Here is a 57,671-nt window from a genome sequence, read left to right on the forward strand (position 1 = left end):
ATGAACGAGATCATCAAAAGACCTGAGTTGCTAAATCAAGTAATTGGGAATAGCGGGTTTAAGAGAGTCTTTGAGGTCTTTGTGAAGCAAACAAGTGCAGAGGTGAAGAAAGGTACCATAAGGAATATTAAAGGTGAGCAGTTGATGATGAATATTATGTGTATGGACACCTATCCATTTATTGCTAAGCCTTATTTTATGAATCTTATGGGCATTGAGTCGGAAGCCGAATATATAAAGGTAATGCAGAAAAGAAAAAAAGAAGTAGTTGAATTCATTATCACTGCAATCAAGCTTTGATTTTTATCTCCAACATTAAAATTAATTAAAGAATATCAATTGACTGAATTTATAATAGCTATGAAAAAGAATAGATTTTTAATCGGATTCTTGCTCTTGATCACATCGGGGAGTTTCGCTCAGGAATCTTTTACCTTAAAAAGTGCCATTGAGTATGGGCTTCAGAATAATCTGAAAATGTCCAAGGCTTTTAATGAAAAGGATAGAGCAAGACAAATGGAAAAAGAGAAGTTTTCTACCTACTTGCCTCAGGTAAACGGAACAGTGACACTGGATGATAATCTAAAACGTCAGGCAATGGTGTTTCCTAAAATACCAGTTATTATGCCTGATGGTGCTGTAGTGAGAATGGGTACTCAATATAGTACTGGTGCAGTTGTACAACTAGATCAGACAATCTATGATCAGGCTGCGCTGTTGGGAATAAAAGCAGCCAGACCTAATAAAGCTATGGCAGATCTTAGATATCAACAGTCTGAAGAAGGTATTATTTATGATGTATCTTACAGTTATTATCAGGTGTTTGTTTTTAAGCAATATCTTAATCTTCAGCTTGAAAACAAAAAGAAACAAGAGCAGTTGCTAGCAATTGCAAAGCTTCAATTGGATAAGGGTGTCATTAAGAAAAATGACTATAATAAAATACTAGTAACGCTGAACAATACTTTATCACAGCTAAGCTTGGCAGAACAAAATCTTGAACTTGCCAATAGTCGTCTTAAAAACGTGATGGGATTGCCGCTCGATAAAGAAATTTTACTTGCAGATACAGCTATATTAAAATCGAATGTAAGACTTGCTCAAGAAAGCGAGTTTGATGTGCAAAACAGAACAGATTTTAAACTTCAGCAAACTCAAATCATCTTTCATGATATTGACTCAAGAAGAATAAGAGGAGGAGGGCTTCCGAAGCTTACTGCCTATGCACGCTATGGTGTTCAGGCTATGGGTAATGATTTCCAAGAGTCCTTTAACAGAAAGTTCGATTATTCTTCTATTGGTTTAAAATTAACTGTTCCTCTTTTTGATGGACTAAAAAGAAATTCGCAATACAAGCAAGCCCGCATTGATATGAAAAATGCTCAGGCAGACCTCTTATTGAATGAAAGATCTTATCAGGTTGAATACTCCAACGCGAAGGTGCAGTTAAATAAGTCTGCAAGCAGCCTTGAAAATAATGAAAGTAATCTGAAGCTTGCAGAAGAAGTTTTTCAAACTACTACATTGGAATATCAGAGAGGGGTGGCTGGATTATCGGACTTGCTTAATGCAGAGTACTCATATAAAGATGCTCAGGTCAATTATATAAATTCATTATTAAACTACTATACCGCTCAGTTAGACATTGAAAAGTCAAGCGGTAACCTTAAAAACTTTGCTTCAAAACTTTAGTATTTTTAATTATCATATATATGAAAAAGAAAATTATAGTAATCTCTTCAGTATTGGTTATTGTTCTTTTTATCGGATTTAAACTTGCATCTAATAAAAAGAAACTAGATGAGAAAAATAAGCCTGCAGTTAATACAAATGTTGCCATACCTGTAAGTACATCCCTTGTGGCAGTTGGTCCTGTGTCAGGTGAAATGATTAAGGTGGGTACAGCAGCAGCTTTTCAGGAAGCAGATGTAATGGCCCTATCTTCAGGAAAAATATCGAACCTTAACATTGAACTTGGGTCTTATGTGAAAAAAGGACAAGCCATAGCTACCTTGGATACAAGATTGCTGCAACTTTCCCTCGAAGCTTCAGAGCTTGACCTGAATAAAATGAAAAAGGATTATGAAAAATACAATGATCTTTTACAGGGAAATGCAGCTACAGAAACTCAGGTAACTGACCTTCAATTCAAATATCTGACATCTGCTAATAAAGTAGAGCAAATCAAAAAACAAATTGCTGATGCTCACATTGCAGCTCCTGTTTCAGGTAAAATAACAAAGAAAAATTATGAAGAAGGTGAGTTTGTTAATCCAGGTGCAGCTATTGCTAGCATTGTAGATATTACTAGGCTTAAAGTAAAAGTAATGGTTAGTGAAAGAGAAGTTTACACATTAAAAGAAAATCAAACTGTAAAAGTAACTGCTGATGTGTTTCCTGATCAGGTATTCAGTGGTAAAATCTCTTATATCAGTCCTGCAGGTGACGAAGCACATAACTATCCTGTAGAAGTTATTATTAACAATTCTTCTTCAAATAGCTTGAAGGCAGGAACATATGTGAAAGTTGAATTTGGTACCAAATCTTCAGGTACTGCTTTACAAATCACCAGAGATGCACTTATCGAGAGTATCAAAAATCCAAGTGTATATGTAGTGGAAGGTGATATTGTGAAGAAAAGAAATATAAAGGTAGGCAGAGAGTTCGGTGCAACAGTAGAAGTACTTGACGGATTGAAAGAGGGTGAGATGGTAGTTACCAATGGTCAGATCAACCTTAATGATCAATCAAAAATTCAAATTGTAAAGTAAGGTTACATAAACGATTAATATTATGTCAATAACCGAAGTTGCAGTCAAAAGGCCATTATTGATTACGGTAATATTTACCGTTCTCATACTCTTTGGTGTTATTTCTTATAAAGAGCTTAATTATAATCTCTTGCCAAAGTTTGAGGCCAATGTTGTCACCATTATGACAACCTATAGAGGTGCTTCTCCTGATGAAGTTGAAAACTCTGTAACAAAGAAAATTGAAGAATCTGTCTCTGCAGTAGAAGGGTTGGATAAACTGACTTCTTCATCAATGGAGGGTGCATCAGTTGTAATTATTCAACTAAAAGCAGGTGTCGATGTTACGAAAACCCAGCAGGATGTTCAGAGAAAGGTAGACGGAATTCTTTCTCAGCTTCCTGATGAAATAACCAGGCCTGTAGTGAATAAATTTTCTACGGATGAAATGCCGGTAATGCGTTTGGGGGTAAATGGAAACCTAAGTCCTACATTATTGTATGATCTGATGGATAAGAAGATCAAGCCGCAACTTGCCAACGTTGCAGGTGTTGGTCAGGTGACAGTGGTGGGTGGTAATCCGAGAGAAATTAAAGTAAATATTGATCAGAATAAAATTCAAGCCTATAAAGTTTCAATCACTCAAATTTCTCAGGCTATTATTGCCGCAAATAAATCTTTCCCTTCTGGTAAGGTAGAAACAGAGAGAGACCAGTTCTCCATTAAGTTTGATGCTAAGATTGGCGATGTAGATTTACTTAGAAACCTTATTGTAAAGCAAAATTCAGATGGAAGTAAAATATACCTGAAAGATATTGCAGAGGTTGTGGATACTCAATCTGATGCGACTGCAATCAACCATGTTAATGGAATTCCTTCTCTTGGTATCATGATTCTTAAACAGACTGATGCCAATGCTGTAGAGGTTTGTAATCTGGTAAAGCAGAAAATTCAAGTGCTAGAAAAGCAATATGCTTCAAACGAACTGAAATTCGACATTTCTGTAGACCAGTCCAAATTTACTTTGGCTTCTGCAGATGCCGTTATTCATGATTTGTATCTTGCCGTTTTTATTGTGGCAGTTGTGATGCTTTTATTCCTTCACAGTGTAAGAAGCTCAATGTTCGTTCTGGTGGCTCTTCCTTCATCAATGATACCAACATTTATTGCAATGTATCTGTTGGGCTTCTCATTGAACCTGATGACGCTAATGGCATTGTCTCTCGTGGTTGGTATCCTTGTAGATGATAGTATTGTGGTTCTGGAGAATATTTACCGACACATGGAAATGGGTAAAGATAAAAGAACGGCATCCCTTGATGGTAGAAATGAGATAGGATTTACAGCACTTGCGATTACGCTTGTGGACGTAGTGGTATTTGTGCCTCTAGCGATGACTTCAGGTTTGATCGGTAATATCCTTAGGGAGTTCTCTCTTGTTGTGGTATTCTCTACACTTATGAGCTTAATGGTTTCATTTACTATTACTCCTTTGTTAGTTTCGAGATTCGGTAAGTTGGAAGTGTTAAATCCCAATTCTTTGTGGGGGAAAATCAATATTGGATTTGAGAATTTCCTTGATTCAATTAAACACGAATATGGAAAGCTTTTAAGGTGGTCATTGAGCAGCAAGCGTTGGGTATTATTGGCGACAATTATTTTGCTTATAAGTTCTTTCGCATTGCTTCCTCTTGGATTTATAGGAGCTACCTTTATCAGTTCCGGTGACCGTGGTGAAATGAGCGTTAAACTGGAACTGGCTTCACAAAGCTCGCTTTACCAGACAAACATGATGGCACAGAAAGTCGAGAAGATGATCATGGCTAAACCTGAAGTTGTTAAAGTTGTGACAACCATCGGTTATAGTAGCTCCAGCCCGTCATCAGGAGGTGGTTCTAACAGCAATATTGCGGAGATGACAGTGGTGATGGTTGATAAGGAGGCACGTAGTATTTCTGCAGAAGATTTTGGAGTTCAGTTAAAGGGTGAAATAGCTAAAATTCCAGGTGTAAAGGTAACTGTGAATCCAGTGAATATTACTGGTAGTAGCGGTGAATCACCGATTCAGGTTGCTGTAAAAGGTACTGATATGAAAGTGATTCGTGAGGCAGCTGCTATGGTTAAAGATGCTGTTAAAAGTGTACCTGGTACGCAATATGTTCAATATAGCGCAAAAGATCCTAAACCGGAGATTGAAGTGACACTTGATAGAGAAAAGATGGCTCAGCTTGGATTGAGTGCTAATGATGTGGGATCGACACTTCAGAATGCTTTCAGAGGAGACGAAACATCCAAATTTAAAGTGGGCGGTAATGAATATGATATATTCATCTCTCTTGATAAGTTTGACAGATCCAATATTGCAGATGTTAAAAATCTAACATTTGTGAATAACAAAGGCCAGAATTTCCACCTGGATCAGTTCTCTGAAGTTAAAGAGACAATGGGTGAAAGTGTACTTGAAAGAATTGACAGATTGTCTTCTATAAAGATCAATTCTTCTGTGGTCGGCAGACCTGTAGGTACTGTGGGTGCAGAGATAAAGGCTAAGGTTGATAATTTAAAACTTCCTGATGGTGTCATGATAGAGTATCTGGGAGATATGCAAAGACAGAAAGATGCCTTTGGAAGTCTTGGATTGGCTTTGATTCTGGCTTTGGTTCTTGTATATCTTATTATGGTGGCGCTTTATGAAAGTGTTGTTTATCCATTCGTGGTATTATTTGCAATTCCTGTGGCGACTGTCGGTGCTTTCCTTGCTCTGGCCCTGACTATGGAAAGTTTAAGTATCTTCTCTATTGTTGGTATGATCATGCTTATTGGACTTGTTACAAAGAACGCTATCCTTATTGTTGACTTTACAAATCAGTTAAAAGAAGAAGGACATAGTGCAAAAGAAGCCTTGATTGAGGCAGGTAAAGAACGTCTTCGTCCTATCCTTATGACTACTATTGCGATGATTGTTGGTATGTTGCCTATCGCATTATCTACCGCATCTGGTGCGGAAGTAAAGAACGGAATGGCCTGGGTAATCATCGGAGGTCTTACCAGCTCATTGTTACTGACACTTGTAGTTGTGCCAGCGGTTTATATGATTGTTGAGACAATCATCAATAAGTTTAAACCAAAGAAGAAGGACGAGGAGCAAACTGGAACAGAGGAGAAGGTAACTATCAACTTGCCAGTAATGCAGAACTAGATTTTTTTAAGATTTGGGTTTTATAAAAAAAGGCGATCATTTATGATCGCCTTTTTTGTTGGTGAGAGCTGTATCATTATGATCAAGTTCTTCGATTTTTAATTTAAGTAATTCAATGAATTTAGGTGGGAAGGATCTAGGATTAATTCTTTGTAGAATTCCTTTTTTAAGGAAATGTCCAAAACTCTTCCATTTTGGATTTTCATAATATTGGGGAAGCCAAGATGAGTTATGCTATAAAGTATGGGGGAAATATGTCTTTGTGGAAATTCAGATACAGGTATCTTTCCATCCAGTAAAATTATGTGGATATCAGGATCGAGTTGAGGTAAAATTATTGTTTCGATTATTGTTCTGGATTTCTTTTTTGATGTATAACAAAAGAATTTTTTACCTTCATTCTGAGTAAGAAATTCTTTATATTCTTCTTCATTCCTCGCATTTGAAAAAATAATAAAAGGAGAGAAAAGTAATAGTAATGGAATAAGGAGAATTAAAATAGCAATAGAACCTAAGATCAAAAGTCCAATTCCAAATTGTATTGCTATTTTGTTGAAGTTATTCATAAGTTTCAATAAATGAAATGGCTAGTTTGCCATACTCTAATAAAAGGTAATCCTGTCTATCCCCAAATCCCATAAATCCCAGTTCAGACAATTTACCATTCTCTAATCCCAGCTTTATACTCCACAGCTCTTATAAACTCTGTTTTAGCCTGAGCATAATCGTTGATGTCATCCCAATCTTTTTCCGACAATTCAGATTTTAAAAGATTGTAAGCTTCTTTTTCTTCCTGATGGTCTCTCAAGTAATTTCGAAACGCAAGATGCCTTATCCAAAAAGGAGAGTTTAATTCTACCATGTGAATCTGGTGAGTTCTTTTGTCCTCAGATGATTTGGTGAAATATCTTCTGTATGGCATGGCGTCCTCATAAATAGAAATATAAGAATAGTTGCAAGTTTCTATCGGAGATATAAGGTCATTGACTTTTGAAAAATCTGGTACACCAATGAGGATATCAATGATTGGCTTAGCACTGAGGCCTTCAATAGAAGTACTTCCGATATGTTCAATATGGATATCTGGATTTTGTATTGCAGATGAAATTAGTTCTTTTTCTATCTTAAAAAGATTCCTCCAATTCTGGTTATATAGTTGTAATTCTACTTTCATTTTTTGATATTAATTGGTCAGCCCTAATTCATTAGTCAATTTATAAAATTCATTAATGGCATTTTGATTCATTAAGTCTCCATAACTATCGCCTGCTAATTTAGCCGTTGAACGAAGTTGCGCACATGAAAGACAAATCTGAGTTTGAGCAATTACTTCTCCTTTTTTGTAGAATATAAATGCTAATCTTGGTTCGTAACATGCTACTAAACTTGGATTCTCATAAGTCTTTTTATTGCCTAAAATTTTATTCAACCTTACAATTTGACTGGCAGATAGCTTTTGGGTCTTTTTAATTGAGCTGATATAGTATCCATTTTTGCCTATAGGCATATAGACATGCTCGCCTTCAAAGCCAATATAATCCATGCCAACAACAGAATCGCAAGGGAAACCTTTTGCATGAGAAAGTTCTTTATTTATTGCGAGTTTTGCCGGTTTGTCTTTCCTATAATATAATCGTTCATATTGAAAAGGACTAAACTCATTTGAACGAGAAGTAAAATCAAGGAATATAAATGCAGTAAGTAATGTATATAAGTATTTCATTATGACTATTTCTTTAAATGTCTCTCTAAAAAATCAACATAATGGTCGATTAATTCACTCGGATAATTTTTTTCAAATATTCCAAAACCTATAATAAAAGTTGGTTCGGGCATTAAAAACCTCGAAGCATTATTGACTGATTCAATGAATTCTTGGGCATTTCCGACAGTTGTAATTGCAGTATGTAGTTTTTCTAACCAGAGAGGATCTTCACCTGTATTGTACGTTAGGTAAGGGATTATAAAAGGCACATACTTGGAAAACTCAGGGTTTATTTCAGTGTAAAGTCTTTGGTCCTGCCACTTACCAATTGGGAAGGCCTGTGGGCCCGGTGTATTCATGTGAAAGAAATACTTTTCTTCTATCAGCTTTTTATAATCACAAAACCTATTAACCTCAATTACATTAAATAAGGTATCCCATATATCATCTCCTGCTTGATTAATAATTTGGTATGGATGAAAAGATGCCCCGATGGTAATTGTTCCATTAATACCAGTTAATGGCTGTATTAAATTATAGAAGCCGTTCTTGTTGTCCGACATGCGCATTGGATTTCCCTGGGTAAATCCCCAGATATATTCTTTTCTAAAAGAGTCAAGAGTAATTTTGTCAGAATTTATAGATTCATCTTGTCGGTTTTCTGATTCTTTCTTTTTGTCCATGGATATTCTGTTTTTGTTCAATGATAAATGGAAGTTTGAAGGATGTTAAAAATCCTTCTTAACAGATAAGTGACCTCCGTTTGGTAAGAAAAATAAACACAATGAAGCTAATGACCGAGCCTGCGGTTAAACCTGTGTATTTCAATTTCCTTACTGCAGAGACGAAAAAAAATCCAATTATATTATGAATCTGCTCACTTGCAGGTACTGATTTATTATACTGAATTGTAAAGCTTTCATAAGGAACATGTGAAAGCCATATAATAAAAAGATCAAATGAGGGAGGAATCAATGGTATAATCAAAGAAATGATAATAAAAACTATCGTTGTAATGATTACTGATTTGATAGTTAATTTGGGCTCTTTTTGAAATAGGATGAAAAATCCGGTAAAAGATAAAATTCCAATCCACCAATTATCCATTATTCCTGTTATGACCGTTCCCCACTTGTTGTGGAATACATTAGGAATATTATTTTCTTTGAATAGATTTTTAGTAAAGTATTCTTCTGCAATGGTATAATTGATAAGGTCGAAAAGTATTCCGTAAAGAATTCCTGATAACCAAGAAATTAGTATCAGGTACGTTAATTTTTTACTTTTATTCATTAGTACTTTAAACTAAATTAATCATTAGTCTTTGAAAATCCTGAATAAATCCATCACTTTATAAAAATCCCATCTACGATTTACATTTTTTAAATGCCTAATCCCTTTTTAAAATTACTTAAAACCTGCTGCTGAAACCATAAGTCCAGATTTATATTTTGGGAAATTAGGGTGACATTAATTTTACGAAACTTTTTTATTGAATTTTCAGTAATTATTGAAAGTTTGAAAATTAGTTTTATATTTGAATCATGAATTTCGCAGAAGGTAAAAAGCAATTTATTCAAACCTGGGGGAAACTTGGGTCCGAGTGGGGGATTAACAGGACAATGGCTCAGGTACATGCTCTTTTGCTAATTGCTCCTAAACCGCTCAGTACGGAAGAAATAATGGAAGAACTTAGCATTTCCCGCGGAAATGCTAATATGAACATCAGAGACCTTATAAGCTGGAATCTGGTCCATAAAGAACTGGTTCCTGGCGACAGAAAGGAATATTTCCTGGCAGAAAAGGATATCTGGGAAATAGCCAAAAGAATTTCCAGGGAAAGAAAAAGAAGGGAAATTGAACCTGTTAAAAATGTCTTACACCAGCTTCAAGAGGTAGAAGGGGACAGATCCAACGAAGACGTTAAAGCCTTTACCGATATGATGAACCAACTGGGTGGGTTTGTAGATAAAATGGATAAATCGGTTGATATTATGCTCAGTTCTGATCAGAGCTGGTTCTTCGGAATGTTGTTAAAGCTTATTAAATAAGCTTTTTTATTTGAGTTTAATTTTCAATAAATTCTGAAAGTATGAAAACTTTAAAAAGTCATGTGATCATTTATGATGAGGAATGCCCCATGTGTAATCTATATACTTCGGCTTTTGTAAAATCCGGAATGTTGGATTCAAAAGGTCGGGAAGCCTATAATAAAATAGGGGAGGATATTACTTACAGAATAGATAAGGATCGTGCAAGGAATGAAATAGCCTTAGTTGATACAGAAGGAGGCTCAGTTTCTTACGGATTGGAAAGTTTGTACAAGATTATCGGACATAATTTTCCATTCATGTGGCATGCTTTCAAGCTCAAACCTTTCCATTTTCTATTGAAGAAGTTGTATTTCTTCATCTCTTATAATAGAAAGGTAATTGTGCCGTCAGCTGAATCTGCCTTCAATGCCTGCATTCCTGATTTAAATAAAAAGTATCGGGTTGCATTTATTCTATTTGCATGGATTGTTTCTGCATTGACTTTAAATGCTTTTTCAGATCGTTTGGTTCCTTTGGTTCCTGCTTCAAATCTATTGAGGGAATTTTTGATTTGTGGTGGTCAGCTGATATTTCAAGGAGCCTTGATACTCTATTTTAATAAGACTAAGATATGGGATTATCTTGGTAATGTCATAGCTGTTTCATTGATAGGTTCTATTCTGTTAATGCCTGCCTTATGCTTTCCTTACTCAGGGGACATGCTTTCCAATGTTGGATTTCTTGGTTATTTCCTCCTTGTGGTTGGCTTGTTATTATTGGAACACAAAAGGAGAGTGAATATTTTGAAGCTGCCTCCTGCATTGACTTTAGGGTGGTTAGGTTATCGTCTGATCGTTTTATTAATAATACTATAAACTTACTGATATGAATAGAATAATATTAGCGGGTGGCTCAGGCTATCTCGGAATGGTGCTTGCAGAATATTATAAAGATAAAGTGACTGAGATCATCATTTTAACCAGAGGAAAGAATGATTGGAAGGATAATATCAGATGGGTACACTGGGATGGTCAGCATGTTTCAGTTTGGAGTGAATGGCTTGAAGGCTCGGACTTACTAGTTAACCTCACCGGCAAAAATGTTAATTGTCGCTATACTGAAGAGAATAAAAATGAAATCATAAGTTCCAGAGTTAATGCTACAAATGTATTGGGTGAGGTTTTGTTGAAGCTGAAAAATCCTCCAAAGGTATGGATACAATGTGTCTCATCCACTATTTACAGAGATTCCAGAGATAAATACATGGATGAATTCTCAGGGGAATTGGGAGAGGGGTTCTCTGTAAATGTCTGTGAACAATGGGAAGAAGCTTTTGAAAAACATGAGATTCCAGGAGTAAGGAAAGTAGCATTAAGAATAAGCTTTGTTCTGGGAAGAAACGGTGGTGCATTTCCTACCTTGCACAATCTTGCCAGACTAGGTCTTGGTGGAAAACAAGGCGATGGTCAACAATACGTGAGCTGGATTCATGAAAAGGATTTCGCAAGAATTGTTCAATGGGGCTATGAAAATGAAAAGATTAAAGGAGTCTACAATTGCACTGCTCCCAATCCTGTTACAAATGAAGTTATGATGTTTGGGATTAGAAAAGTAGCCGGAATTCCCGTTGGTTTACCTTCTCCAGAGTGTTTAATCAAAGTAGGTGCATTCCTAATTGGTACAGAGCCAGAGCTGGCATTGAAAAGTCGAAAAGTAGTTCCTGCTAAATTATTGAATGAAGGGTTTCGGTTTGAGTATAATCAAATAGATGTTGCTCTTGCAGATCTTATTAATGGTTAATTAAAATTCCTTATATAAGCTAAAAGACCCGTCAATAAGAAGAACGGGCCTTTTGTTTGTTTTTTATTAAGTTTTCAATTCAGGCTTTAATCAAAATTACCTGCTTGATATAAATTTATCTTAATGTTGTAGTTAATCCTTTTATCGTCCACTTTAACGCTTAAAAAGGTAAGATTTTTGGCTGAAATATTCTGCCTGAAAAATCCCATCTTTTCATTCCCAATAGCTTGTTTCTTCGGAGTGGTAATATACCCGCCTCTGATTTCTCCATCCGGTGTCAGGATGATTTTAATCGTAGACGGTAAAAGCTCTTCCTGATAAGTTTCACTTTCAATGATAAGTTTGCCTGTCAGGTTTTCTTCAAAATTCCACTCGATCATGTTGGTTTTTGAATTCAAATCAATTGTTTTAATCAATTTTCCTTTAGCCATAGCGTTAAGAATTTTAAGTTGGACCTGCGGGTTTATACGGTCTCTCCTAAGGGAAGTTGAAGATGTTAATAACTATAATTTTTTGATTTACAATTGAATTTTGTATGCAAAATTAACCATTTAAAATCCACTGTTTTGCATTGTGGTTATTGGTGAATAAGCGGGTTGGCTTTGCCGGAGGATTTAATACGAAATACATATTTGCTAAAGAACGCTTCATGTCGGAATTAGTCACTATTGCAATTTTCGATAGTCCTTCATAACCAACTTCAGAAAAAAATCTCCAGGCTTGAGGTTTAAAAACTTTTAACTCATGTGACAAAGAAACTATTGCAGGAAAAGTTTTTCCCTTTTGTAGTTCCAATCTGTTTTTTAAAATTTCTTTTGCAACGCTTAGTGTGATGATTGCATCACTTTTGTAGTGTGCATGTAGAATTTCGTCTTCAAACCAAAGCTGTATGTGCTGATCCTCAAATATTATTTCCATATTTTTTATTAAAAATCTTTTAAAGATAAGAAACTTATTATTGTCCGCCCAATTAGAATTTTAAATTGATTATTAGTCCGTCTATTTATTGGTAATAATAAGATTATTAGATAGATAGGTTTAATTTTAATATAAAGTTAAGATCCGTCATTTGAGAGGAATGCCTTTCTGAATGCCAACAGTGAATCTACCTTTGAATATAAATTTTAATGATATGGATCTACTATCCTTAGAAAATAGAAAAACTAAGCACCTAAAAGTGCTACTGATATTTTTAGTTATCTCATCTTCAATATTTTTAATCCTTCATGGGCCTATTCCTCAATCCGCTTCTTATCATAGTTTTGCAGATCATTATACTTTTTATGGTATCAATAATTTTTACAATGTAGTGTCAAACTTTCCCTTTTTTATTGTAGGAGCCGCAGGAATAATTTTTATTCTGAAAAATGATTTTTTATATAAATCTGCAAGACTATGTTTTTTTATAGGTATATTTTTTACGGGGCTTGGGTCGGCTTACTATCACTATGATCCATCGACATCTAGTCTTGTCTGGGACAGGCTTCCAATGGCAATCACATTTATGTCTTTTTTTTCTTTTATTCTTTTTAGGAACTTTTCTTTTCGTAATCATGATAATATATTGATTGCATTGTTGCTGACAGGAGTTGCCAGTATCGTATATTGGTATATCGGAGAGCTTAATGGTAATGGAGATTTGAGATTGTATGCCCTGGTTCAGTTTTACCCTGTTGTCGCTATAATTATTATATTGCTCTGGAATCGAAATGACCGACAAATGTTTGGGGTTATATTCTGGTATATTGCCGCAAAAATATTTGAAGCAACAGACCAGGAATTCTTATCAATGACTGAAGTGATAAGTGGTCACACGATCAAGCATTTGATGGCAGCATGTGCAGCGATACACCTTTTTGTTTTATTCTATATCGAAAATAAATCATTGAGAAAGATTTCTTAATTATGAAAAGAGTTGTTTCAATTCTGTATAAATCATTCAAATACGTATTCGTTTTTTTGTTATTGTATTTAGTTACAGCTTTTGTATTTACAATTATCCCTGTAAATAATTCCTTTACAGAGGCAAAAGATGGTGTTCAGATTTTTATAAGATCCAATGGAGTCCATACCGATATTGTAGTGCCTGTAAAGGACACTGTAAAGGACTGGAGACAGGAGTTGACCGGTTTACACAAATACAATGAGAATCAAATCAAATATGTTGCCTTTGGATGGGGCGATAAAGGTTTTTATCTTCATACACCTACCTGGGCTGATTTAAAAGTTTCCACAGTATTAAAGGCGGCATTCTGGCTAAGTACTTCGGCAATGCATGTTACTTATTATCCTTGGAAGCCCATTCCTGATGAGGATACCAGATCAATTTATATTTCTTCCGATCAATATCGTATGCTTGTAAATTATATCACGGATTCATTCAGGTTGAATTCAGATGGCAGGTTTGAAGTGATTAATTGCTGTCAGTATTCTGGACTGGATAATGAATTTTATGAAGGGAAAGGTGTATACAGCTTATTAAAAACATGTAATACCTGGACGAATAAAGGACTCAAGGAAGCTGGAGTGAATACAGCAGTTTGGGCGCCTTTTGAGTGGTCAGTAATGTATCATAGGGATTGAAATAGTTAAAAGTGGATTTTATCTGTAAGTTGAGAGTGAAGATGTTTAGGTAGGTTTGAGGAAGGGAGAGAAATGTATATTTTAAAATGAAGACTATTTTAATAAAATGAAAAAGTTCTCAGTTTATAGTCTCGTATGGAGATATTCCTTTTTAATCAAATAAATCAGCTATGCTAGGATTGCTAGATTTTAAATCATTATTTGCCTTCTGAGTAGGGACATCTTTTTTTTTGATATAATTAAACTGTAGCTAATTTAAATCCCGCAAATAAAATAATATAAAAGACTGATAACAATAGAACCGATCTTTTTAGGGAGTTGTTTTTAATTCAAATTCTTTTGTATATAATAAGAATGAAAAGCTACGAACAATCAGTTAGAAATGATTTATAATTCATGCTGCAAGGAAAATTTAGATTTTAATCTTGAATAAAATAAGGTTAGCTGAATTTCGATAAACGAAAGGTCCTTCATTTTTTTTAGAAGGGCATTAAATGTATACAGATTCTTTTCCTTACTTCATTTCATCTGGAAACCTGGGTTCTGTTTGACAGCCTGCTGAGGCAGGAGGTGCTTACAGAAATCAAGATAAATACTAGTAAATTTTTAAAACATATTACTTTTCAAAATGATTGTACCAATAGCCATTATTTGGTCTATTTAAGGTCACACATTTACAAGTTATTAAAAAAGAAAGTATTATGAAAATCTTAGTGATTGGCGGTTCTGGCCTTATCGGAACAAAGGTAGTAGCCCAACTACAACAGAAGGGACACCAGGTTATTGCAGCTTCTCCTTCTACCGGAATTAATACGATCACAGGAGAAGGTTTGGCTGAAGCAATGAAAGATACTGACATTGTTATTGATCTTGCCAATTCTCCATCTTTTGAAGACAATGCCGTATTGGAATTTTTCCAGACTTCAGGCCGGAATTTATTGCGTGCGGAAATCAATGCTGGTGTAAAAAAACATGTGGCACTCTCTATAGTGGGTGTCGACACTATGCAGAATATTGGTTATATGCGCGCAAAAATGGTACAGGAAGATTTGATCAGGCAATCTGGAATGCCTTATACTATTATCCGGAGTACACAATTTTTTGAGTTTGTAGGAGGTATCGCCAATCAGGCCACACAAGGAAATGAAGTCCATCTCTCTGATGTGAAATTCCAGCCTATAGCCGCAGATGATGTAGCTGCATTTGTAGTTAAATATGCCCTTGCTGAACCTGTTAATGGTAAGATAGAAATTGCAGGTCCTGATCGTTTTGACATGTATAAAGTCGCAGAGCGTTATCTGCAATACATCAAAGATTCACGTAAAGTAATATCTAATGGGAGGCCAGAGTATTTTGGCGGAGAGGTCAATCATACTGCACTTGTGCCAGCGGGAAAGGCCGAATTAGGAGCAATCAGCTTCGAGAAATGGTTGAGCACACAATTGCAACACGTATAAAATGACTGAATCGCCTATTGGAGACAATTGGAGCAGTCTTTTTAATCATTCTTTTCTCCTGAGAGAATCGTAGAAGCTGAATTTTGTCAATATGTATATGACGAGACTGCTTATGCTATTCCGATATTTAACTTTCATAGTAACGCAAATGAACTGCATCAGGCATTTTTACCTTTATAGGAAATGGAAGAGTCGAAAGATCCTTATAGCGTCTTAAACTATGATCAAGTTTTTATTCTCCTGAAAGATGGAGTTGGAAAAGAAGAATATCAAGGATATGTCAAGCTTGATCGTATTCGAAAAAAATACTTTCTTTCTGGACGTTTTGTGAAGCAGATGAACTTTAAAATGAGTTCGCTTCGATTTCTCCCAGAAAAGAATTTCAAAGCTTACAAAGAAACTAAAAGGGCTATAGATCAGGAACGACTAACATTAAATGTATCATTTAGTCACATTGACTTCATCACATTGCCTTTTGATAGCTTTGATTGGAAGGGGTAATAAGGTTTCTTAAGAAGGGGATTCGAATTTAATTTAAGACTATCTCAGTCTTTGACTCGAAAGATATTTTAAAAACGGAGTTAATTTACTGATTGTTAGTTTGTTGACTCTTTAATTAGTGCACCCGGAGAGGTTCGAACTCCCAACCATCAGAACCGGAATCTGACATTCTATCCAATTGAACTACGGGTGCTTATAAAAGTAATGAGGAGGGATTCAATTGAACCCACTCCTCATTTATGCTTTTGTAATTATTTAGAAAGTACTTCTTTTACTTTAGCAGCTGCATCTTTCAACAAGATAGCAGAGAATACTTTAAGTCCTGATTGCTCAATGATTTTAGCACCTTCTTCTGCATTTGTTCCCTGAAGTCTTACGATGATTGGAACTTTGATGTCACCGATTTTTTTGTAAGCTTCTACAACTCCGTTAGCAACTCTGTCGCATCTTACGATACCACCAAAGATATTAATAAGGATTGCTTTTACATTTGGATCTTTCAGGATGATTCTGAAACCAGCTTCTACCGTCTGAGCGTTTGCTCCACCACCAACATCAAGGAAGTTAGCAGGCTCACCGCCAGAAAGTTTGATAATATCCATAGTAGCCATTGCAAGACCTGCACCGTTTACCATACAACCAACGTTTCCGTCAAGTTTTACATAGTTAAGGCCAGAGTTTGAAGCTTCTACTTCCAAAGGATCTTCTTCGTTAAGATCTCTTAGAGCAGCAAGGTCTTTATGTCTGTATAGCGCGTTATCGTCAAGATTTACTTTTGCGTCAACAGCAAGGATTTTGTTATCTGAAGTCTTTAATACAGGATTGATTTCAAACATTGCAGAATCAGTTTCCTCATAAGCTTTATATAAAGCCTGAATGAAGTTTACCATTTCTTTGAAAGCTTCACCTTCAACACCTAGTTTAAAAGCAATCTTTCTTGCCTGAAATCCTTGAAGACCTACACGTGGATCAACCCACTCTTTAATGATTTTCTCAGGAGTATGCTCCGCAACCTCTTCGATTTCCATACCACCTTCAGTGCTGGCAATGATAAGGTTTTTGCTTGTATTTCTGTCCAATAGAATGGACATATAGTATTCTTTTGGCTTGCTTTCTCCTGGATAATAAACGTCCTGAGAAATCAGAACCTTGTGAACATGCTTTCCTTCAGGACCTGTTTGTTTAGTTACAAGGTTCATACCGATGATCTTACCTGCAAGATCTTTAACTTCATCAAGGTTTTTAGCTAATTTAACTCCCCCGCCTTTTCCTCTTCCACCTGCATGAATTTGAGCCTTTACAACATACCATTCGGTACCTGTTTGCTGGTTTAGTTTTTTAGCGGCTTCTACTGCTGCTTCAGCTGTTTCTGCAACAATTCCTTCCTGTATACGAACACCGTATTTTTTCAGGATCTCTTTACCTTGATATTCATGTATATTCATGAGTAAATAAATAGTTAAAAGTTTAACACCACAGATGTTCTTTTCTTTCAGGGTATTCCCATCTATCGGAAGAACGGCACGAATCTATCATTTTTGGCTTTTAATTTCAAGAAAAGAAGGATTTTTAATCCTTTTAGATTTAAATTTGTTTTTACAAAGTCAGAATGAGTTGATTTATGATGCTGGAAGCAAGAAATATTTATAAAGGTTATCCAAACCTTGAAGTTTTAAAGGGTATCGATCTACAGATTAAACAGGGGGAGATTGTCTCTGTTGTCGGGGCCTCTGGAGCTGGTAAAACTACACTATTGCATATCTTAGGGACACTTGATAAGCAAGATAAGGGGGAGTTATTTATTAACGGAACGAATCTTAATCAGATCGGGGAAAAGGAACTTGCGTTATTCCGAAATAATCATATCGGTTTTGTTTTTCAATTTCATAATCTGCTTCCCGAATTTTCTTGTTTTGAAAATGTATGTCTTCCTGGGTATATAGGAAAAAGAGATAAAAAACAAGTGGAACAGAAGGCAAAAGAATTACTAGATCGACTTGGATTGTCTCAACGTCTAAATCATAAACCTTCAGAGTTATCGGGAGGGGAGCAGCAAAGAACAAGCGTGGCCAGGGCACTTATTAATTCCCCTTCAATAGTATTTGCAGATGAGCCTAGTGGAAATCTGGATTCCAATAATGCAGAAGAGCTTCATAAGTTATTTTTTGAACTCAGAAATGAATTCAATCTTACTTTTGTAATAGTGACACACAATCAGTCTCTTGCGCAAAGTGCGGATAGAAAATTGGAAATGAGAGACGGGAGGATTGTATAGGTTGGTGTGATTTTTTATTGGTTTATCAATTGTTTTGATATATTTTTTGAAGATTATACTGGTTTAATTACTTTTTATTTTTTGTTTTTTGTTTTGCTGTTTTTGGGTTAGTTCTTTGATTTTTAGTTGTTTATTATTTTTATTTTACTTTAAATAACAAAAATTTATTACATCTGTTTAGTGTGTAGGAATGAGTGTAATATAATTGGAGTTTTGAAAATATTTAAAGTGAATTATTTGATTTAATAACTACTGCGATGAATACTATTGAATTTAATAACCTAGTTTATACAGCCTCCAAATCTTTAAAATACCCTGCTTTAAAGTTTACTCACAATCAGGCTGACGCAAATGATCTTATTCAGGATACCATTTTAAAGGCGTTAAAAAATAAGACCAAGTTTAAGAAAGGTACTAACATAAAGGCGTGGCTTTATATAATTATGAAGAATACTTTTATAAGTAATTATCATAAGATAGACAAAAGAAATAGCCTTGTGGATCCGATTGATGATGATTATACTCTTAATGTGCCTAGTACTATTACGTATAATGATGGTACTGCTAATGTTGCAATGGAAGAGATAAATAAGGCGATTAATTCACTGGATAAAGTTTTCCGTGAGCCTTTTATGATGCATTTTTCGGGATTTAAGTATGAAGAAATTGCTCAGAAGTTGAAAATTCCTATGGGTACAGTGAAAAATAGAATTCACGTTGCAAGGAAAACTTTGATGAGTGCACTTAAAGATTATAAAATTTGAACTTAGTTAATCTAAGTGTTGCAGAATGCCAGGCTGACTAGTCTGGCATTTTTTGTTTAATTGAAGTTTAAATATTACATTTCTAATATTGATTAAAATGACTTATTGATTACATTGGTTTATTTTATTTAATATTCTGTAATAAAATATCAAAAAGTATTCATTTTTATAAACTCTTTTATTGATATACAGTAAATTAACATAGTGATGTTGATAACATGGGGAGAAATATGGTGTTTGAAAACTGATAAAAGTGCTTGTATAATTTTTAAAAAGTGTAAAAAAGTGTACATTTGTTACATATTAATCACAACAGGAAAATGCTAGCGACGAGAAAAAATATCAAACAGGAAAAAGACATAATTAAAGCTGAAGAAACAGAAAAAAAAGTAGCCTCTCTAAGTCCTCTTCAAATTAAAGAAGCACTCTTCAAAAGAAGATATAATATTTAATCCGAACGAAATCGGTGACAATCAGGTCAAAAAGAAAATAACCTTACAAAAGACATTAATAACCTTAACCAAAAGAACTTATGACAGCTGTTGAATTCAATGAATTAGTATATACGGCATCAAAATCATTGAAAATACCTGCGTTAAAATTTACGCACAATCACAATGATGCAAATGATCTGATTCAGGATACTATTCTTAAAGCTTTAAGAAACAGAACAAAATTTAAGTCTGGTACTAATATTAAGGCTTGGTTATATATTATCATGAAAAATACTTTTATCAGCAACTACCATAAAATTGATAAAAGAAACACATTGGTTGATCCAATCGACGAGGGTTATAATTTTAATGTTTCAAGTACAATTTCATTCAACCAGGGTGCTAGCAATATTGCATCTAAAGAAATCTACAAAGCAATAAACAAGCTGGATAAAACCTTCAGAATCCCATTTATGATGCATTATGAAGGCTTTAAATACAACGAAATAGCCGACCACCTAAACATCCCAATGGGAACAGTAAAAAACAGGATCCACGTCGCTAGAAAAAACTTAATGGAATCTTTAAAAGAATACCAATACTAACACGCAAATAATCACATTTTAAAAACCCGGAGCAGTTTTTATTCAGTCCTGTTCTGATTCCTAGAAATCTAATCGTTTCGAAAAACGATTGCAGCATGAGAAAAGGAACTGCTTTGGGTTTTTATTTTTTTATATTCCTCTTATAAATTACTTTTATCCTTCAAGATACTTTCATTCATTTATTGCTATTGTATTCTTGCAGGATATACATAAAATATTACTCCAGTATTTCGGTTACTCTCAATTCAGACCTCTTCAGGAAGAAATTATTTCCTGTGTTTTGAACGGAAAGGATACTCTAGCCTTGCTTCCTACAGGAGGTGGGAAATCACTCTGTTTTCAGGTGCCAGGACTTGCTATGGATGGCCTTTGCATAGTTGTTTCCCCTCTGATTGCTTTAATGAAAGATCAAGTGGAAAGACTCAGGGAAAAAGGGATAGCTGCATTTTCAATTCACTCCGGATTGTCTTTTAATGAAATAGATGTTATACTGGATAGGTGTGTATATGATCAGGTAAAATTTTTATACCTTGCTCCTGAAAGGTTGTCATCAGAAATGCTCATCCAAAGGGTGAAGAAAATGAAAGTAAACCTCCTTGCTGTGGACGAGGCGCATTGCATCTCTCAATGGGGATATGACTTTCGACCTTCCTATCTCGAAATTGCTACATTTAGACACGTCATCGGTGATTCAGTTCCAATAATGGCATTAACAGCTACCTCAACTCCTGGAGTAACTCAGGATATTCAGGATAAGCTGGAGTTTAAAAAGCCGAACGTAATCTCAAGGTCTTTTAAAAGAGATAATCTTTCTTTCTCTTGCTTTAAGGAAGAAAATAAGGAAAGAAAGATTTTGCAGATTCTGAAAAATGTACCGGGAACTGCTATAATCTATGTTCGAAACAGAAAGAAAACAGAAGCCTTGGCTGTGTTTCTAAATAGGAATAAAATCTCCGCATCTTTTTACCATGCCGGCCTGGACTATTCTACAAGATCAAAGAATCAGGACTTGTGGATCAATAATAAAGTAAGAGTTATGGTCGCTACCAATGCCTTTGGTATGGGAATCGATAAACCAGATGTAAGGACAGTCGTTCACTATGACTTTCCTGAAAATCCGGAAAATTATTACCAGGAGGCTGGAAGGGCAGGAAGGGATGGCAAAAGATGTTATGCGGTTCTTTTGTTCAATGATAAAGATGTTGAAGAGCTTGAAGCAAAGGTTGAAAGTAATTTTCCAAGCGCAGAAATTATTAAAAGGGTTTATCAGGCTTTGGCTAACTTCTATAAACTTGCAGTAGGCTCATCTCAATTTATAAGTTTTGATTTTGATATCGAGGCGTTTATTAAGACTTATAAATTGCCTAAAATTCAAACCTATTATGCCTTGAAAAGGCTGGAGCAGGAAGGTATGATTCAGATGAATGAAGCTTATTATAACCCTTCCAAAGTTTTTATTTCTACTGATAAAACAAGACTTTACGAATATCAGCTGCGTAATCCTGAAGATGATGTTTTTATCAAGTCTATTTTAAGAATTTATGGAGGAGAGGTATTTTCTAATTATGTAAATATCAGGGAAACAGAAATTGCTAATTACATTCAAAAATCTCAAACCGATGTAACAAGAAAACTTAGCTTTTTGGATCAAAAGGGTTTGTTAGTTTATGAAAAGCAAAAAGATAAACCTCAGATAGAATTTGTAATGCCAAGAATGGATGCCTCAGTATTACCTTTAGATTATAAAGATCTTGCTAAACGAAAGGAACTTTATAAGGCAAAGGTAGATGCAATGGTGGGGTATGCTACGAATTCAAATAAATGTAGGAGTTTAATGCTGCTGGAATATTTTGGGGAAGAAAATGGTGAAAAGTGTGGTTTGTGCGATGTATGTCTGAAAGAAAAAAAAGAAGACGCCAAAGATCATCTTGAAGTCGAACTTTCAGGGAAAATTATAGAAAAGTTAAAGGTAGATTCTTTATTCCCTGAAGATCTCGTGTTTTCATTTAGTTCTACCGAGAAAGAGGAGGTGCTTAAAGTTATGAGACGCCTCATTGATTCGGGTTGGGTGATTTATCTTGAAGATGGCAGGCTCTCTCTGGCAAAAGATATATAATTTAAAAGTTATTTCGAAAATATGAAAATAGTACTTCTGGATGCGGATACTCTTGGAGAGGTGTCAGCAATTGACGATTTGAAAAAGCTTGGGGATTTTGTAAAATACGGATTTACCAAACAGGATGAAGTCATCAATCGCTTATCTGGTGCTGATGTAGCTATTACGAATAAAGTGGTTTTGTCTAAAGAAATTTTGTCCCAGCTGCCTGATTTAAAACTGATTTGTGTAGCAGCAACAGGTACAGATAATATAGATATTGCTTTTGCATCTGAAAAGGGGATTCCGGTAAAAAATGTCAAAGGGTATTCAACTGACAGTGTTGCGCAGCATACATTCTCATTGCTACTTCACCTGGTAGATAAACTTGAACATTATAATAATTATGTCCTCAGTGGGGGATATTGTAAAAGCGCAATTTTCACTTCTCTGGCCCGTCCATACTGGGAGATTAAGGGAAAAGTTTTTGGAATTATCGGACTAGGCGCTATTGGAAAAAGGGTTGCAGCTATAGCAACGGCTTTTGGGTCAAAAGTAATTTACTATTCTACCTCGGGAGTGCATGATGATCCCGATTTTAAAAGAGTTGATTTGGAGGAATTATTAAAACAGAGTGATGTAATATCTATTCATTCTCCTTTGAATGAGAAGACTCGTGGGCTGATTGGTGAGAAAGAATTTAAACTGATGAAAGAAAATGCAATCCTGATAAATGTTGGTAGGGGAGGAATAGTTAATGAAAATGCACTTATTGAAGCCTTGAATGATAATAGGATCGCAGGTGCTGGTATAGATGTTTTTGAGAAAGAACCAATGGTTGCTTCCAGTCCTATTCTGAAAATTAAAAACAAAGAGGGTCTTGTTGTAACTCCTCATATTGCTTGGGCAAGTATTGAAGCAAGAGGTAGATTGGTAGAGGGGATTATTAGTAATATTAATGAGTGGAAAGCTAAATGCTGAAATTAAAAGTGATTCATTGCATGGTAACTGTTCTTTTCAGATCATGGTTTTAACAAGAAAAACATTAAAGGACAATATAAAAAAAAGAGACTGATTTTTCAGTCTCTTTTTTTATTGATTATGTTTAATAAGGGCTTATTGAAGAGCTGCAACACCTGGAAGAACTTTTCCTTCCATGTATTCAAGAAGTGCACCACCACCAGTAGAAACATAAGATACATCATCTCCGAAACCAAGGTTGTTGATTGCAGCAGCTGAATCACCACCTCCGATAAGAGAGAATCCACCTTTTTTAGTAGCATTCACAACTGCTTTAGCAACAGCTACAGTTCCTTTTTCGAAACTTGGCATTTCGAAAACTCCCATAGGGCCATTCCAAAGTAAAGTTTTAGATTTGTCGATTACCTCAGAGAAGCTTCTTTGAGATTCAGGTCCGATATCAAGTCCCATCCAGCCATCAGGAATGTTTCTGTTAGGGGCTATTTGGGTAGCAGCATTGTTGTCAAATTTATCAGCAACTACAGTATCAATTGGAAGGATTAGATTTACTCCTTTGTTTTTTGCTTTCTCAATCAGAGATTTTGCTAATTCAACTTTGTCAGCTTCAAGTAGAGAGGTTCCGATATTTCCACCAAGAGCTTTTGCGAAAGTATATGACATTCCACCACCGATGATAAGATTGTCCACTTTGTCAAGAAGTCTTTCGATAATAAGGATTTTATCAGAAATTTTTGCACCACCCATGATTGCAGTAAAAGGCTTATCCGCTTTCTCTAGGATTTTGTTTGCATTGTCAAGTTCTGCCTGCATTACATATCCGCAAACTCTGTCATTGAAGAATTTAGCGATAATCGCAGTAGAAGCATGGGCTCTATGAGCAGTTCCGAAAGCATCATTTACATACACATTTCCAAGTTTGGAAAGTTTTTGAGCAAATGCTTCGTCTCCTTTTTCTTCTTCTTTATAGAATCTTAGGTTTTCAAGTAAAAGGATTTCACCGGCCTTTAAATTTGCAGCAAGTTTTTCAGCATCATCACCAATACAGTCTGTTGCAAATTTAACTGTAATGTTAAAGGTTTTATTAAGGTAAGCCAGAAGATGTTTCAAAGAGTATTTTTCTTCATATCCACCTTTTGGCCTTCCTAGGTGAGACATAAGGATAACACTTCCTCCGTCTTTAAGAATTTTGTTTACTGTCGGAATTACAGCTTTAAGACGGGTGTCGTCAGTAATTTCGTATTTATCGTTTAAGGGCACATTGAAATCAACCCTAACCAAGGCTTTTTTACCTGAAAAATTAAAGGTGTCTACAGTTTTCATATCGCAAATTTTAAGGAGGCCAATATTAAAGAAATCTTGGTAAAATAAAAAAGGTGATATTGAATTATCACCTTTTTTTAATATTAGAAATTAAATTTCAATTATTCTGCATGAAGCCATGCTTTTTTAGCTAGTAGAGTCTCTTCCTCCTCCACATTATCTGGATCAGGAACGCAACAATCTACAGGACAAACCGCTGCGCATTGAGGTTCTTCATGAAATCCCATACACTCGGTACATTTGTTTGCAACAATATAGTAAAACTCATCAGAAACAGGTTCTTGAGGGCTTTTTGCGTCCATCGAAGACCCATCTTCAAGTTCAATCTCACTTAATTTAGTGCCTCCTGAGTAATTCCACTGTACACCGCCCTCATAAATTGCTGTATTAGGGCATTCCGGCTCACAAGCTCCACAGTTTATACACTCATCGGTAATCATTATAGCCATGACGTACTCCTTCTTTATTAAATAATTTAAATGGTTTAAAAAGTGTTTTAAGCAACAAAATTAAGCACAATTTGATTCTCAATCAATATAAATCCTAATTTTGCAGAAATACTACATTTCTACAATTCAATTTTAATGGAGACGGGACTTTCCAAAAGGGCAGATGCTTTTGTGGCATTGGGAAAATATTTAAATAATTTATCTGATAATGAGTTAGATACATGGGCCAGGCAGGCAGAAAATAACAATAGTTGGTTTACGAATGCTAATGTTAAGCATGCATTAAATGGAATCATAGCTTTATTGGATGAAAAAAAACTCAGGCAATGGATTGAGGGATATTCATCTGCCTACAAATCCAAAAATGTAGGGGTCGTGATGGCAGGAAATATTCCTGCTGCCGGTTTTCATGATTTTTTATGTGTCCTTTTAACCGGACATCATTTTTATGGGAAATTAGCAGCTACGGATAATGTTCTCCTTCGGAAAATTGCCGCATTATTAATAGAAATTGAACCTGCATTTGCAGATAAAATTTCTTTTCAGGATATGCTTAAAAATATGGATGCATATATTGCTTCAGGAAGTGATAATTCTGCCAAATATTTTAAAGCATATTTTTCCAAAGTACCTCATATCGTTAGGAGAAACAGATCTTCGGTGGCAATCTTAAATGGGGAAGAAGGAGAGGGTGAGTTAAAACTTTTATCAGAAGATATCTTCACTTATTTCGGATTGGGGTGCAGAAATGTATCAAAACTGTTTGTTCCTAAGGGATATAATTTTGATACTTTCTACAGAAATATGAACAAGTTCGAGGGGATACTAAATTTTCATAAATATGCCAATAATTATGATTATCAGAAATCAATTTTCCTGTTAAACAAGGTAGATCATTTGGACAATGGCTTCCTGATGTTAAAAAGGGATGAGCAAATTGTATCGCCTATATCGGTTGTATATTTTGAGGAGTACGAAGATCTTGCGGCCTTACAGTCTAAATTATCATCTAATCAGGAAAAAATTCAGGTTGTATTGTCAGCTAATGGCTGGTACTCGGATTCGGTTGCCTTCGGAAGTGCTCAATGTCCTGCACCATGGGATTACGCTGATAATATTGATACCATGAAATTTTTGATGGAGTTATAAATAAAAAAGCCCCCCGACCAAGGTCGGGGGGCTTTTTTATTATCTGATAATTTCAATCCAACCTTTATATGCTTTGCCATTTGGTAAAAGCAGGTCGTAGAAATAAACTCCATCCGGTTGATCTTCTCCATCCCAACTGTTATCATAGTTGTCACTTGCAAAGACCCTGCTACCCCATCTGTTATGAACATAGAATTTAGATCCGTATGGTATTGACATGATTTCGAATCTATCGTTTTTACCATCTCCATTCGGTGTAAACATATTTGGAATAAAGAATCCGGATCCAACTACTACTTCTTTTTCTAGTTTACAGCCGTTTCCGTCCTTGATATAAATTTTATATTCTCCAGGAGCAAGGTTACTATAGCTGTTCAATGTTGAATCTGCTAATACATAGGTTGAATATACAAGGTCATCATTACTAATTAAATAGAATGGTGTACCTCCCTGTATGTCATAAACATATATAGTGCCTGAGTTGATTTCTCTTGAACTCTTGATCACAAATGTTTCAGCAGTGATAGGCTCTGGCTCATTGATGATAATATTAGAATTGTAGATAGTATCATAATCAGTTCCATTGAATAGGTAATAGCCACCGATAGGGAATGGTACATCGCAATCCCCATTCTTAATACCCATTGAATAAATACCTGCACCTAAATCAGGGATAACATTTTTCGTAGTCGTATCAATATTGTATAGATAATAAGTAATATATGGTTGTCCAGGTCGTTGTAGCGAATCAATGTAGATCTCTCCTTTCTTTTCATTGAAACAAGGTACATCTTTGGTTCTTATATATGGCATTGGTCCGATACGAATTAAGGTTGTATCAGCATAGGCAACACAATTATTGGCGTCTTTAATTTTAAAGCGGTATGTATTTACAAAAAGATTGCTGAATACATTTTTGGTTTCATATGTATTAGTGTCTATAGCATACAAATATGGTGTACTACCGCCAACCCCGTTTATAGTCACGCTACCTTCATTTGAACAGGTAATTTGTTTTACATCACTCATGATAATCCTAATCTGCTCCGGCTCTGGAATTTCAAACGGATAAGATACCGGACATTGATCATCTTTATTAGAGATCACAAGTGTAGATTTTCCTCCTGACAGGTTATCAAATTCACCAGTATTGTTCTTTGTACCATTTAATGTGAAAATATATGGTTGAAGACCTCCGGTTATGTTTGATAGTTTGATAGAACCATTCTCATCACCAAAACACTTAACCCCGGTAATTTCTTCCACTATTTTCGAAATATTAATAGTATCTGGAGCTGTAACTTTGGCTGATAAAGAATCCGCACAACCATTCTTGTCGATTACTTTTACAAAATAATCATTTTGAGAAAGGTTTGTGAAAACAGGAGCAGTGCCGTAAGTACCATTGTTTATAGAATATTTAAAGCCTCCATTTCCTCCTGCAACTTCCAAATGTATTTCTCCATTATTTGAATTTGCACAAGGCTTGATCGTCATGATGGTATCAATGCCCAGAACAAGTTTCTGAGGCTCTTTAATTTCTACAGGGTAGTCGTCGTATGGACAACCTGTAACATCATAGATTGAAACTGCATAAATACCTTTTTTCAATCCGGTAAAAGTAGAACTTTGCTGATAGATACCTCCATCAAGAGCAAACAAATATTGTCCGGATCCTCCTTTAAAATTAGCAAGAGAAATAATACCATCAGATTTACCAAAGCAAGATACATCTTTGGATAAGTTGTCAATAATAAGTTTTTCTATGGATATTTTTACTGAGTCAACTTTACTTTCGCATATATTATCCTTCACAACAATCTTGATTAATGTATCAGAATAGATTGGTCTTGAAAACATATTGGATTTTTGGAAGGTTTTTCCTCCATCAAACGAATAACCAATATAAACTTCCGGAATTGTAATCGTAACTGTTTTAGATTTACAGATAGGATTTGGATTCACAACAGGAGTAAGCTGCATCGGAAGAGGCTCGTTTATTTCGAACATATCCTTATAGGTACAGTTTTTAGCATCTTTAAAGGTTACAAAATAAATACCTGCTGGTAGATCATAGTTGTTTGGTCCAGTCAATGTGCTTGGCGTCCATTCGTAATTTGAATATGGTCCTGTTCCACCTGAAATATTCAGATGTAATTCTATCTGTCCGTCTGATTTTCCATTACATGAAACGTCTTTTACAGCACTTGCATGATCAACAATCAGGGTGTCAGGTTGAGTAATAATAAAGGTAGTATCTTTGCGACATGAATTCTGGTCAGTGATTTTTACATCATAAGTTCCAGGTGTTAGATTACTCAACTTAGCATCAGTATCTAATGTACTCCATAAATAACTGTATGCCGGAGTACCTCCGGTTGGAGTCATTTCAATGGATCCATTACTGCCTTTGTAGCACTGAACATTAGTCACAATTGACTTAGCATGAAGTGGAGCTGGTTCATTGATAGTAAAGCTTAAAGTTTCACTACATCCACCGGCGTCAGTAATTTTTACACTATGAGCACCTTTACCTAAATTCTGAATATTGTTTGCTGTCTCTCCGGAATCCCACAGATAACTATAAGGTGATGATCCTCCGGAAGTAACATTTACATTAATACTACCATCGCTTGAACCATTACAAGTAATGTTTGTTTTGACAGTGTCATATGTAAATCCATCTGGTTCTTCGATTACAAAATTGGAGTCTAAAGTACACCCGTTTGCATCAGTTACCGTTAGTTTATAGGTTCCTTTACCAAGATTAGAGATTCCCTGAGTTGTTACGTTCTCTGGCCATAGATAAGTATATGGAGCTGTACCTCCAGTTACGGAAGTAATAGTTATGGTACCATTTGTACTTCCTTTACAAACAGGTTCGCTGATATTAGCAGTAATGGCTAAAGGTGTTGGCTGATTTACAATGAAGTCCTGTGACTGATAATTACATCCTTTGTCATCACTGAATTTTACCTTGTAAGTTCCAGCCTTTACATCAATTAGCTCTTGTGTCGTTGCCCCATTTGACCATTCAAAATTTGAATAAGGTGCTACTCCACCTGATATTGTCAATTCAATTTTTCCATCACTCCCTCCATAGCATTTTACATTAGTTATTGTTGGTGTTATGGAAATAGTTACTGAATGATTAACTGTAAAATTAAAGGTTCCAGAACATCCTTTGCTATCTGTTACAATTACTGAATAAGGTCCAGCCATAAGGCCTGTTCGGTCTTGAGTAGTTGTGCCATTGTCTAGCCACTCAAAGCTATAAGGTGCTGTTCCTCCATTGATAATAAGGCTTATGCTTCCGTCATTGCCGGTGCAAGATTCATCTGTTATTGTTGATTCTGCTGAAATAGGAGCGGGGTCATCTACAATTATTGTAAATGATTGAGTACAAGCAGAATTGTCCATAATGGTTAATCCATATGTATTGGCGTATAATCCATTTATATCCTTAGTTGTCTCTCCTGAGTCCCAGAAGAAGCTGTATGGACCGGTTCCTCCAGAAACTGAAGTGATTTGAATTGCCCCATCATTACCTCCAACACAAGTTGGTTTGGTTACATTGGTATCAATGGTCATTGGTATCGGAGCGTTAATGGTGAAACCAATGGTATCTGAACAACCATTTGCGTCAGAAATAATTACTGAATAATTACCTGATGCAAGGTTAGTTACATTTTGACTAACGGCACCATTAGACCAGTTGAAAGCATAAGGAGCAACTCCTCCTGACACTGAATTAATATTAATTTTTCCATTATCTAAGACATCACAGGTTTCATTTGTAGAACTGCTGTCTATTACAAAAGGAGCTGGCTGAGTAAGGGTGAAAGTAGAGTCTTTTTTACATCCTTTAGAATCAGTCACAGTAACCGTGTAAGTTCCAGCAGCCAGGTTTGTGTTATTCTGAGTAGAAGCAGTTCCATTCAAAGCATAAGAGAAAGGAGCCGTTCCCCCGGAAACAGAAGTTACATTAATAGATCCGGTAGCCGCGCCGTTACAGTTAGGATTAGTAACAGTAGCAGTCATTGCCATAGGAGCTGGCTGAGTAATATTGAATGTAGAATCTTTCGAACAACCACTTCCATCAGTTATTTTTACCAGATAGCTTCCCCCTCCAAGTGATGTTCTATTCTGAGAAGTTGAACCATTATCTGGCCATAAGAAACTATAAGGAGTAGTTCCTCCGTTGACACTTAAGTTAATGGATCCACTATTTGTCGAACATATAGGATTGATAACTACAGCAGTAACAGAAAAAGGAATTGGCTTAATTATAGTGAATAATGTATCTTTTTCGCAACCACTTGCATCCTTAATTTTTACTGAATAAGTTCCTGCTGCCAAGCCAGTGCGGTTTTGAGAAGTTATCAAATCATTCCAAAGGAAAGTATAAGGAGTTGTACCGCCTGAAACATTAAGGGTGATTGCGCCATTATTAACGGTACAAGAAGTATTTGTTATAATAGCTACAACTGAGTATGCTGCAGGGTTGGTAATATTAAAAGAGGTATCTTTCTCACATCCGTTTACATCTCTTATTTTAAGGCTGTAATTTCCTGTACCTAATCCAGTACGGTTTTGAGTAGTGACTCCGTCGCCCCATGTAAATGTATAAGGAGCTGTACCGCCGGAAACTGCATTAATATTTATTGCACCATTAGCTAAACCGCAACTTGCATTGATTACGGTTGCAATCAATGATATAGCTACAGGAGAATTAATAGTAAAGGTGGAATCTATTTGACACCCATTGGCATCAGTAATTTCTATAGTATAGGTACCAGCGATCAGGCCAGTACGATCCTGAGTGGCTGGACCGCTAACCCATGAATATAAATAAGGAGCTGTACCGCCAGTTACAGAAGTAATATCTATGCTTCCATTAGGCATTCCGCAGGTTGAATTTGTAGCAACAGCAGTTAAAGCTAATGGAGTTGGTTGTGTTATAGTAAAGAATGTATCTAACTCACAACTATTATTGTCTTTGATCTTAACATTGTAGGTTCCTGGTGCAAGATTAGTTCTGTTCTGGCTTGTTGATCCATTATCTGGCCAATTGAAAGTATATGGAGCTGTTCCTCCTGATACTGATAAGCTAATAGAACCGTCAGCATCTCCATTACAATTGATATTGTTTAAAACAGCTATAACCGACAATGGTGTCGGTTCAATTATATTAAATGTTGTGTCTTTGTTACAATTATTTGCGTCTTTAATATGAACCGTATATATACCGGCTTTTAAATTTGTTCGATTTGAACTCGTTATAGAGACATCATCGTCCCAATGAAAGCTATATGGTGGAGTAGCCCCAGAGACAGAAAGATTTATACTTCCATTATTTCCTCCGTTGCATGTTGTATTTGTAGAAGAACCTGATAGTACAAAATTATTTGGTGAACCTACTGTATACGAAGCTGTTTTTTCACAGTTATTAGCATCTGTAACTTTAACAGAATATATTCCGCTTCCAATTCCGGTAAGATTTTGGTTTGTAGTAAGGTTGCTCCATGAATAAGAATAAGGAGGGGTACCTCCTGTTACATTTAAATTAATAATACCATCACTTCCTCCTGAACATTTGGGTGGAGTTACGTTTCCACTTAAAGTAATATCAAGAGGAGTTGTTAATAGTATGGGTTGAGAACATAAAACTTCTCCTGGAATACTTATAAGGAGTATGTAATTTGCAGCAATAAGATTAGTGAAAGAACACGTTTTAGAAGTTGTCACTATCGATGTTCCCAAAGGAGCGAGTCCTCCATATAAAATATATGTATAATTATTAGAGAAAGTCGTTCCATTGATCTGGACATCTACTTGTCCTGTACTGGAACCAAAACAATCGATATTTTTTTGTGTAACTGTATATGTGATTCCAGATAAGTTTAGAACACATTGAGCATACGTATGAGTGTTTGCCCATATAAGCAAAAAAAGTAAAATACAGCTGCAGGCTATTTTTTTAAATGTCTCCATCGGTCGTCTCAATTTTCAGATGAAATTGTAACTGATTGCTGTATCATTTTCTTTGAGTTGTCAACTATTATGAAAATGAAAGATCCTGGGAGAAGTTTTTTTAACTCAAGTTTTCCAGTACTTTCCTTTCTTTGGTATGCTGATGTCTGACTGTGTATATCAATAGTATACGGTGCTTCACCTCCCGTAATATTCAACAGAATATAACCATCCTTAGCATCTTTAGAAGATGCATCTTTTGTTTTTACAGAGACGGATAAGTCCGCTTGGTCTTTAGAAACTTCCTGAGCACAAGCCTCATTAAAGCAGGCAAATGCACTGGATAGTGTAAAAATCATGTAAAAATAAAAGCGTAACATGTTTAGAGTATGTCTAAGATTTAGTGTGTTTATTTCTCTCTTTTACGCTACTGATTAATATAGGGTTTGCTTTTTTAGCACTTTTGGGGGGATTGTTTGTAACTTTTAATTTTACGGGTGGAATATAAAACTGGATAATAATTCGTTAGAGAGGGTATTTAAAATTTAATGGATTTTTCAATAATTAATTACTCTATGTTTATATAAGGGTTTTTTGGTATTATTCTTTTTGTAAATTTGTCTCAACAGGGGGATAGAATATGAAACTGCCCCCAAATATTATTACAATTCATGCAGACTGGTAAAGAATAAAGGTGGCCGTACCAGCGTCTGTTTTATAAATCTGCCTTTAACGTTGAAAATACTTCTATTATGAACACTTATAAGGATTACATCAAGGAGATCGAAGAAAGAAAAGGTCAAGGACTTCATCCGAAGCCGATTGATGGTGCAGAATTGTTAAGCGAAATTATTGCACAGATCAAAGATTCAGATAACGCGTATCGGGAAGATTCTCTTAAATTCTTTATTTACAATGTTTTACCAGGGACTACGAGTGCTGCTGGTGTGAAAGCTAAGTTCTTAAAGGAGATTATTCTTGGTAAATCCGTAGTAAAAGAAATTACGCCTGCTTTTGCTTTTGAACTATTATCCCATATGAAAGGTGGACCTTCAATTGAAGTTCTATTAGATCTGGCCTTGGGTAATGATGAGTCGATTGCGAAAGAAGCTGCAACCGTTCTGAAGACACAGGTTTTTCTATATGAGGCGGACACAGACCGTCTAAAAGAGGCATTCAAAAGCGGTAACAAAATCGCTAAAGAGATTATTGACAGTTACGCAAAGGCTGAATTCTTCACTAAGCTACCAGACGTACCAGAAGAAATTAAGGTAGTTACTTACATTGCTGGTGAAGGTGATATTTCGACTGACTTACTTTCTCCGGGTAATCAGGCTCACTCACGTTCAGACCGTGAACTTCATGGTAAATGTATGATTTCTCCTGAGGCACAAGAAGAAATTAAGGCATTGCAAGCAAACCACCCTGACAAGAGTGTGATGTTGATTGCTGAGAAGGGTACTATGGGAGTAGGTTCATCAAGGATGTCAGGTGTAAACAACGTGGCCCTATGGACAGGTAAGCAAGCAAGCCCATACGTTCCATTTGTTAACATTGCTCCGATTGTTGGAGGTACAAACGGTATTTCTCCGATTTTCCTCACAACTGTTGATGTTACTGGTGGTATTGGAATTGACCTTAAAAACTGGGTGAAAAAGCTGGACGCAAACGGCAAGCCTGTCCTCAATGAAAACGGAGAGCCGGTTCTTGAGCAAGCATACTCTGTAGCTACTGGCACTGTCCTTACGATTAACACGAAAAAGAAGAAACTTTATAAAGGTGACCAAGAATTGATTGACATTTCTAAGGCATTCACTCCTCAGAAGGTTGAATTTATAAAGGCAGGTGGTTCATACGCTATTGTATTCGGTAAAAAGATTCAGACATTTGCCGCGAAAATGCTGGGTATTAGTATTCCTCCTGTATTTGCTCCATCAAAAGAGATTTCTAATGAAGGTCAAGGTCTTACAGCAGTTGAGAAAATATTCAATAGAAATGCTGTTGGTACGACTCCTGGGAAAATATTGCATGCTGGTTCAGATGTTCGTGTAACAGTTAATATCGTAGGTTCACAAGATACAACTGGTCTTATGACTGCTCAGGAATTGGAGTCTATGGCTGCTACAGTGATTTCACCGGTTGTTGATGGTGCATACCAGTCTGGCTGTCACACTGCTTCAGTATGGGATAAAAAAGCTCAGGCAAATATTCCAAAACTTATGAAATTCATGAACGATTTTGGGCTAATCACTGCTCGTGACCCGAAAGGCGTTTATCATTCAATGACTGATGTAATTCACAAGGTTCTTAACGATATCACAGTGGACGAGTGGGCTATCATCATCGGAGGTGACTCACATACAAGAATGTCTAAAGGCGTTGCTTTTGGTGCTGACTCAGGTACTGTTGCTCTTGCACTTGCTACTGGTGAAGCTTCAATGCCAATTCCTGAATCAGTAAAGGTGACATTCAAAGGAAATATGAAGGGGTATATGGATTTCCGTGATGTTGTTCATGCTACACAAGCTCAGATGCTTCAAAAGTTTGCCGGAGAGAACGTATTCCAAGGGAGAGTAATTGAAGTACACATCGGAACCCTTACTGCTGACCAGGCATTTACGTTTACTGACTGGACTGCAGAAATGAAAGCTAAAGCTTCTATTTGTATTTCGGAAGATAAGACTTTGATTGAATCACTAGAGATTGCTAAGAGTAGAATCAAGATCATGATCGACAAGGGCATGGATAACAAGAACCAAGTTCTTCAGGGATTGATTGATAAAGCTAATAAGAGAATCGCTGAGGTTAAATCGGGTGAGAAACCAGCCTTAACTCCGGATGCAAATGCTAAATATTATGCTGAAGTTGTAGTTGATCTTGATTTGATTGCAGAACCAATGATTGCTGACCCAGACGTTAATAACGCTGATGTTTCAAAACGTTATACTCACGACACAATCAGACCTTTATCTTTTTATGGAGGAGATAAAAAAGTTGATCTTGGATTTATAGGTTCATGTATGGTTCACAAGGGCGATATGAAAATCCTTGCTCAGATGCTTAAGAATATCGAAGCGCAAAAGGGCAAAGTTGAGTTCAAGGCACCACTTGTTGTAGCTCCACCTACTTATAACATTGTAGATGAATTGAAGGCTGAAGGAGACTGGGAAGTATTACAGAAATATTCAGGCTTCGAATTCGATGATAATGCCCCTAAATCTGCAGCACGTACTAAATACGAAAATATGTTGTATCTGGAGCGCCCAGGTTGTAACCTTTGTATGGGTAACCAGGAAAAAGCAGAAAAAGGAGATACGGTGATGGCAACTTCAACTCGTCTTTTCCAAGGAAGGGTAGTAGAAGATAGTGAAGGTAAAAAAGGAGAATCCTTGCTTTCATCTACACCGGTTGTAGTATTATCTACTGTTCTTGGTAGAACGCCTACAATCGATGAATATAAAGCTGCTGTACAAGGTATCAATCTGACTAAGTTTGCACCATCAAATAAGCAGCTAGTAAAGTAGTCATTAGTAATTAAATGATTTTAAGAATTGAAAAACCATCCTGTAAAACAGGATGGTTTTTTTATGTCACTTTCCTTCAAAATTTAGCAGTAAGATTGTTGTTTTTAACCGGCCTATTTTAGTATTTTAACTTTTAGTGTGTTCAATTGTTAACCCTATTAGATATACTTAAGTATTTATGGCTTTCGATTTTGAAATGATTAAAGCTGTTTACGCTCGTTTTGAAGAGCGTATTGAGACAGCAAAAAAAGTTGTCGGCAGACCACTTACACTGACAGAGAAAATTCTTTATTCTCACCTTTTTGATGGTAAAGCAAGTCAGTCTTATGAAAGGGGAAAATCTTACGTAGATTTTGCTCCAGACCGCGTAGCGATGCAGGATGCTACAGCTCAGATGGCATTGCTTCAATTTATGTCTGCGGGTAAAAAGAAAGTCGCGGTTCCTTCAACTGTTCACTGTGATCACTTGATCCAGGCTGAAATAGGTGCGCAGAAAGACCTTGAAACTGCTAATAAAGTAAATAAAGAAGTTTATGATTTCCTCGCTTCCGTTTCTAATAAATACGGTATCGGATTTTGGAAACCGGGTGCTGGTATCATTCACCAAGTTGTAATCGAAAATTATGCATTCCCTGGTGGAATGATGATTGGTACAGATTCTCACACTCCAAATGCTGGCGGTCTTGGTATGATAGCTATCGGAGTTGGTGGAGCAGATGCTGTGGATGTTATGGCAGGCATGCCATGGGAACTCAAATTTCCTAAATTAATTGGAGTTAAATTAACAGGAAAACTTAACGGTTGGACTTCGGCAAAAGACGTAATCCTTAAAGTTGCCGGTATTCTCACAGTAAGTGGTGGAACAGGTGCAATTCTTGAATATTTTGGTGAAGGTGCTGAAAGCTTAAGCTGTACAGGTAAAGGTACTATTTGTAATATGGGTGCTGAAATAGGAGCTACAACTTCTCTTTTTGCATATGATCAAAAAATGAAAGCATATCTTGAGGCTACAGGTAGAAAGGATATAGCTTCGGAAGCTGATAAAGTTGCGAAATATTTAAGAGCTGATGATGAAGTTTATCAAAATCCTTCGAAATTTTTTGATCAGTTAATTGAAATCAATCTTTCAGAGTTAGAACCACATGTGAACGGTCCTTTCACTCCTGATTTAGCATGGCCACTTTCTAAATTCTCAGAAGCTGTTAAAGAAAAAGGATGGCCTGCAAAATTAGAAGTAGGTTTGATAGGTAGCTGTACAAATTCTTCTTATGAAGATATTACAAGGGCAGCTTCAATTGCGAAACAGGCGGTTACTAAAAAATTGAAAGTTAAATCTGAGTATACTGTAACCCCTGGATCTGAATTGGTTAGATATACTACTGAAAGAGACGGACTACTTAAAGTATTTGAAGATATTGGGGGGGTTGTTCTGGCAAATGCTTGCGGTCCTTGCATTGGACAATGGGCAAGACATACCAACGATCCTAACAAGAAAAACTCTATTATTACTTCTTTTAATAGAAACTTTGCAAAAAGAAATGATGGAAACCCTAATACCCACGCATTTGTAGCATCGCCAGAGGTCGTTACAGCTCTTGCAATTGCAGGTGATCTTACCTTCAATCCATTAAAAGATAAGTTGAAAAATGAAAATGGTGAAGAGGTAATGCTTGACGAACCACAAGGTATTGAACTTCCAATTAAAGGTTTTGCAGTTGAAGATGCCGGTTATATTGCTCCAGCGACTGACGGAGATAAAGTTCAAGTAATTGTTGATCCAAAATCTGACCGTCTTCAACTTCTTGATCCATTCCCTGCATGGGAAGGAACCGACCTTAAAGGATTGAAACTTCTTATAAAAGCTAAAGGAAAGTGTACTACTGACCATATTTCTATGGCAGGTCCTTGGTTAAAATACAGAGGTCACTTAGATAATATTTCCAATAATATGCTTATTGGAGCGGTTAACTTTTATAATGAGGCAACCAATAAAGTCAAAAACCAGTTAACTGGTCAATTTGGCGAGGTTCCTGCAACAGCTAGAGCTTATAAAGCTAAAGGGATTGGTTCAATAGTAATAGGAGATAATAATTATGGTGAAGGTTCTTCTAGAGAGCATGCTGCAATGGAGCCACGTTTTCTTGGTGTTCGTGCAATACTTGTAAAATCTTTTGCAAGAATTCATGAGACAAACCTTAAAAAGCAAGGAATGCTAGGTTTAACTTTTGCGAATCCTTCAGATTATGATAAAGTCAGGGAAGATGATAATATCGATATTCTGGGATTAAAATCATTTACGCCGGGTGTCCCTTTGACAATTGTTTTAAATCATTCCGATGGTTCAAAAGAAGAGTTTAAAGTTAACCATACTTATAATGAGTCTCAAATAGAGTGGTTCAAAGCTGGTTCAGCTTTAAATTTAATTGGTTTGAAAGAAAAAAGTGGTAAATAAATTCTAAAGCGGAAGTAACTAAAAGAGGCCATCTTATTTGAATGGCCTCTTTTAATTTTTTAGTTGATTAAATGTAAAGGGCGAATTACTTCATTTTATTCCTTTTAATAAGATAATTTAGTAAGATCTGATCAAAGCCATTATTAATATCAGCTTTTATAAAATCAATTTTATACTGTCCTGCTTTTAGTTTTATATCTTCGAAATATTGTTTAGTAGCAGAAAGGTAAGCATCCTTAACTTGTGACGGATTGATTTTTACCTTTTGTCCTTTTTCAATATCAATAAACTCATACGGCCTCTCTTCAAAGTTAAATTCTTCTTCTGTTTTTGAATCAATTACATGGAAAAGTAAAACCTCGTGATTATTGTGCTTTAAATGTTGTAGAGCAGGGAAGATACTATCTTTATCTCCTCTGTTTTCTAACATATCACTGAATATTATTACCAAAGATCTTTTGTTAATTTTATCCGCTATCTGATGTATTACATTAGCCACTCCTGATTTTTTTTCACTATGATTTTCTTTCAGCAGGTTTTCCAATTGAAGGAAAATGGTATGAAGGTGGCTTGGGGTTGATTTTATTGGAGTAAGAATTTCTATGTCTTCAGAAAAGGTACAAAGGCCTACCGCGTCTCTTTGATTCTGGAGTAAATAAGCTAGGCAGGCTGCAGCCATCGTACTAAAAGTAATTTTACCTAAGTTTTTTTCTGGATAAAACATTGAGGAAGAGGTGTCAATCAATAGAAGACATCTTAAATTGGTCTCTTCTTCATATCTTTTAGTATATAAACGGTCGGTTTTACCATAGACTTTCCAATCGATATGTCGGGTACTTTCTCCAGTATTATATAATCTATGTTCGGCGAACTCAACTGAAAAACCGTGATAAGGAGATTTGTGTAAACCAGTAATAAAGCCCTCAACCATCTGTTTGGCAAGGAACTCTATATTCCCGAATTGTCTTATCGCATTTAAATCTAAATTCATTAATTAATAACTTTTTAAAAATCCGGTGATTCCTTTTTTTTGAAGCAAAGCTATTTCAGCTTCTCCATTCTTTTTTTCATAAGGCCCTATAAGTATTCTATTAATAATAGTGTTTTTGACTTTAATAACTTCAATATAAATATTATTTGAATCAATTTTTTTCTGAAGTCTGTTAATTTCTTCTGATAAAACTTCGGAATCTTTAAATGCACCTGTTTGAATATAATATCCCTTCAATTTAGTTTCATTGAAGTTGAAATCGTATGTTCCTGGTGATGAAGGAATTGTTTTTGCAGTTTTATCTGGATCAGGTGTTTCAGCTAAAGAAGTTGTATCTTGAATAATTGAACTCTCATTCAATATCTCAATTTTTACTTTAGTTATACCTTTTTTGACAAAATTCAGTTCTTTAGCAGCACAATAAGAAAGATCAATTATTTTCCCCTTGCCATAAGGGCCTCTGTCATTGATGGTGACAATTACAGAACTATCGTTAGACAAGTTTGTTACTTTGACTTGAGTGTCAAAAGGGAGAGTTCTATGAGCAGCAGTAAATTTATGTTTGTTGTATTTATCTCCCGAAGCTGTTCTTCGCCCATGAAATTTGTCAGCATAATAGCTGGCCAATCCTTCTTCCGAAGAAGTAGTTTGGGCAAACACTACTACTTTCCAAGTGAAAAACAGAAAAAAGAAGATTCGTTTTTTCATACAGCGGTTATAACGATCTGTTCTGTTAAAAATATACAAAAAAATAATAATGTAATTTTTTTTGTAGAATTTCACTTTTTTTTTTGAAAGAAAAGGAAAGTTTTATATTTTTACTTGTAAGTAAACAAAATTATCCAAGGACTGTGGAAGAGAATAAGGATCAAGAAAAAGTAGAAATTTACTCTCAGAGAGTAAGAGCAGGGAAAAGAACGTATTTCTTTGACATTAAGTCAACACGTTCAAACGATTATTATCTTACGATCACTGAGAGTAAGAGGAGGTTTAAAGATGATGGGTATTTTTATGAGAAACATAAAATCTTCCTTTATAAAGAGGATTTTGACAAGTTTCTTGAAGCTTTAAAAGGTACCATTGACCATGTGAAAACCGAATTAATGCCTGATGTGGATTTCTCAAAATTTGAGGATAATGGAGAGAGAGACAGGGATGAGGAAGGTACTACGCCTTCAAGTGATGAATTAACTTGGGATTAAAATAAAGGCTAAAACGATATTTTAGCTCCTTAATTATAAATTAAGGAGCTTTTTTTGTTTTTGGAACCTCCAAAAATGCATTTTGTTTATATATTTGCAATAAAAATAAATTTAAGATGGGACTTCAGTGTGGTATTGTAGGATTACCCAATGTAGGGAAATCAACTTTGTTCAACGCACTTTCAAATGCTAAAGCAGAAGCGGCTAATTATCCTTTTTGCACAATTGAGCCAAATGTTGGGGTGATTACTGTCCCTGACGAACGTTTAATTACGTTGGAACAGCTTGTAAATCCGGAAAAGGTATTACCAACAGTAATAGAGTTTGTTGATATTGCCGGTTTGGTAAAAGGTGCAAGCAAAGGAGAGGGGTTAGGTAATAAATTTCTTGCGAATATCAGAGAAGTTGATGCTATTATTCATGTTGTTAGATGTTTTGAAGATGAAAACATTGTTCACGTGGGTGGTAAAGTGGATCCTATTTCTGATAAGGAAATTATAGATACAGAACTTCAACTTAAAGATCTTGAGTCTGTAGATAAGAAAATCCTTAAAGTAGAGAAAATGGCTAAAGCTGGTGATGCCAAAGCTAAAAAGGAACTAGCTATACTAAACCAGTTTAAACAGACTCTGGAGAGTGGGAAAAATGCAAGAAGTCTGCAGTTAAACAGTGAAGATGAGTTGGAAGCGGTGGCTGATTTACATTTGTTGACAATTAAACCTGTTATTTATGTTGCAAACGTAGATGAGGCATCTGTTATCAAGGGCAATAAATTTGTCGATACATTAAAAAATGGCGTAGCCGATGAAAATGCTCAGGTAATTATTGTTTGTGCGGCTATTGAATCTCAAATTGCTGAATTACAGGAAGCTGAAGAAAAGCAGATGTTCCTTCAAGAATATGGCCTTGATGAGTCGGGTTTGAATAAACTAATTAAAGCATCTTATAAATTACTCGATTTAATTACTTATTTTACAGCTGGTGTAAAAGAAGTGAGAGCTTGGACGATAAAGAGTGGTTGGAAAGCTCCTCAGGCAGCTGGTGTGATCCATTCTGATTTTGAAAAAGGATTTATTAAAGCTGAAGTAATTAAAATGTCTGATTACGAGAAGTTTAAAACAGAGTTGGCGTGTAAAGAAGCCGGTAAAATTTCAATTGAAGGAAAAGAATATGTAGTCGAAGACGGTGATATTATGCACTTCCGATTTAATGTTTAAAACAATTTTCCTTAACTTAGTGTTGTATCCAGGTAAAATAAAAAGTTTTTTATTAAACGATTTTTTAAAATTATTAAGATTTGAGAGTAAGAATAGTTTTCGGCTTAACAAACAAAGGGGCTTCGGTACCCTTTCACCATCAGTTTTTACTATCCGGGTTAGTAAATTCTGTTATGGACAGACACAGGATTGAGTTTCCTGATTTCGACTTATATAATTTCTCGGGTTTAAAAGGACAAACTAAAGTTGGTAAAGAAGGCTTGCATTTCTATTCTAACAAAGTGACTCTTGTCTTTTCAAGTCCAAATGAAAAATATATAGATGTTTTCGTCAAGGCATTATTTAAAATGCCTCAGGTTGAAATCGGTAAGTTATTACTCGTTCCTCTCACCGTAGAAAGAGAAGCTGAACCTCAGCTTGCGAATGAGGTGAAGTTTATCTGTATTTCTCCATTGGTAATTATCAATCCGGAGGAAAAAGGTAGTGATCCTAAGAAGTTCATTAGTCCTTCTACAGATATGTTTTCAGATATGCTTTATGAAAGTACGATGAGTAGAATGGAAAAATCTAAAAGATTTACTCCTGAGGAAATTGCGTCTTTCTATAAATTCCAGATTGTTCCAGATAAAGACTATCTGACAAAGATAAGAGAGGAAGAAAAGAAATTTGCACGTATTTTCCCTGTTTTTCATAAAGCTGAAAAATACGAGGTAAGAGGATATACGTTCCCTTTTACACTATATGCAGATCCTAAAGTACAGCAGTTTGTTTTTGATTGCGGCTTAGGATTTTATGCCTTTAAGGGCTTTGGTATGCTGGATATTGCTAATGCAGATCCGAACCAAAGAACTACTCCCTTCAATGTTAGTAATGATTAGTAATATAAACGGGAGAAGATTAATTTCTTCCGTTTATATTAATAGATTTGTAGCCTACCACAATATCTGATCTCGCTCCTGGTGGTCTGTAATAGACTATAAAATCGTATAAGTTCTGAGTAGCGAAATGAGATCCTTCAAAAAAAACTTCATCGCTGATTTTGCTTCCTTGTGGGACAAAAGCGTATCTGTAATTGTAATAGCCTTGTTTTAATAAGGTTTTCAATTGATATGTGTTTGTTTCACTGTTAAATAATAATTCCGAACCAGGCCCTAACTCATAATTATTGAATGATCCTACCACAAAAACTTTACCTGGCATGGGTTCCTTCGTGTCCAGTGAGAAATTTGTGAATATATAATCAGGTTCCACTTCTTTTGTCTTGGTTTCGTAAAGCTCCACAACGAAACGTCCATCTATATCAGGATAAAGTGCGTAGGCTTGATTATTAGTGCTCAAATCTCTCTTTAAAAAAGCTTCTGCAAAATCGGGTTGGATGAATATCTTATCTACATTAATATCATTAAACTTGACACTCCTTGTACTAAAAGTCCTGAATTCATTTCCACCAGGAAAGTTATTTTCAAGGTTAAAGAAATTATAATCCAGTTTATGGATATCCTCCTGTACATATAAAGGTTGTAAATTGTCTATAACTTTGTCCCATCTGTTGTTTTGGCGAATAACTACCTTTACAGAACCTCGGGGATTTATAATTTCCATATTCGGATACAGTATACTAAAATCCAATTGTTGATGGGTGAAGCGTTGGTTTATTCCAGTAGAAGGTTTTTGCTCTGCTAATATTGTTACTTTGCTATCAAAAACAATAAACCTCTTGGTTAAAATAAAATCTGATTCATCTCCGCTTCTATATATTACCGCAAGGTAATTGCCTGTGACTTTTACCTTAGGTAAAGTTATTTTATAATGAGTATAAGGAATTCGTGTTCCTATAGACGACTTTCTGTCCTCTATAAAATTTTCATTGTAGCCATCAAGATATTGAACTGTACTAAGGCTTGAGATTGTCCAATCGGCATTGCAGTGAATGATTTTCAGGTATAAGCTTGATGTGTTTTCTCCTAACTCGTCAAATTCCAAAATCATTGGCACATTCTGAATTAACGGTACAATGGGAGTGTTCAATTCATCATTGGTTCCTGAATTAGCAGGATATAGCAATACCGTTTTAAAGGTTTCTTCGTATACAAAGTCTCTGGTAAGTAGAGTCTTGTCCTGCGATTTTAAATTACTGCTAAAAGTTAATTGAATAATGCTCGAAATAAATAGGAGACAAGAAAGTCTCCTTAAAAATTTAGATTTTGTCATTTTATTTTTTGTCTTCAAGCTCTTGGATTTTTTCTGCATATTCATCCCATTTCTGTTGCTCTTCTTCGAGTTGCTGACGAAGCTGTTCATATTTAGAGTTGGTATCTGCAAGTTTTTGGACATTACTATAAACGTCCGGCTTAGCCAATTCTTCTTCTACCTTTACTTTTTTATTTTCAAGCTCAGTAATTCTAGCTTCAATTTTATCAAGCTGATTTTGCAGACTCTTTAGTTCTTTTTGAATGTCCTTTCCTGGTTCAATGTTATTTTTAACTGGATTTTCTTCCGACTTCTTAGTAACAGAAGGCCTTGCAGGAGCAGTTGCCGGATTTTTAATCCTTTGTTCCTGCCAGTAGCAGTATTCTTCGTAGGTTCCAGGATACTCTTTTATTTCATTGTCTTCTATAAACCAAATTTTATTAGCTACCTGAGACACAAAATGTCTGTCGTGTGAAATTACAATATAGGTTCCTTCATACTGCTGCAGAGCCTGTATCAGAATATTCACAGAGACAATATCCAAGTGGTTGGTTGGCTCATCAAGTAAAAGAAAATTGGCTTCTGAAATCAGTGTTTTGGCAAGTGCTACTCTTGATTTTTCGCCTCCAGATAATACTTTAATTTTTTTGAAAACATCATCATTGGAGAAGAGAAAACAACCCAGTACTGTACGAAGCTCTAACTCTGATTTGTCACTGCCAGCTTCTTTAAGCTCATCCAGCATAGAGTTGTTAACGTTTAGGGATTCAAGCTGGTGCTGTGCAAAAAATCCTTGAAGAACATTGTGTCCTTCTGTTCTTTCTCCTTCAATATTTTCAGTACCTGCTATAATTCTTAAAAGAGTAGATTTTCCTTTACCATTTGCACCGATCAAGGCTATTTTATCTCCTCTTTCAATGATTGCATGTGTATTCTTCAAAATATTAAGGTCTCCATAAGACTTTGAAATATTTTTTAAAGAGAGAATTGTTCTTCCCGGATTTTTGCTGAATTTAAATCTGAAATTTACTCTTGCATTTTCTTCCACGACATCCTCAATCAAATCCATTCGCTCCAGGGATTTAACACGAGATTGCACTTGTCGTGCTTTGGAAGCTTTTGCTTTGAATCGATCTATAAAGCGCTCAGTCTGGCGGATTTTGGATTGCTGATTTTCAAATGCACCCTTCTGAATCTCGGCCCTTAGTGCCTTTTCTTCTAGGTAGAATTGATAGTTGCCAGCATAAATATGAAGATTTTGCTGAGTTACTTCTACAACTGTTTTTACAGTATTATCCAGGAAGTATCTATCGTGAGATACCACAATGATAGCCCCTTCATAGCTTTCAAGATATTTCTCTATCCATTGGATGGAAGGAAGATCAAGGTGGTTGGTAGGCTCATCAAGAAGAAGGAGTGATGGTTTTGCCAAAAGGAGTTTAGCAAGCATAACCCGCATTCTCCAGCCTCCGGAAAATGTTTTTAAAGGTTTCTCTAAATCTTTGGTAGAAAAGCCCAGCCCCTCTAATATTTCTTCTGCTTTGGATTGAATTGAATAACCATCCAATGCTTCAAATCTTTCCTGAAGTTTCGTTAGTTTGTCAACTAGAGAGTCCTTATAATCGGTCTCCATTTCTTTTAGAACTTCATCAATTTTCTTTTGAAGGGCCATAGCTTCTTCAAAAGCCTGCATAGCTACGTGTAATATGCTTTCCTGAGAATCATAGGAGAGAAGATCCTGATTAAGAAAACCAATAGTACATTCTCCACTCCTGGAAATATCTCCTTTGTCGGGCTTATACTCTCCTGTAATAAGGCGAAGCAATGTTGATTTGCCTGTACCATTGGCACCTATTAGTCCAATTCTGTCTTTAGGCTTTATATGTAAGGAAACATCTTCGTAAAGTGGACGACTACCAAAATAGAAAGACAGATTGTTTATTGAGAGCATAATTTTAAAATAATAGAATAAAAGGCAAATTTAACCAAATAAGAGGAGGATGGAAAGTTTTATCAAATAATGAAGGTCTGGGAGTAAAAGTTCAATGCTATTTAGTTAATTTTGCATTAAAAATACTCCTATGGAAAAACCTGCTTTTGATGATATTTACATGGAACTGGCTGTAAATCTTTCCAAAAGATCTCATTGTGTGAAAAGACAAGTAGGAGCTGTCCTGACCAAAGATACAAGGATTATTTCCATTGGTTATAATGGCCCTCCTGCAGGTACTCATAATTGCGATGAAGAATGGCCAGGAGAGGGGTGCCCCCGGGATTCAAAAGGAAGTTGTTCACTTGCCTTACATGCGGAGCAAAATGCAATTATTTATGCAATTGATAATGGCGCAATAATTAAGGGATCAACGATTTATGTTACATTATCCCCTTGTATTGCCTGTGCTAGAGTTATTTTCAGTCTTGGAATTTCAAAAGTAATTTTCCTTCATTCATATGCTGAATATAAAGGTATTGCAAGTGACGAAGGTGTAGACTTTTTGAGGAAATTTGGTGTTGAAGTTGAGAAATACAAGGGTGAGTTACCTCATTTTACCCCTAACGATGTCAGCCGAGGTTAATATTATAAAATATTAACCTCGGTTTCCAGTTCAATACCGAATTTTTCGGTTACAGACTTTTTAATTTCTAAAGAAAGATTTTTGATCTCTTCTCCGCTGGCTTCACCACAATTAATTAAAACCAGGGCCTGACTTTTATGGACACCTGCATTGCCTATAACTTTTCCTTTCCAACCACACTGTTCGTTTAACCAACCTGCAGGAACCTTCACTTTTCCTGGTTCGCAGGGAAAAAAAGGTATAGTTGGATATTGAAGTTTTAGTTTCTCAAATTGCTCCTCCGGAATCTCAGGATTTTTGAAAAAACTTCCGGCATTGCCAGTTACTGCAGGATCAGGAAGTTTTGATTTTCTAATATGAATAACCGCATCACTTACATCTTTAACGGTAGGCTTAAATACATTCATCTCTTTTAATGTATCTGTAATAGCTCCGTAAGAAATATTTAGATGAGGATTTTTTTCCAGTTTGAAAAATACACTGGTAATGACAAATTTTCCTTTAAAATGTTGTTTGAAAATGCTGTCTCTGTAGCCAAATAAACAATCTTGGTTAGTAAATACAGCTTTATCACCAGTAGCAATATGGATAGCTTCCAGACTTTCCATGCAATCTTTGATTTCAACTCCATAGGCTCCAATATTTTGAACAGGCGCAGCTCCGACACAACCGGGAATCAGGGATAAGTTTTCTAATCCTCCAAAACCTCGAGCTACTGTATATAATACAAGATCATGCCATAGTTCTCCTGCTCCAGCTTTGATGTATACAGAAGTATCATTTTGCCCAATAATTTCAATGCCCTTTATTTGATTATGTAGTACAAGTCCATCAAAATCTTTTGTAAAAAGAATATTGCTTCCGCCACCAAGTACTAATTTGGGTAACTTTTTATATTCTTCATTATTCAATATTTCTAATAACTCACTCTCATTTTTAAATTGAGTATACCCTTTTGCATTGACATCTATTCCAAAAGTGTTGTATTTCTTTAAACTAAAGTCTGATTTTATTTCCATTTAAAATAAAAATTCTCCTATAAAAACCCCAAGTATTTTAATTCTGTTCAAAGTTAACTTTTCAAAAAAAGAAAAAGATGATGAAGATCAAATTTTGCATTTTGAGCTAAAAAAACTTATTCACATTTTTTTTGAATCATGTAAGGAATGGGTAAGATTTTGAAGATGTTATTGTCAGAAGTTAAAAAACCTAATGAGTTGAAATCATGAGGTTTAGTTGTCAAAAGTGGATGTTTTAGGTTAATTATTTGATTTATAAACTTTTAAATTGAATTGTCCACAAAGTTTAGTATTTTTTGTGGAAAAAAATTATTTAAAATCATTCTAAATTATAGCTATTTTTTGAGTTTTTAAAATGTAATTATTTGATTTTCAGGAGTATTTTATTGGAAGCCCCCCTAAGGTTATATTTTCATTAAAATTGCTCTAAAAACATTTTTGATAAATTCAATTCGCATCTTAGATTTGTGCGACTTTATAAAGAGTATGCCCAAATTAACGGATAAAACTAATTTTAACATGTCCTTAACCAATACCATCAATCGCTCGGCGATTACTTTGTTATTACTTTTTCTTTCACTTTTTGTCAGTTTGCCATCGAATGGTGAGGACAAACCGGCTGCGGGCGCAGCCGGAGCCGATCCAGCAAAGGTAGCTGAAGGTGCAAAGTTGTTTGAAGCAAATTGTAAGGCTTGTCACGCTGTCCATGACGTAGTTGTTGGGCCTGCGCTGAAAGATGTAAACAAAAGAAGACCAATTGGCTGGATAGTCAATTTCGTTCACAATTCACAGAAAGTAATTGCAAGTGGTGATCCTTATGCTGTTGAGCTTTACAACAAATTCGGTAAAACGGAAATGAAATCTTTCCCTGAGCTTTCAGAGGATCAGATTAAAAGTATAGTTGCATATATTGTAGATGAAGGTGGTAAAAAGGTGGATGTGGGACCTAAGCCTCCTGTTGATGGACAACCTCAATCTGAAGCGAAGGATGAAGGAGGTTATTCAGGCATCATCTTGATCCTAATCATCATCGTTCTTGTTCTAGTTCTTGTAATGTTAGTAGTATTCCTTTCAGTATTGAAAAGATACCTGAAAGACAAAGAAGAAAAACTTGCAGAATCTGACAGAGAAATAGTAAATCAAAAATTTGATGTACTTAAAGTAATAAAAAGCAAAGGATTCCTTTCTATAGTAGGTATCATCTTTGTTTCATTAGCCCTTAGAGCTTGCTGGAACAACATGTTCTATGTAGGTGTAGATCAAGGTTATGCTCCAATTCAGCCAATACCATTCTCTCATAAACTTCACGCTGGTCAGTACAAAATCGATTGTAACTATTGCCACACTGGAGTAACTAAAGGTAAACAAGCTAACATCCCATCTTTGAATATCTGTATGAACTGCCACTCTCAAATTAAGAGCGGTCCAAGATTCGGTCAGGATGGAATTGCAAAAGTTATTGACGCTTACAATTCAAATAAGCCTGTTAAATGGGTAAGAGTACACAACCTTCCTGATCTAGCTTACTTCAACCATGCACAACACGTGAAGGTAGGTGGTATAGAGTGTAAGACATGCCACGGCCAGATCGATACAATGGAAGTTGTAAGACAACACTCACCTTTAACAATGGGATGGTGTATCAATTGCCACAGAGAGACTGCGGTGAACGGAAAAGACAATGCTTATTATGACAAGCTGCTTGAGCTTCATTCTAAGAAAGGTCCGTTAAAAGTTGCTGAAAACGGAGGTCTTGAGTGTGCAAAATGTCACTATTAATCAATTTAGAAGCCTAATTCATTTTATATAGATTCTTATGAAAGATAACAATAAAAAATACTGGAAAGGTATTGAGGAATTATCCAACGATCCAGAATTTTTAAAGCATGCGCATAATGAGTTCCCTGAATTTTTATCTGTAAAGGAAAAAGGAAGCAGTGAAGCTTCTGATGCTCCTGACAGAAGAGATTTTTTGAAACTATTAGGCTTTAGTGTTGCTGCAGTTTCCCTTGCTGCTTGCGAGGCTCCTGTAAAAAAAGTTATTCCATATGTAAATAAACCTGTTGACGTTGATCCAGGTATTGCAAACTGGTATGCTTCTACATACCAAGAAGGTGGCGAATATTGCAGCATCTTAGTAAAAACTAGAGAAGGAAGACCTATTAAAATTGAAGGAAACAAACTTTCTCCAATTACAATGGGTGGAACAAGTGCAAGAGTACAGGCTTCTGTTCTAAGTTTATACGATACTGAAAGATTAGAATTCTTTGTTGAGAATGGCAAGCAGATAAAAGTGAAGTCGATAGCAGAGTATGCTCCTCTTGACAGAAAGATTATTGATAAATTAGCTGCAGCTCAGGCTTCAGGTAAATCAATTAGAATTGTTTCTCAGACAATTTTAAGCCCTACAACTAAAAAAGCAATCGAAGAATTTAAGGCAAAATATCCTGCAACTGAACATGTTATGTATGATGTTCTTTCAGCAGAAGGTATCCTTAAAGCAAATGAAATATCTCTTGGTCAGAGAATAATCCCTTCTTATAATTTTGGTGCCGCAGATGTAATAGTAAGCTTTGGTGCTGATTTCCTTGGAACATGGATTTCTCCGATAGAATATGCTAAGCAATATTCTAAAACAAGAAAATTAAGTGCTCACAAGAAAACAATGAGTAAGCATTACCAAATTGAAAGCAATTTATCGCTTACTGGTTGTAATGCTGATACGAGATTACCTATCAAACCTTCTGAAGAAGGACTTTATGTTGCAGCGCTATACAATGCACTTGGATTTGGTGGATTAAGTACTAAAGCCCCAAACCATGAAGTAATTAAAAAGGCAGCAACAGATCTTTTAAAGGCTAAAGGAAAGTCATTAGTTGTGAGCGGTTCAAATGATCCGTATGTTCAGCTTTTGGTAAATAAAATCAATAGTGAATTAGGCAATTACGGTAAAACTATTGATGTAAGTACTCCTTCATTTCAGAAACAAGGAAGCGATGAGGCAATCCTTAAATTTATTGAAGATGCTAAATCAGGCCAGGTAGGTGCAGTTATTTTCTACGGTGCTAACCCTGTTTATGATCATCCAAAAGGAGAGGAGCTAAAAGAAGCATTAAAGAAAATTTCATTGAAAATTTCCTTTAATGATCGTATGGATGAGACTTCTTCTGAAGTTGACTATGTTTGTCCAGATCTTCATTTCCTTGAGTCATGGAATGATGCTGAGCCTAAAAAAGGATTTTTTAGCTTAACTCAGCCTACAATTACTCCAATATTCAAAGGTAACAGAGCTGCACAGGAGTCACTTTTGATATGGTCAGGCAACAAGACTGATTACTATACTTACCTAGAAAATAACTGGAAATCAAGATTAACTGGTGGTAACTTCCAGGAATTGTGGGATAAAACTTTACATGATGGTTTGTATTCTGGAAAAACTAGTGAACTACATGTTACACCTGGTCATAGCGAAACAGAAGCATATGCAGCAATTTCTGATACTGCATCTGTCGGAGCATTTCACACAGGAGGATCATCTACTCCTAATGTTAATCTAAGTGAAGTAGAAGATAATATCAACAGAACTTATAAAACTAATTCAGGCATTGAGCTTAGTCTTTATTATAAAGTAGGATTAGGATCGGGTTCGCTTTCAGCAGGAAATAATCCTTGGTTACATGAATTACCGGATCCTGTTTCTAAAGCAACTTGGGATAACTATCTGGCTATTCCTAAAAAGATGGCTAATGAGATGGATATTGCTCAAGGTGATGTAGTTGCTCTTACAGTTGATGGAAAGAATACAGGAATTGAAGTTCCTGTGTTAATTCAGCCAGGTCAGGCAAACAATACTGCTTCTTTAGCTCTAGGATATGGAAGAACTAAAGCTGGAAAATGTGGAAATGAAGTAGGGAAGAATGCTTATCCTTTGATCAAAGTTAAAGGTGGCAGACTTGATTTGAATGCTGGTGTTGTAACCTTTGCTAAAACTGGTGATGAGAGAAAAATAGCTCAGACACAAACTCACCATACAGTTATGGCTCGTCCAATTATTCAGGATGCTAGTCTAGCTGAATATCAAAAAGATGCAGGTGCGGGAAGATACAAGCCGATGATTCATACAAACCTGTATGGAGAAAAGAAACCTACCGAAATCACTACCTGGTATGAACATGAGAAACCTAACCATTTATGGGGTATGAGTATTGACCTCAACTCTTGTATTGGTTGTGGAGCTTGCGTTGTAGCATGTCAGTCTGAAAATAACGTTCCTGTAGTAGGTAGAAAAGAGGTGCTGAACAGAAGAGAGATGCACTGGATTCGTATCGATCGTTACTACAGCAGTGATGCAGAAACTGATAAAACTGGTGAGTATTTTGAAAGTGAATCAGGAGTTAAAGATCTTGAAATAGCTGCAGAGAATCCGACAGTAACATTCCAACCAATGTTATGTCAGCAATGTAACCACGCACCTTGCGAGTCAGTGTGCCCTGTTGCAGCTACTACCCACAGTAGCGAAGGGCTAAACCAAATGACCTACAACAGATGTATCGGAACAAGATACTGTGCAAATAACTGCCCATATAAAGTAAGAAGATTTAACTGGTTTAAATACTTTGAAAACGAGGAGTTTGACAAAAACGTCAGCATGAACAACTTCCTTGGTAGAATGGTGTTGAACCCTGATGTAACTGTAAGATCAAGAGGAGTTATGGAAAAATGCTCTTTCTGTGTACAGAGAATTCAGGAAGGAAAGCTTAAAGCTAAGATGGAAAAGAGAAGACCAATTGATGGTGAAATCGTTACAGCTTGTGCTTCAGCATGTCCTACAGATGCGATTATATTTGGTGACAGAAATGATACAGAAAGCAGACTACATAAAGACAATGTTGTAGAGAATGCAGAAAGATCATATGCAGTCCTTGAAGAGCTTAATGTTCAACCAAACATTTTGTATCTAACTAAAATCAGAAACTCTTAATTAGAACCTATTACAGATTTTTAATATAAAAAATATGCAAGTTACTTCGCCCGTAAGACCGCCTCTGGTAACAGGGGGCAAAACTGTCTCTGATGTTACTCAGGATATAAGCAGGCACGTAGAAAATAAACCTACAAAATTGTGGATCATGGCATTCACACTTTCTGTTATCACACTTTGTTATGGTTCATATTGTTTGTGGACTACATGGTATAAGGGAATTGGAATGTGGGGATTGAATAAAACAATAGGTTGGGCATGGGATATCACTAACTTCGTATGGTGGGTTGGTATTGGTCACGCAGGAACTTTGATTTCAGCTATCCTTTTGCTTTTCAGACAAAAATGGAGAACCTCTATTAACAGAGCAGCGGAAGCTATGACCATATTTGCGGTTATTTGTGCTGCAAGTTTTATCGTAGCTCACATGGGTAGACCATGGCTTGCATATTGGGCACTTCCTCTGCCTAATGCTTTTGGATCACTCTGGGTAAACTTTAACTCACCGCTAGTGTGGGACGTATTTGCGATCAGTACATATTTTACTGTTTCGCTTGTATTCTGGTACATCGGTCTGGTTCCGGATTTTGCTACAATCAGAGAAAGGGCAACAGGAGTTAGAAGAGTTGCTTATGGAGCTCTAAGTTTAGGATGGGACGGTTCTGCAAAGGCATGGCAGAGATATGAGGCTGTCAGCTTAGTGCTTGCAGGTTGTTCTACACCCCTAGTATTATCGGTTCACACAATCGTTAGTATGGACTTTGCAACTTCAGTAATACCTGGTTGGCACGCAACAATTTTCCCTCCTTACTTCGTTGCTGGTGCAATCTTTTCAGGATTTGCAATGGTGTTGACTCTTATGTTAATTACAAGAGTAGTGTTCAGACTTGAAGATTACATTACTGTAGAGCATATGGAGTCAATGAATAAAGTTATTGTATTAACTGGATCAATCGTTGGTATTGCATATTTATCTGAATTCTTTATTGCATGGTACTCTCACGTTCCTTATGAAAGTTACACTTTCATTAACAGAGCGTTTGGAGATGACTATTGGTGGGCATATTGGTCTATGATGACTTGTAACGTAATTTCCCCACAGCTTTTCTGGTTCAGAACTGTTAGAAGAAGTATTGCTTGGACATTCCTTCTTTCGATAGTTGTAAATATCGGAATGTGGTTTGAGCGTTTTGTTATCATCGCGACTTCACTTTCAAGAGACTTCATACCTTCTAGCTGGGCATATTTCTCACCTACTCTTTATGATATCGGTGATTACTTGTTCACTTTTGGTCTGTTCTTTACACTCTTCTTATTATTTGCTAAGTTTTTTCCTGTTGTAAACATGGCTGAGGTAAAGGCAATTATTAAATCATCATCTGCAAAAAAAGATACTAAATAAGGAATATGTCAAAAAGCACAAACTATATAATAGGAGTATTTAACGACGAGGATGTTTTAATGGATGCGGTTAGCACATTAAAGTCATCAGGTGTTAAAATTCAGGAGGCTTATACACCATTTCCTGTACACGGTTTAGATGATGCTTTAGGTTATAAACCATCTAACCTTCCGATTGCAGCGTTTCTATTTGGATTAACCGGAACAATCTGCGCTTTATTATTAACTATTGGAACTATGGGCTTTGATTGGCCTATGGATATTGGAGGTAAGCCATTTGTTCCGCTACCTCACTTTATACCGGTAACCTTTGAGCTAACAATTCTTTTAGCATCATTAGGAATGGTAGCAACCTTCTTGATTATCAGCAATCTTAAACCTTGGGGACATGATCCATTCATGTTCGACGGAAGAAGTACAGATGATAAATTTCTTATTGTTATTGATCTGGATAAAAATAAGATGGATAAAGTCGCTCTTACCAATTTATTCAAACAGACAGGAGCATCAGAAGTAAATTCTAAAATTGTTGAAAATCATTAATATTATTTTCTGACATGAGAAACGCTTATAAATACACATATATATTTTTAATTCTTACTGTTATCCTCTCTTCTTGTGTTGATCAAAAGAAGTTTGAGAACATTGGAACGCATGAGAAACCTAATGTTGAGTTTGCACCAAATATGTATCATTCATTGGCTTATGAACCATTAACTCAGATCACAGATACTGAGGCAGGTTTATGGTTAAATTCTAACGATAGTGATACTGGAGAGTTTTTTAACTCTAACCCTTATAATCCTCATAAAATGAATATGAGAGATCCAGCTGCTCATACAGTTAGGTTTAATAGCGATGGTTTTTTACCTTACCGTCTTCCAAAAGATTGTCTTGATTATGCTGCAAGGACTCTTGTTAATCCATTAAAAATTAATGATAAGACAATTGAAGACGGAAAAATTCTTTATACTAAGTTTTGCGCTCACTGTCATGGAGAAACAGGACAAGGTGATGGCCCAGTGAATGACGCTTTCAAAGGGGTAGCTAATTTAACTACAGGTTCTGTAAAGGATGCAACACCAGGCCACATCTTCCATGTGATTACTTGGGGTAAAGGCAGAATGGGAGCTCACGGTAGTCAGTTAAACCAGGAAGAACGTTGGAAGATTGTTTCCTACGTAAAAGAAAATTTACAAAAAGCTGAAGCGCAACAATAAACACATTAAATTTTTAACTCATGGTAGTCGAAGAAAAATTTGAATTTACAAGCGGGGCTAAAAAGAAAATTATAACAACCTTTGTGGTCGGTCTTGTATTGGCCCTCATAGGAATATTTGTAATAGGCTCAGGAAATCACGGGCATGAAGAAGCTCATGGAGCCGATCATTCTAAAGAAACAGTAGCAGCTTCAGCTCAACATCATGGTGGACATGAAGCTTCAGCAAATGAACATGCAGGAGCAGAGCATCATGAAGGAGGAGAACATGCTGAAGGTGGACATCACGGTGCAACTGGTATTGCATTAAGAGTAATTAAAAACCTTTGGCATAACAGTGTTTTCTTTACTGGTATTGCTGTAATAGGTGTATTCTTTATAGCGTTTAATTATATCGCCCAGGCGGGTTGGTCTGCTGCAATTAAAAGGGTTCCAGAAGCATTCGGATATTATATTCCGTTTGCTGCAATATCTACAATTACTCTTTTCTTTTTATTCAAGCAAGACTTGTTTCACTGGTATCATGATGGGTTGTATAATCCGTTTTTAGCAGATGGTAAGACTCCAAATCCAGAGTATGATCCTATCATAGCTAGCAAAACCTGGTATTTAGGAAAAGGATTTTATATCTTCAGATTATTCGCATACTTCATTCTTTGGTTCTTAGTATGGTTTAAATTAAGAACAAATTCTTTAAATGAAGATTTAAATGCTGATTTGAAATATCATGACAGCAGCATTTTCTGGTCTGCTATTTTCCTTATAATTTGGGGTGTAACGTCTTCCACATCTGCATGGGATTGGGTTATGTCAGCTGATCCTCACTTCTTCAGTACAATGTTTGGTTGGTATGTACTAGCAAGTTGGTTTGTTACAGGCCTTGCATTTATTACTTATATCACTGTGGCGCTTAAAGAAGCAGGTTATCTTTCTTTTGTAAATGAAAACCACTTCCATGATTTAGGTAAATTCATGTTTGCGTTCAGCATTTTCTGGACATATATCTGGTTCGCTCAGTTCTTGCTAATTTATTATGCAAACATTCCAGAAGAATCATATTATTATGTTGAAAGATTAAAGAATGATACTTATAGTCCTATATTCTTTATCAATTTGATAGTTAATTTCCTTTTCCCTTTCCTTGTTTTAATGACGAGAGATGCAAAGAGACAAAGGATCATTCTAAAGGTAGTTGCAGTAGCAATTATTATCGGTCACTGGTTGGATTTCTATATCATGTTAACTCCTCCGATTTTGAAACATGAGGGTGGTTTGGATGCAAATTTCTTATTTATCGAATTAGGATTGGCATTAGTATTCGGAAGTATATTTGTTTTCTTGATAATGACTGGATTGTCAAAAGCATCCTTAGTTGCTAAAAACCATCCAATGCTTGAAGAAAGTATCCACCATCACGTAGTTTAATTAGGAATTTAACTTTAATTAATAAATTAAGATAAAATGTTAGGATTATATATAAGCATAGCTGCGGTTCTTATCCTTGCTATTCTTTTCCTGGTCTTCAGGATTCAGACCTTCATTGATATTGTCAGGGGAGCTAATTCCAGGAGAGTCGGAACAAGCAATAAAGTTAATGCATTTTTACTTCTTGCTTTCTTCGTTGTTTCTACAGCATTGTTTATCTGGTATTCTGTACCAGCATCAAAGTTTTTCCTTCCAAAGGCAGTTTCGGAACATGGTGTAAGAACAGATCAAATGTTTTGGATTACAATGTCTATTCTGATAATCGCGTTTATTGGTACAAATATTTTCTTGTTTTCTTTTGTATTTAAATATCAATTCAAAGAAGACAGAAAAGCATATTTCTATCCAGATAACCACAAATTAGAAATTATATGGACTGTGATTCCTGCAATTGTAATGGCTATCCTTGTTTATTTCGGATGGAAAGAGTGGTCTTCAATTACAAGACCTGCGCCTGAAAATGCAGAAGTAGTTGAAATCATGGGGAAACAATTTGCGTGGCAAGTAAGGTATCCTGGTAAGGATAAAAAATTTGGTGGGTACAATTTTAAATTAATTGATGCTACTAATGAGATGGGGATGAATTTGAGTGATCCTCATACTAAGGATGATTTTTTACCAAGTGAAATTCATATCCCTAAAGGTCAGCCAGTATTGTTTAAAATTAGAGCAAGAGATGTTATTCACAGTGTTTTCGCTCCGCACTTCAGATTAAAAATGGATGCAGTTCCGGGGCTTCCAACCAAATTTTGGTTTACTCCAACTAAAACTACTCAGGAAATGAGAGATGAGCTTGGAAACCCGAAATTTAATTATGAAATCGCTTGTACAGAGGTATGCGGTAGAGGTCACTTTGCAATGAGATATATCATTGTTGTTGAAGAGCCAGAAGATTATGAAACTTGGTTCGCGGCACAAAAGCCTTGGTCTGAGTCTAACCTTGAGTATATTTTAACAAAGGTGGATGAAAAATCCAAAGGATTATATCCAGCGCCTCCAGCGCCAGCACCTGCGCCAAAAGCTGATACAGCATCTGTAGCGGTTGCTCCAGCTGATACTGTAGCTAAATAATATTAGCATTCATAAAATTCTTACTAAAATCGAAAAATATTTTCTAATAATATGTCTGTAGCCGAAAGTCATTTGCACGACCATCATGATGATCACGAACATGATCACCATGATTTACCTTGGATTAAAAAGTATGTATTTAGCGAAGATCACAAGGTTATTGCCAAACAATATCTGATTTCAGGTATTATCTGGGCAATTATCGGAGGCGGTTTATCATTACTTTTCAGACTTCAGTTAGCTTATCCGGATGCTAATTTTGACTGGTTG

Annotated in this window: 48 protein-coding genes and 1 tRNA gene (2 of these 49 cut by a window edge); 31 read left to right on the forward strand and 18 right to left on the reverse strand. The window is 35.8% G+C overall.

What is annotated here, in order from left to right:
- The 4 genes in view from J7604_RS20685 to J7604_RS20700 are tightly spaced (at most 60 nt apart) and all read left to right on the forward strand, a layout consistent with a single transcriptional unit that may run on beyond the window.
- Positions 1 to 300, forward strand: partial view of a TetR/AcrR family transcriptional regulator gene (locus J7604_RS20685; RefSeq protein ID WP_293900146.1) — the end only. Its footprint begins 321 nt before the window's first position; 300 of the gene's 621 nt are visible here — the last part of the coding sequence; its start codon lies off the left edge, out of view; its stop codon occupies positions 298 to 300.
- Positions 301 to 360: 60 nt separating this feature from the next.
- On the forward strand, positions 361 to 1,692 hold the full coding sequence (locus J7604_RS20690) for a TolC family protein (protein ID WP_293900149.1): 1,332 nt from the start codon (positions 361 to 363) through the stop codon (positions 1,690 to 1,692).
- 20 nt (positions 1,693 to 1,712) lie between these two features.
- Positions 1,713 to 2,771 carry an efflux RND transporter periplasmic adaptor subunit gene (locus tag J7604_RS20695; RefSeq protein WP_293900152.1) on the forward strand — a complete coding sequence of 353 codons (1,059 nt, stop codon included), beginning with the start codon at positions 1,713 to 1,715 and terminating at the stop codon, positions 2,769 to 2,771.
- 22 nt (positions 2,772 to 2,793) lie between these two features.
- Complete coding sequence (locus J7604_RS20700; RefSeq protein ID WP_293900155.1) at positions 2,794 to 5,949, forward strand: efflux RND transporter permease subunit; 3,156 nt, start codon at positions 2,794 to 2,796, stop codon at positions 5,947 to 5,949.
- A gap of 98 nt (positions 5,950 to 6,047) precedes the next feature.
- Here the strand turns inward: J7604_RS20700 and J7604_RS20705 are convergent, their stop codons facing one another.
- The 5 genes from J7604_RS20705 to J7604_RS20725 all read right to left on the reverse strand — a co-directional run bounded on the left by J7604_RS20705 (position 6,048) and on the right by J7604_RS20725 (position 8,947).
- A complete protein-coding gene (locus tag J7604_RS20705) occupies positions 6,048 to 6,515 on the reverse strand; it encodes a hypothetical protein (RefSeq protein ID WP_293900158.1) in 468 nt (155 codons plus the stop codon).
- A 92-nt stretch (positions 6,516 to 6,607) separates the two neighbouring features.
- Positions 6,608 to 7,123: a GrpB family protein gene (locus J7604_RS20710; RefSeq protein WP_293900161.1), complete on the reverse strand. Its 516-nt coding sequence runs from the start codon at positions 7,121 to 7,123 to the stop codon at positions 6,608 to 6,610.
- 9 nt (positions 7,124 to 7,132) lie between these two features.
- Positions 7,133 to 7,672, reverse strand: coding sequence for a hypothetical protein (locus tag J7604_RS20715; protein WP_293900164.1), 540 nt, complete (start codon positions 7,670 to 7,672; stop codon positions 7,133 to 7,135).
- Positions 7,673 to 7,677: 5 nt separating this feature from the next.
- Positions 7,678 to 8,337 carry a hypothetical protein gene (locus tag J7604_RS20720; RefSeq protein ID WP_293900167.1) on the reverse strand — a complete coding sequence of 220 codons (660 nt, stop codon included), beginning with the start codon at positions 8,335 to 8,337 and terminating at the stop codon, positions 7,678 to 7,680.
- Between the two features lie 58 nt (positions 8,338 to 8,395).
- Positions 8,396 to 8,947, reverse strand: a complete 552-nt coding sequence (locus J7604_RS20725; protein ID WP_293900170.1) for a hypothetical protein — start codon at positions 8,945 to 8,947, stop codon at positions 8,396 to 8,398.
- 251 nt (positions 8,948 to 9,198) lie between these two features.
- Between J7604_RS20725 and J7604_RS20730 the strand changes: the two genes are divergently transcribed.
- Genes J7604_RS20730 through J7604_RS20740 form a run of 3 tightly spaced genes read left to right on the forward strand, consistent with a single transcriptional unit; the run spans position 9,199 to position 11,487 of the window.
- Positions 9,199 to 9,705 (forward strand): MarR family transcriptional regulator, encoded by a 507-nt coding sequence (locus J7604_RS20730; RefSeq protein ID WP_293900173.1) that lies wholly within the window; start codon positions 9,199 to 9,201, stop codon positions 9,703 to 9,705.
- A 41-nt stretch (positions 9,706 to 9,746) separates the two neighbouring features.
- Entirely contained in the window at positions 9,747 to 10,562 is an 816-nt protein-coding gene (locus tag J7604_RS20735) for a hypothetical protein (protein ID WP_293900176.1), read from the forward strand.
- 10 nt (positions 10,563 to 10,572) lie between these two features.
- Positions 10,573 to 11,487 carry a TIGR01777 family oxidoreductase gene (locus tag J7604_RS20740; protein ID WP_293900179.1) on the forward strand — a complete coding sequence of 305 codons (915 nt, stop codon included), beginning with the start codon at positions 10,573 to 10,575 and terminating at the stop codon, positions 11,485 to 11,487.
- A gap of 86 nt (positions 11,488 to 11,573) precedes the next feature.
- Here the strand turns inward: J7604_RS20740 and J7604_RS20745 are convergent, their stop codons facing one another.
- Positions 11,574 to 11,918, reverse strand: coding sequence for a hypothetical protein (locus J7604_RS20745; RefSeq protein WP_293900182.1), 345 nt, complete (start codon positions 11,916 to 11,918; stop codon positions 11,574 to 11,576).
- 112 nt (positions 11,919 to 12,030) lie between these two features.
- Positions 12,031 to 12,405, reverse strand: coding sequence for a hypothetical protein (locus J7604_RS20750; protein ID WP_293900185.1), 375 nt, complete (start codon positions 12,403 to 12,405; stop codon positions 12,031 to 12,033).
- A 259-nt stretch (positions 12,406 to 12,664) separates the two neighbouring features.
- On the opposite strand from J7604_RS20750, the gene J7604_RS20755 reads away from it, so the two are divergent.
- The 4 genes from J7604_RS20755 (at position 12,665) to J7604_RS20770 (ending at position 16,028) form a co-directional block, all read left to right on the forward strand.
- A complete protein-coding gene (locus tag J7604_RS20755) occupies positions 12,665 to 13,390 on the forward strand; it encodes a ceramidase domain-containing protein (RefSeq protein WP_293900188.1) in 726 nt (241 codons plus the stop codon).
- A 2-nt stretch (positions 13,391 to 13,392) separates the two neighbouring features.
- Positions 13,393 to 14,070 (forward strand): TIGR02117 family protein, encoded by a 678-nt coding sequence (locus J7604_RS20760; RefSeq protein WP_293900191.1) that lies wholly within the window; start codon positions 13,393 to 13,395, stop codon positions 14,068 to 14,070.
- Between the two features lie 701 nt (positions 14,071 to 14,771).
- Positions 14,772 to 15,527, forward strand: coding sequence for an SDR family oxidoreductase (locus J7604_RS20765; protein WP_293900194.1), 756 nt, complete (start codon positions 14,772 to 14,774; stop codon positions 15,525 to 15,527).
- A gap of 183 nt (positions 15,528 to 15,710) precedes the next feature.
- Positions 15,711 to 16,028 (forward strand): hypothetical protein, encoded by a 318-nt coding sequence (locus tag J7604_RS20770; protein WP_293900197.1) that lies wholly within the window; start codon positions 15,711 to 15,713, stop codon positions 16,026 to 16,028.
- A 119-nt stretch (positions 16,029 to 16,147) separates the two neighbouring features.
- Here J7604_RS20770 and J7604_RS20775 read toward each other — a convergent pair.
- Positions 16,148 to 16,221 (reverse strand) — tRNA-Arg (locus tag J7604_RS20775).
- A gap of 58 nt (positions 16,222 to 16,279) precedes the next feature.
- Positions 16,280 to 17,473: an ADP-forming succinate--CoA ligase subunit beta gene (gene sucC, locus J7604_RS20780; protein ID WP_293900200.1), complete on the reverse strand. Its 1,194-nt coding sequence runs from the start codon at positions 17,471 to 17,473 to the stop codon at positions 16,280 to 16,282.
- A gap of 179 nt (positions 17,474 to 17,652) precedes the next feature.
- Here sucC and J7604_RS20785 point away from each other — a divergent pair, with 179 nt between their 5' ends.
- The 5 genes from J7604_RS20785 (at position 17,653) to J7604_RS20805 (ending at position 23,182) form a co-directional block, all read left to right on the forward strand.
- A complete protein-coding gene (locus tag J7604_RS20785) occupies positions 17,653 to 18,303 on the forward strand; it encodes an ABC transporter ATP-binding protein (RefSeq protein WP_293900419.1) in 651 nt (216 codons plus the stop codon).
- A gap of 257 nt (positions 18,304 to 18,560) precedes the next feature.
- Positions 18,561 to 19,067 carry an RNA polymerase sigma factor gene (locus J7604_RS20790; protein WP_293900203.1) on the forward strand — a complete coding sequence of 169 codons (507 nt, stop codon included), beginning with the start codon at positions 18,561 to 18,563 and terminating at the stop codon, positions 19,065 to 19,067.
- A 532-nt stretch (positions 19,068 to 19,599) separates the two neighbouring features.
- Positions 19,600 to 20,106 carry an RNA polymerase sigma factor gene (locus J7604_RS20795; protein WP_028982531.1) on the forward strand — a complete coding sequence of 169 codons (507 nt, stop codon included), beginning with the start codon at positions 19,600 to 19,602 and terminating at the stop codon, positions 20,104 to 20,106.
- A gap of 196 nt (positions 20,107 to 20,302) precedes the next feature.
- Positions 20,303 to 22,222, forward strand: a complete 1,920-nt coding sequence (locus J7604_RS20800; protein ID WP_293900209.1) for an ATP-dependent DNA helicase RecQ — start codon at positions 20,303 to 20,305, stop codon at positions 22,220 to 22,222.
- A gap of 21 nt (positions 22,223 to 22,243) precedes the next feature.
- The gene (locus J7604_RS20805; protein WP_293900212.1) at positions 22,244 to 23,182 is read left to right on the forward strand and encodes a D-2-hydroxyacid dehydrogenase; all 939 of its coding nucleotides are present in this window, start codon (positions 22,244 to 22,246) and stop codon (positions 23,180 to 23,182) included.
- 135 nt (positions 23,183 to 23,317) lie between these two features.
- Here J7604_RS20805 and pgk read toward each other — a convergent pair whose 3' ends face one another.
- Positions 23,318 to 24,502 (reverse strand): phosphoglycerate kinase, encoded by a 1,185-nt coding sequence (gene pgk, locus J7604_RS20810; protein WP_293900215.1) that lies wholly within the window; start codon positions 24,500 to 24,502, stop codon positions 23,318 to 23,320.
- 101 nt (positions 24,503 to 24,603) lie between these two features.
- Complete coding sequence (locus J7604_RS20815) at positions 24,604 to 24,951, reverse strand: 4Fe-4S dicluster domain-containing protein (RefSeq protein ID WP_293900218.1); 348 nt, start codon at positions 24,949 to 24,951, stop codon at positions 24,604 to 24,606.
- A 135-nt stretch (positions 24,952 to 25,086) separates the two neighbouring features.
- Here J7604_RS20815 and J7604_RS20820 point away from each other — a divergent pair, with 135 nt between their 5' ends.
- Entirely contained in the window at positions 25,087 to 26,100 is a 1,014-nt protein-coding gene (locus tag J7604_RS20820; RefSeq protein WP_293900221.1) for an acyl-CoA reductase, read from the forward strand.
- Between the two features lie 39 nt (positions 26,101 to 26,139).
- Here the strand turns inward: J7604_RS20820 and J7604_RS20825 are convergent, their stop codons facing one another.
- Both J7604_RS20825 and J7604_RS20830 read right to left on the reverse strand, forming a co-directional pair.
- Positions 26,140 to 32,094, reverse strand: a complete 5,955-nt coding sequence (locus J7604_RS20825) for a gliding motility-associated C-terminal domain-containing protein (protein WP_293900224.1) — start codon at positions 32,092 to 32,094, stop codon at positions 26,140 to 26,142.
- 8 nt (positions 32,095 to 32,102) lie between these two features.
- Positions 32,103 to 32,432, reverse strand: a complete 330-nt coding sequence (locus J7604_RS20830; protein ID WP_293900227.1) for a hypothetical protein — start codon at positions 32,430 to 32,432, stop codon at positions 32,103 to 32,105.
- A gap of 393 nt (positions 32,433 to 32,825) precedes the next feature.
- Between J7604_RS20830 and J7604_RS20835 the strand changes: the two genes are divergently transcribed.
- Both J7604_RS20835 and J7604_RS20840 read left to right on the forward strand, forming a co-directional pair.
- The gene (locus J7604_RS20835) at positions 32,826 to 35,597 is read left to right on the forward strand and encodes a bifunctional aconitate hydratase 2/2-methylisocitrate dehydratase (RefSeq protein WP_293900230.1); all 2,772 of its coding nucleotides are present in this window, start codon (positions 32,826 to 32,828) and stop codon (positions 35,595 to 35,597) included.
- 178 nt (positions 35,598 to 35,775) lie between these two features.
- On the forward strand, positions 35,776 to 38,049 hold the full coding sequence (locus J7604_RS20840; RefSeq protein WP_293900233.1) for an aconitate hydratase: 2,274 nt from the start codon (positions 35,776 to 35,778) through the stop codon (positions 38,047 to 38,049).
- 85 nt (positions 38,050 to 38,134) lie between these two features.
- On the opposite strand, the gene J7604_RS20845 is transcribed toward J7604_RS20840, so the two are convergent.
- The gene (locus tag J7604_RS20845; RefSeq protein ID WP_293900236.1) at positions 38,135 to 39,040 is read right to left on the reverse strand and encodes a DUF58 domain-containing protein; all 906 of its coding nucleotides are present in this window, start codon (positions 39,038 to 39,040) and stop codon (positions 38,135 to 38,137) included.
- Between the two features lie 3 nt (positions 39,041 to 39,043).
- Complete coding sequence (locus J7604_RS20850) at positions 39,044 to 39,748, reverse strand: septal ring lytic transglycosylase RlpA family protein (RefSeq protein WP_293900239.1); 705 nt, start codon at positions 39,746 to 39,748, stop codon at positions 39,044 to 39,046.
- Between the two features lie 143 nt (positions 39,749 to 39,891).
- Here J7604_RS20850 and J7604_RS20855 point away from each other — a divergent pair, with 143 nt between their 5' ends.
- From J7604_RS20855 to cas6, 3 genes are all read left to right on the forward strand, one after another.
- Entirely contained in the window at positions 39,892 to 40,242 is a 351-nt protein-coding gene (locus J7604_RS20855; RefSeq protein ID WP_293900422.1) for a DUF3276 family protein, read from the forward strand.
- 116 nt (positions 40,243 to 40,358) lie between these two features.
- Positions 40,359 to 41,459 carry a redox-regulated ATPase YchF gene (gene ychF, locus J7604_RS20860; RefSeq protein WP_293900242.1) on the forward strand — a complete coding sequence of 367 codons (1,101 nt, stop codon included), beginning with the start codon at positions 40,359 to 40,361 and terminating at the stop codon, positions 41,457 to 41,459.
- 80 nt (positions 41,460 to 41,539) lie between these two features.
- Positions 41,540 to 42,337: a CRISPR-associated endoribonuclease Cas6 gene (gene cas6 / locus J7604_RS20865; RefSeq protein ID WP_293900245.1), complete on the forward strand. Its 798-nt coding sequence runs from the start codon at positions 41,540 to 41,542 to the stop codon at positions 42,335 to 42,337.
- A 19-nt stretch (positions 42,338 to 42,356) separates the two neighbouring features.
- Here cas6 and J7604_RS20870 read toward each other — a convergent pair whose 3' ends face one another.
- Together J7604_RS20870 and abc-f are read right to left on the reverse strand one after the other, a co-directional pair.
- Positions 42,357 to 43,670, reverse strand: coding sequence for a DUF5103 domain-containing protein (locus tag J7604_RS20870; protein ID WP_293900248.1), 1,314 nt, complete (start codon positions 43,668 to 43,670; stop codon positions 42,357 to 42,359).
- A gap of 1 nt (position 43,671) precedes the next feature.
- Positions 43,672 to 45,600, reverse strand: coding sequence for a ribosomal protection-like ABC-F family protein (gene abc-f / locus J7604_RS20875; protein WP_293900251.1), 1,929 nt, complete (start codon positions 45,598 to 45,600; stop codon positions 43,672 to 43,674).
- Between the two features lie 130 nt (positions 45,601 to 45,730).
- Here abc-f and J7604_RS20880 point away from each other — a divergent pair, with 130 nt between their 5' ends.
- On the forward strand, positions 45,731 to 46,225 hold the full coding sequence (locus J7604_RS20880; RefSeq protein ID WP_293900254.1) for a dCMP deaminase family protein: 495 nt from the start codon (positions 45,731 to 45,733) through the stop codon (positions 46,223 to 46,225).
- 2 nt (positions 46,226 to 46,227) lie between these two features.
- Here the strand turns inward: J7604_RS20880 and murB are convergent, their stop codons facing one another.
- The gene (gene murB / locus J7604_RS20885) at positions 46,228 to 47,244 is read right to left on the reverse strand and encodes a UDP-N-acetylmuramate dehydrogenase (RefSeq protein WP_293900257.1); all 1,017 of its coding nucleotides are present in this window, start codon (positions 47,242 to 47,244) and stop codon (positions 46,228 to 46,230) included.
- 519 nt (positions 47,245 to 47,763) lie between these two features.
- Here murB and J7604_RS20890 point away from each other — a divergent pair.
- The 8 genes in view from J7604_RS20890 to J7604_RS20925 are tightly spaced (at most 51 nt apart) and all read left to right on the forward strand, a layout consistent with a single transcriptional unit that may run on beyond the window.
- Entirely contained in the window at positions 47,764 to 49,023 is a 1,260-nt protein-coding gene (locus J7604_RS20890) for a c-type cytochrome (RefSeq protein WP_293900259.1), read from the forward strand.
- A 37-nt stretch (positions 49,024 to 49,060) separates the two neighbouring features.
- Positions 49,061 to 52,225 (forward strand): TAT-variant-translocated molybdopterin oxidoreductase, encoded by a 3,165-nt coding sequence (locus J7604_RS20895; RefSeq protein ID WP_293900261.1) that lies wholly within the window; start codon positions 49,061 to 49,063, stop codon positions 52,223 to 52,225.
- 34 nt (positions 52,226 to 52,259) lie between these two features.
- The gene (gene nrfD, locus J7604_RS20900; protein WP_293900293.1) at positions 52,260 to 53,627 is read left to right on the forward strand and encodes an NrfD/PsrC family molybdoenzyme membrane anchor subunit; all 1,368 of its coding nucleotides are present in this window, start codon (positions 52,260 to 52,262) and stop codon (positions 53,625 to 53,627) included.
- 5 nt (positions 53,628 to 53,632) lie between these two features.
- Positions 53,633 to 54,169: a DUF3341 domain-containing protein gene (locus tag J7604_RS20905; protein ID WP_293900296.1), complete on the forward strand. Its 537-nt coding sequence runs from the start codon at positions 53,633 to 53,635 to the stop codon at positions 54,167 to 54,169.
- Between the two features lie 14 nt (positions 54,170 to 54,183).
- Complete coding sequence (locus J7604_RS20910; protein WP_293900299.1) at positions 54,184 to 54,846, forward strand: cytochrome c; 663 nt, start codon at positions 54,184 to 54,186, stop codon at positions 54,844 to 54,846.
- Positions 54,847 to 54,866: 20 nt separating this feature from the next.
- Positions 54,867 to 56,270, forward strand: a complete 1,404-nt coding sequence (locus tag J7604_RS20915; RefSeq protein WP_293900302.1) for a quinol:cytochrome C oxidoreductase — start codon at positions 54,867 to 54,869, stop codon at positions 56,268 to 56,270.
- Between the two features lie 36 nt (positions 56,271 to 56,306).
- The gene (locus J7604_RS20920; RefSeq protein ID WP_293900305.1) at positions 56,307 to 57,401 is read left to right on the forward strand and encodes a cytochrome c oxidase subunit II; all 1,095 of its coding nucleotides are present in this window, start codon (positions 56,307 to 56,309) and stop codon (positions 57,399 to 57,401) included.
- Between the two features lie 51 nt (positions 57,402 to 57,452).
- On the forward strand, positions 57,453 to 57,671 hold the start of the coding sequence (locus J7604_RS20925; protein WP_293900308.1) for a cbb3-type cytochrome c oxidase subunit I. 1,629 nt of this gene lie beyond the right edge of the window; the window shows 219 of its 1,848 coding nt (coding positions 1-219); its start codon is at positions 57,453 to 57,455; the stop codon falls past the right edge of the window.

Source organism: Sporocytophaga sp., from assembly GCF_017745095.1.
In the GTDB taxonomy this organism is placed as follows: domain Bacteria; phylum Bacteroidota; class Bacteroidia; order Cytophagales; family Cytophagaceae; genus Sporocytophaga.

What these genes read in the sequence shown, in the direction of transcription:
- J7604_RS20740 (WP_293900179.1), top strand. Translation starts at nt 10,573, where the DNA reads ATGAATAGAATAATATTAGCGGGTGGCTCAGGCTATCTCGGAATGGTG.
- ychF (WP_293900242.1), top strand. Translation starts at nt 40,359, where the DNA reads ATGGGACTTCAGTGTGGTATTGTAGGATTACCCAATGTAGGGAAATCA.
- J7604_RS20695 (WP_293900152.1), top strand. Translation starts at nt 1,713, where the DNA reads ATGAAAAAGAAAATTATAGTAATCTCTTCAGTATTGGTTATTGTTCTT.
- J7604_RS20700 (WP_293900155.1), top strand. Translation starts at nt 2,794, where the DNA reads ATGTCAATAACCGAAGTTGCAGTCAAAAGGCCATTATTGATTACGGTA.
- J7604_RS20730 (WP_293900173.1), top strand. Translation starts at nt 9,199, where the DNA reads ATGAATTTCGCAGAAGGTAAAAAGCAATTTATTCAAACCTGGGGGAAA.
- J7604_RS20845 (WP_293900236.1), bottom strand. Translation starts at nt 39,040, where the DNA reads ATGAATTTAGATTTAAATGCGATAAGACAATTCGGGAATATAGAGTTC.
- J7604_RS20850 (WP_293900239.1), bottom strand. Translation starts at nt 39,748, where the DNA reads ATGAAAAAACGAATCTTCTTTTTTCTGTTTTTCACTTGGAAAGTAGTA.
- sucC (WP_293900200.1), bottom strand. Translation starts at nt 17,473, where the DNA reads ATGAATATACATGAATATCAAGGTAAAGAGATCCTGAAAAAATACGGT.
- J7604_RS20805 (WP_293900212.1), top strand. Translation starts at nt 22,244, where the DNA reads ATGAAAATAGTACTTCTGGATGCGGATACTCTTGGAGAGGTGTCAGCA.
- J7604_RS20820 (WP_293900221.1), top strand. Translation starts at nt 25,087, where the DNA reads ATGGAGACGGGACTTTCCAAAAGGGCAGATGCTTTTGTGGCATTGGGA.
- J7604_RS20830 (WP_293900227.1), bottom strand. Translation starts at nt 32,432, where the DNA reads ATGATTTTTACACTATCCAGTGCATTTGCCTGCTTTAATGAGGCTTGT.
- J7604_RS20825 (WP_293900224.1), bottom strand. Translation starts at nt 32,094, where the DNA reads ATGGAGACATTTAAAAAAATAGCCTGCAGCTGTATTTTACTTTTTTTG.
- J7604_RS20785 (WP_293900419.1), top strand. Translation starts at nt 17,653, where the DNA reads ATGCTGGAAGCAAGAAATATTTATAAAGGTTATCCAAACCTTGAAGTT.
- J7604_RS20760 (WP_293900191.1), top strand. Translation starts at nt 13,393, where the DNA reads ATGAAAAGAGTTGTTTCAATTCTGTATAAATCATTCAAATACGTATTC.
- J7604_RS20910 (WP_293900299.1), top strand. Translation starts at nt 54,184, where the DNA reads ATGAGAAACGCTTATAAATACACATATATATTTTTAATTCTTACTGTT.
- J7604_RS20720 (WP_293900167.1), bottom strand. Translation starts at nt 8,337, where the DNA reads ATGGACAAAAAGAAAGAATCAGAAAACCGACAAGATGAATCTATAAAT.
- nrfD (WP_293900293.1), top strand. Translation starts at nt 52,260, where the DNA reads ATGCAAGTTACTTCGCCCGTAAGACCGCCTCTGGTAACAGGGGGCAAA.
- J7604_RS20750 (WP_293900185.1), bottom strand. Translation starts at nt 12,405, where the DNA reads ATGGAAATAATATTTGAGGATCAGCACATACAGCTTTGGTTTGAAGAC.
- J7604_RS20870 (WP_293900248.1), bottom strand. Translation starts at nt 43,670, where the DNA reads ATGACAAAATCTAAATTTTTAAGGAGACTTTCTTGTCTCCTATTTATT.
- J7604_RS20835 (WP_293900230.1), top strand. Translation starts at nt 32,826, where the DNA reads ATGAACACTTATAAGGATTACATCAAGGAGATCGAAGAAAGAAAAGGT.
- J7604_RS20745 (WP_293900182.1), bottom strand. Translation starts at nt 11,918, where the DNA reads ATGGCTAAAGGAAAATTGATTAAAACAATTGATTTGAATTCAAAAACC.
- J7604_RS20880 (WP_293900254.1), top strand. Translation starts at nt 45,731, where the DNA reads ATGGAAAAACCTGCTTTTGATGATATTTACATGGAACTGGCTGTAAAT.
- J7604_RS20890 (WP_293900259.1), top strand. Translation starts at nt 47,764, where the DNA reads ATGTCCTTAACCAATACCATCAATCGCTCGGCGATTACTTTGTTATTA.
- J7604_RS20905 (WP_293900296.1), top strand. Translation starts at nt 53,633, where the DNA reads ATGTCAAAAAGCACAAACTATATAATAGGAGTATTTAACGACGAGGAT.
- J7604_RS20920 (WP_293900305.1), top strand. Translation starts at nt 56,307, where the DNA reads ATGTTAGGATTATATATAAGCATAGCTGCGGTTCTTATCCTTGCTATT.
- J7604_RS20710 (WP_293900161.1), bottom strand. Translation starts at nt 7,123, where the DNA reads ATGAAAGTAGAATTACAACTATATAACCAGAATTGGAGGAATCTTTTT.
- J7604_RS20715 (WP_293900164.1), bottom strand. Translation starts at nt 7,672, where the DNA reads ATGAAATACTTATATACATTACTTACTGCATTTATATTCCTTGATTTT.
- J7604_RS20795 (WP_028982531.1), top strand. Translation starts at nt 19,600, where the DNA reads ATGACAGCTGTTGAATTCAATGAATTAGTATATACGGCATCAAAATCA.
- J7604_RS20790 (WP_293900203.1), top strand. Translation starts at nt 18,561, where the DNA reads ATGAATACTATTGAATTTAATAACCTAGTTTATACAGCCTCCAAATCT.
- J7604_RS20915 (WP_293900302.1), top strand. Translation starts at nt 54,867, where the DNA reads ATGGTAGTCGAAGAAAAATTTGAATTTACAAGCGGGGCTAAAAAGAAA.
- J7604_RS20705 (WP_293900158.1), bottom strand. Translation starts at nt 6,515, where the DNA reads ATGAATAACTTCAACAAAATAGCAATACAATTTGGAATTGGACTTTTG.
- J7604_RS20770 (WP_293900197.1), top strand. Translation starts at nt 15,711, where the DNA reads ATGGAAGAGTCGAAAGATCCTTATAGCGTCTTAAACTATGATCAAGTT.
- J7604_RS20895 (WP_293900261.1), top strand. Translation starts at nt 49,061, where the DNA reads ATGAAAGATAACAATAAAAAATACTGGAAAGGTATTGAGGAATTATCC.
- pgk (WP_293900215.1), bottom strand. Translation starts at nt 24,502, where the DNA reads ATGAAAACTGTAGACACCTTTAATTTTTCAGGTAAAAAAGCCTTGGTT.
- murB (WP_293900257.1), bottom strand. Translation starts at nt 47,244, where the DNA reads ATGGAAATAAAATCAGACTTTAGTTTAAAGAAATACAACACTTTTGGA.
- J7604_RS20840 (WP_293900233.1), top strand. Translation starts at nt 35,776, where the DNA reads ATGGCTTTCGATTTTGAAATGATTAAAGCTGTTTACGCTCGTTTTGAA.
- J7604_RS20815 (WP_293900218.1), bottom strand. Translation starts at nt 24,951, where the DNA reads ATGGCTATAATGATTACCGATGAGTGTATAAACTGTGGAGCTTGTGAG.
- J7604_RS20725 (WP_293900170.1), bottom strand. Translation starts at nt 8,947, where the DNA reads ATGAATAAAAGTAAAAAATTAACGTACCTGATACTAATTTCTTGGTTA.
- J7604_RS20765 (WP_293900194.1), top strand. Translation starts at nt 14,772, where the DNA reads ATGAAAATCTTAGTGATTGGCGGTTCTGGCCTTATCGGAACAAAGGTA.
- J7604_RS20690 (WP_293900149.1), top strand. Translation starts at nt 361, where the DNA reads ATGAAAAAGAATAGATTTTTAATCGGATTCTTGCTCTTGATCACATCG.
- abc-f (WP_293900251.1), bottom strand. Translation starts at nt 45,600, where the DNA reads ATGCTCTCAATAAACAATCTGTCTTTCTATTTTGGTAGTCGTCCACTT.
- J7604_RS20735 (WP_293900176.1), top strand. Translation starts at nt 9,747, where the DNA reads ATGAAAACTTTAAAAAGTCATGTGATCATTTATGATGAGGAATGCCCC.